General features: G+C 54.6%; 55 protein-coding genes (1 of these 55 running past the window's edge). 41 read left to right on the top strand and 14 right to left on the bottom strand.

Annotation, left to right across the window (positions count from 1 at the left end):
* Positions 1-487, bottom strand: partial view of a PLP-dependent aminotransferase family protein gene (locus tag FD744_RS20620; RefSeq protein ID WP_160869165.1) — the beginning only. It extends 950 nt beyond the left edge of the window; 487 of the gene's 1,437 nt are visible here — the first part of the coding sequence; it begins with the start codon at positions 485-487; the stop codon falls past the left edge of the window.
* Positions 488-573: 86 nt separating this feature from the next.
* On the opposite strand from FD744_RS20620, the gene FD744_RS20615 reads away from it, so the two are divergent.
* Positions 574-1,017, top strand: a complete 444-nt coding sequence (locus FD744_RS20615) for a rhodanese-like domain-containing protein (RefSeq protein WP_160869163.1) — start codon at positions 574-576, stop codon at positions 1,015-1,017.
* 1 nt (position 1,018) lies between these two features.
* On the opposite strand, the gene flk is transcribed toward FD744_RS20615, so the two are convergent.
* From flk to FD744_RS20595, 4 genes are all read right to left on the bottom strand, one after another.
* On the bottom strand, positions 1,019-2,050 hold the full coding sequence (gene flk, locus FD744_RS20610) for a flagella biosynthesis regulator Flk (RefSeq protein ID WP_160869161.1): 1,032 nt from the start codon (positions 2,048-2,050) through the stop codon (positions 1,019-1,021).
* Between the two features lie 120 nt (positions 2,051-2,170).
* Positions 2,171-3,679, bottom strand: a complete 1,509-nt coding sequence (locus FD744_RS20605) for a tripartite tricarboxylate transporter permease (RefSeq protein WP_034825138.1) — start codon at positions 3,677-3,679, stop codon at positions 2,171-2,173.
* Between the two features lie 12 nt (positions 3,680-3,691).
* Positions 3,692-4,123 (bottom strand): tripartite tricarboxylate transporter TctB family protein, encoded by a 432-nt coding sequence (locus FD744_RS20600; protein ID WP_058962348.1) that lies wholly within the window; start codon positions 4,121-4,123, stop codon positions 3,692-3,694.
* Between the two features lie 11 nt (positions 4,124-4,134).
* The gene (locus tag FD744_RS20595; protein ID WP_034825134.1) at positions 4,135-5,112 is read right to left on the bottom strand and encodes a tripartite tricarboxylate transporter substrate binding protein; all 978 of its coding nucleotides are present in this window, start codon (positions 5,110-5,112) and stop codon (positions 4,135-4,137) included.
* A 120-nt stretch (positions 5,113-5,232) separates the two neighbouring features.
* On the opposite strand from FD744_RS20595, the gene tctD reads away from it, so the two are divergent.
* The gene (tctD, locus tag FD744_RS20590; RefSeq protein ID WP_097116562.1) at positions 5,233-5,904 is read left to right on the top strand and encodes a transcriptional regulator TctD; all 672 of its coding nucleotides are present in this window, start codon (positions 5,233-5,235) and stop codon (positions 5,902-5,904) included.
* On the top strand, positions 5,895-7,271 hold the full coding sequence (locus FD744_RS20585; protein WP_160869159.1) for a sensor histidine kinase: 1,377 nt from the start codon (positions 5,895-5,897) through the stop codon (positions 7,269-7,271). Before tctD ends, FD744_RS20585 begins: the two co-directional genes overlap by 10 nt.
* Here the strand turns inward: FD744_RS20585 and FD744_RS20580 are convergent.
* Complete coding sequence (locus tag FD744_RS20580; protein ID WP_058962344.1) at positions 7,258-8,163, bottom strand: DMT family transporter; 906 nt, start codon at positions 8,161-8,163, stop codon at positions 7,258-7,260. The genes FD744_RS20585 and FD744_RS20580 overlap by 14 nt on opposite strands.
* Before the next feature lie 95 nt (positions 8,164-8,258).
* Between FD744_RS20580 and FD744_RS20575 the strand changes: the two genes are divergently transcribed.
* The 15 genes from FD744_RS20575 (at position 8,259) to hisP (ending at position 22,491) form a co-directional block, all read left to right on the top strand.
* Positions 8,259-9,038: a helix-turn-helix domain-containing protein gene (locus FD744_RS20575; RefSeq protein ID WP_160869157.1), complete on the top strand. Its 780-nt coding sequence runs from the start codon at positions 8,259-8,261 to the stop codon at positions 9,036-9,038.
* 58 nt (positions 9,039-9,096) lie between these two features.
* Entirely contained in the window at positions 9,097-10,221 is a 1,125-nt protein-coding gene (gene pdxB, locus FD744_RS20570; RefSeq protein ID WP_160869155.1) for a 4-phosphoerythronate dehydrogenase PdxB, read from the top strand.
* A 102-nt stretch (positions 10,222-10,323) separates the two neighbouring features.
* A complete protein-coding gene (locus FD744_RS20565) occupies positions 10,324-11,334 on the top strand; it encodes an aspartate-semialdehyde dehydrogenase (RefSeq protein WP_058962341.1) in 1,011 nt (336 codons plus the stop codon).
* Positions 11,334-12,140 (top strand): tRNA pseudouridine(38-40) synthase TruA, encoded by an 807-nt coding sequence (truA, locus tag FD744_RS20560; RefSeq protein ID WP_160869153.1) that lies wholly within the window; start codon positions 11,334-11,336, stop codon positions 12,138-12,140. The genes FD744_RS20565 and truA overlap by 1 nt, the downstream gene beginning before the upstream one ends.
* Before the next feature lie 36 nt (positions 12,141-12,176).
* Positions 12,177-12,839 carry a DedA family protein gene (locus FD744_RS20555; protein WP_034825120.1) on the top strand — a complete coding sequence of 221 codons (663 nt, stop codon included), beginning with the start codon at positions 12,177-12,179 and terminating at the stop codon, positions 12,837-12,839.
* Positions 12,840-12,971: 132 nt separating this feature from the next.
* A complete protein-coding gene (gene accD / locus FD744_RS20550) occupies positions 12,972-13,880 on the top strand; it encodes an acetyl-CoA carboxylase, carboxyltransferase subunit beta (protein WP_034825118.1) in 909 nt (302 codons plus the stop codon).
* 189 nt (positions 13,881-14,069) lie between these two features.
* The gene (gene folC, locus FD744_RS20545) at positions 14,070-15,338 is read left to right on the top strand and encodes a bifunctional tetrahydrofolate synthase/dihydrofolate synthase (RefSeq protein ID WP_160869151.1); all 1,269 of its coding nucleotides are present in this window, start codon (positions 14,070-14,072) and stop codon (positions 15,336-15,338) included.
* The gene (gene dedD / locus FD744_RS20540; RefSeq protein WP_160869149.1) at positions 15,328-16,083 is read left to right on the top strand and encodes a cell division protein DedD; all 756 of its coding nucleotides are present in this window, start codon (positions 15,328-15,330) and stop codon (positions 16,081-16,083) included. Before folC ends, dedD begins: the two co-directional genes overlap by 11 nt.
* 251 nt (positions 16,084-16,334) lie before the next feature.
* Positions 16,335-16,820, top strand: a complete 486-nt coding sequence (gene cvpA / locus FD744_RS20535) for a colicin V production protein (RefSeq protein ID WP_034825265.1) — start codon at positions 16,335-16,337, stop codon at positions 16,818-16,820.
* Positions 16,821-16,856: 36 nt separating this feature from the next.
* Positions 16,857-18,374, top strand: coding sequence for an amidophosphoribosyltransferase (gene purF / locus FD744_RS20530; RefSeq protein ID WP_034825114.1), 1,518 nt, complete (start codon positions 16,857-16,859; stop codon positions 18,372-18,374).
* Positions 18,375-18,489: 115 nt separating this feature from the next.
* On the top strand, positions 18,490-19,059 hold the full coding sequence (locus tag FD744_RS20525) for a UbiX family flavin prenyltransferase (protein WP_160869147.1): 570 nt from the start codon (positions 18,490-18,492) through the stop codon (positions 19,057-19,059).
* A gap of 275 nt (positions 19,060-19,334) precedes the next feature.
* Positions 19,335-20,117, top strand: coding sequence for a lysine/arginine/ornithine ABC transporter substrate-binding protein ArgT (gene argT, locus FD744_RS20520; protein ID WP_034825110.1), 783 nt, complete (start codon positions 19,335-19,337; stop codon positions 20,115-20,117).
* Between the two features lie 192 nt (positions 20,118-20,309).
* Positions 20,310-20,996 carry a histidine ABC transporter permease HisQ gene (locus FD744_RS20515; RefSeq protein WP_160869145.1) on the top strand — a complete coding sequence of 229 codons (687 nt, stop codon included), beginning with the start codon at positions 20,310-20,312 and terminating at the stop codon, positions 20,994-20,996.
* Positions 20,993-21,709, top strand: coding sequence for an ABC transporter permease (locus FD744_RS20510; protein WP_034825106.1), 717 nt, complete (start codon positions 20,993-20,995; stop codon positions 21,707-21,709). The genes FD744_RS20515 and FD744_RS20510 overlap by 4 nt, the downstream gene beginning before the upstream one ends.
* Before the next feature lie 8 nt (positions 21,710-21,717).
* The gene (gene hisP, locus FD744_RS20505) at positions 21,718-22,491 is read left to right on the top strand and encodes a histidine ABC transporter ATP-binding protein HisP (protein WP_038645703.1); all 774 of its coding nucleotides are present in this window, start codon (positions 21,718-21,720) and stop codon (positions 22,489-22,491) included.
* A 142-nt stretch (positions 22,492-22,633) separates the two neighbouring features.
* Here the strand turns inward: hisP and FD744_RS20500 are convergent, their stop codons facing one another.
* Positions 22,634-23,581, bottom strand: coding sequence for a sugar-binding transcriptional regulator (locus tag FD744_RS20500; protein ID WP_160869143.1), 948 nt, complete (start codon positions 23,579-23,581; stop codon positions 22,634-22,636).
* 194 nt (positions 23,582-23,775) lie between these two features.
* On the opposite strand from FD744_RS20500, the gene dalD reads away from it, so the two are divergent.
* The 3 genes from dalD to FD744_RS20485 are packed head-to-tail and all read left to right on the top strand — an operon-like array spanning position 23,776 to position 27,944.
* Positions 23,776-25,164: a D-arabinitol 4-dehydrogenase gene (dalD, locus tag FD744_RS20495; protein ID WP_160869141.1), complete on the top strand. Its 1,389-nt coding sequence runs from the start codon at positions 23,776-23,778 to the stop codon at positions 25,162-25,164.
* Between the two features lie 2 nt (positions 25,165-25,166).
* Positions 25,167-26,636, top strand: a complete 1,470-nt coding sequence (xylB, locus tag FD744_RS20490; RefSeq protein WP_160869139.1) for a xylulokinase — start codon at positions 25,167-25,169, stop codon at positions 26,634-26,636.
* A 27-nt stretch (positions 26,637-26,663) separates the two neighbouring features.
* The gene (locus tag FD744_RS20485; protein ID WP_160869137.1) at positions 26,664-27,944 is read left to right on the top strand and encodes an MFS transporter; all 1,281 of its coding nucleotides are present in this window, start codon (positions 26,664-26,666) and stop codon (positions 27,942-27,944) included.
* Positions 27,945-27,979: 35 nt separating this feature from the next.
* Here the strand turns inward: FD744_RS20485 and FD744_RS20480 are convergent, their stop codons facing one another.
* A complete protein-coding gene (locus FD744_RS20480; protein ID WP_097116574.1) occupies positions 27,980-28,873 on the bottom strand; it encodes a TIGR01777 family oxidoreductase in 894 nt (297 codons plus the stop codon).
* A 202-nt stretch (positions 28,874-29,075) separates the two neighbouring features.
* Here FD744_RS20480 and yfcF point away from each other — a divergent pair, with 202 nt between their 5' ends.
* Together yfcF and yfcD are read left to right on the top strand one after the other, a co-directional pair.
* Positions 29,076-29,717, top strand: coding sequence for a glutathione transferase (gene yfcF / locus FD744_RS20475; protein WP_038645717.1), 642 nt, complete (start codon positions 29,076-29,078; stop codon positions 29,715-29,717).
* Positions 29,718-29,828: 111 nt separating this feature from the next.
* The gene (yfcD, locus tag FD744_RS20470) at positions 29,829-30,374 is read left to right on the top strand and encodes an NUDIX hydrolase YfcD (RefSeq protein ID WP_034825091.1); all 546 of its coding nucleotides are present in this window, start codon (positions 29,829-29,831) and stop codon (positions 30,372-30,374) included.
* Between the two features lie 46 nt (positions 30,375-30,420).
* On the opposite strand, the gene FD744_RS20465 is transcribed toward yfcD, so the two are convergent.
* The 3 genes from FD744_RS20465 to ackA form a co-directional block, all read right to left on the bottom strand.
* Positions 30,421-31,680, bottom strand: coding sequence for a 4-aminobutyrate--2-oxoglutarate transaminase (locus tag FD744_RS20465; RefSeq protein WP_160869191.1), 1,260 nt, complete (start codon positions 31,678-31,680; stop codon positions 30,421-30,423).
* A 483-nt stretch (positions 31,681-32,163) separates the two neighbouring features.
* The gene (pta, locus tag FD744_RS20460) at positions 32,164-34,308 is read right to left on the bottom strand and encodes a phosphate acetyltransferase (RefSeq protein ID WP_182058733.1); all 2,145 of its coding nucleotides are present in this window, start codon (positions 34,306-34,308) and stop codon (positions 32,164-32,166) included.
* 73 nt (positions 34,309-34,381) lie between these two features.
* On the bottom strand, positions 34,382-35,584 hold the full coding sequence (gene ackA / locus FD744_RS20455; protein WP_097116577.1) for an acetate kinase: 1,203 nt from the start codon (positions 35,582-35,584) through the stop codon (positions 34,382-34,384).
* Positions 35,585-35,923: 339 nt separating this feature from the next.
* Here ackA and yfbV point away from each other — a divergent pair, with 339 nt between their 5' ends.
* The 3 genes from yfbV to FD744_RS20440 all read left to right on the top strand — a co-directional run bounded on the left by yfbV (position 35,924) and on the right by FD744_RS20440 (position 37,696).
* Entirely contained in the window at positions 35,924-36,376 is a 453-nt protein-coding gene (gene yfbV, locus FD744_RS20450) for a terminus macrodomain insulation protein YfbV (protein ID WP_034825085.1), read from the top strand.
* A 151-nt stretch (positions 36,377-36,527) separates the two neighbouring features.
* The gene (locus FD744_RS20445; protein ID WP_097116578.1) at positions 36,528-37,022 is read left to right on the top strand and encodes a YfbU family protein; all 495 of its coding nucleotides are present in this window, start codon (positions 36,528-36,530) and stop codon (positions 37,020-37,022) included.
* Positions 37,023-37,036: 14 nt separating this feature from the next.
* Positions 37,037-37,696, top strand: a complete 660-nt coding sequence (locus FD744_RS20440) for a sugar phosphatase (RefSeq protein WP_160869135.1) — start codon at positions 37,037-37,039, stop codon at positions 37,694-37,696.
* Positions 37,697-37,722: 26 nt separating this feature from the next.
* Here FD744_RS20440 and yfbR read toward each other — a convergent pair whose 3' ends face one another.
* The 3 genes from yfbR to FD744_RS20425 all read right to left on the bottom strand — a co-directional run bounded on the left by yfbR (position 37,723) and on the right by FD744_RS20425 (position 39,894).
* A complete protein-coding gene (gene yfbR / locus FD744_RS20435; protein ID WP_160869133.1) occupies positions 37,723-38,322 on the bottom strand; it encodes a 5'-deoxynucleotidase in 600 nt (199 codons plus the stop codon).
* Positions 38,323-38,415: 93 nt separating this feature from the next.
* On the bottom strand, positions 38,416-39,633 hold the full coding sequence (locus tag FD744_RS20430) for a pyridoxal phosphate-dependent aminotransferase (protein ID WP_034825078.1): 1,218 nt from the start codon (positions 39,631-39,633) through the stop codon (positions 38,416-38,418).
* 27 nt (positions 39,634-39,660) lie between these two features.
* Complete coding sequence (locus FD744_RS20425) at positions 39,661-39,894, bottom strand: hypothetical protein (RefSeq protein ID WP_160869131.1); 234 nt, start codon at positions 39,892-39,894, stop codon at positions 39,661-39,663.
* A gap of 704 nt (positions 39,895-40,598) precedes the next feature.
* Between FD744_RS20425 and lrhA the strand changes: the two genes are divergently transcribed.
* From lrhA to FD744_RS20350, 15 genes are all read left to right on the top strand, one after another.
* A complete protein-coding gene (gene lrhA, locus FD744_RS20420; protein ID WP_034825076.1) occupies positions 40,599-41,522 on the top strand; it encodes a transcriptional regulator LrhA in 924 nt (307 codons plus the stop codon).
* Between the two features lie 660 nt (positions 41,523-42,182).
* Positions 42,183-42,626 carry an NADH-quinone oxidoreductase subunit A gene (locus FD744_RS20415; protein ID WP_034825074.1) on the top strand — a complete coding sequence of 148 codons (444 nt, stop codon included), beginning with the start codon at positions 42,183-42,185 and terminating at the stop codon, positions 42,624-42,626.
* Positions 42,627-42,641: 15 nt separating this feature from the next.
* Positions 42,642-43,322 carry an NADH-quinone oxidoreductase subunit B family protein gene (locus FD744_RS20410; RefSeq protein ID WP_007889318.1) on the top strand — a complete coding sequence of 227 codons (681 nt, stop codon included), beginning with the start codon at positions 42,642-42,644 and terminating at the stop codon, positions 43,320-43,322.
* 115 nt (positions 43,323-43,437) lie between these two features.
* Positions 43,438-45,237, top strand: a complete 1,800-nt coding sequence (gene nuoC, locus FD744_RS20405; RefSeq protein WP_097116580.1) for an NADH-quinone oxidoreductase subunit C/D — start codon at positions 43,438-43,440, stop codon at positions 45,235-45,237.
* 2 nt (positions 45,238-45,239) lie between these two features.
* A complete protein-coding gene (gene nuoE, locus FD744_RS20400) occupies positions 45,240-45,755 on the top strand; it encodes an NADH-quinone oxidoreductase subunit NuoE (RefSeq protein ID WP_058961298.1) in 516 nt (171 codons plus the stop codon).
* A 2-nt stretch (positions 45,756-45,757) separates the two neighbouring features.
* On the top strand, positions 45,758-47,098 hold the full coding sequence (nuoF, locus tag FD744_RS20395; protein WP_176505727.1) for an NADH-quinone oxidoreductase subunit NuoF: 1,341 nt from the start codon (positions 45,758-45,760) through the stop codon (positions 47,096-47,098).
* 104 nt (positions 47,099-47,202) lie between these two features.
* On the top strand, positions 47,203-49,926 hold the full coding sequence (nuoG, locus tag FD744_RS20390) for an NADH-quinone oxidoreductase subunit NuoG (RefSeq protein ID WP_160869129.1): 2,724 nt from the start codon (positions 47,203-47,205) through the stop codon (positions 49,924-49,926).
* Positions 49,923-50,900, top strand: a complete 978-nt coding sequence (gene nuoH / locus FD744_RS20385; RefSeq protein ID WP_160869127.1) for an NADH-quinone oxidoreductase subunit NuoH — start codon at positions 49,923-49,925, stop codon at positions 50,898-50,900. The genes nuoG and nuoH overlap by 4 nt, the downstream gene beginning before the upstream one ends.
* Before the next feature lie 11 nt (positions 50,901-50,911).
* Positions 50,912-51,454, top strand: coding sequence for an NADH-quinone oxidoreductase subunit NuoI (nuoI, locus tag FD744_RS20380; RefSeq protein WP_034825061.1), 543 nt, complete (start codon positions 50,912-50,914; stop codon positions 51,452-51,454).
* Between the two features lie 10 nt (positions 51,455-51,464).
* Positions 51,465-52,016: an NADH-quinone oxidoreductase subunit J gene (gene nuoJ / locus FD744_RS20375; protein WP_034825059.1), complete on the top strand. Its 552-nt coding sequence runs from the start codon at positions 51,465-51,467 to the stop codon at positions 52,014-52,016.
* On the top strand, positions 52,013-52,315 hold the full coding sequence (gene nuoK / locus FD744_RS20370; RefSeq protein ID WP_034825057.1) for an NADH-quinone oxidoreductase subunit NuoK: 303 nt from the start codon (positions 52,013-52,015) through the stop codon (positions 52,313-52,315). Before nuoJ ends, nuoK begins: the two co-directional genes overlap by 4 nt.
* Positions 52,312-54,147, top strand: coding sequence for an NADH-quinone oxidoreductase subunit L (gene nuoL / locus FD744_RS20365; RefSeq protein ID WP_160869125.1), 1,836 nt, complete (start codon positions 52,312-52,314; stop codon positions 54,145-54,147). The genes nuoK and nuoL overlap by 4 nt, the downstream gene beginning before the upstream one ends.
* Before the next feature lie 221 nt (positions 54,148-54,368).
* On the top strand, positions 54,369-55,889 hold the full coding sequence (gene nuoM / locus FD744_RS20360) for an NADH-quinone oxidoreductase subunit M (protein ID WP_058961300.1): 1,521 nt from the start codon (positions 54,369-54,371) through the stop codon (positions 55,887-55,889).
* Positions 55,890-55,895: 6 nt separating this feature from the next.
* Positions 55,896-57,359, top strand: coding sequence for an NADH-quinone oxidoreductase subunit NuoN (gene nuoN, locus FD744_RS20355; protein WP_034825051.1), 1,464 nt, complete (start codon positions 55,896-55,898; stop codon positions 57,357-57,359).
* A gap of 126 nt (positions 57,360-57,485) precedes the next feature.
* A partial coding sequence (locus FD744_RS20350; protein ID WP_202403470.1) for a transposase domain-containing protein occupies positions 57,486-57,671 on the top strand: 186 nt, incomplete at its 3' end.

Raw genomic sequence — 57,671 nt, 5'->3', positions numbered from 1 at the left:
GCGGCATAAAGCCTAGTGGATCGCCATAACCCATCACCTGGCTGCCCAGCGAGCGCTGCACGCTGTTACTGATCCGACGCCATTGGGTATGCGGGAAAGCGCGTAATTCAGGCGAACCGGCGGCAAACGCATGGGGGAACGGCGGATCCTGGCAGCCACCGGTTGCTAATATTTGCTCACCACGCCGTGAGAAACGAGGTGAGTTATGTGCGGGTGTGGTCGCCGCCCGTGCAGGCATTGCAATCGATACAAAAGTACCCCGACCCGCCCGCCTCTCCAGATAGCCTTCACTCTCCAGCTGCGCATAAGCGGCTTCCACCGTCACCCGCGACAGCGACAAATCCTCGGCTAACTGACGGCTGGAGGGTAAGCGTTGTTGATGGTGCAAATGGCCGCGGGTTATGGCCTCACGTAGCGTATGGCATAAACGTTCACGTAAGCCGCCGGATGACGTGTGATTAAACAGGGCTAAAAAAGAGTGGCGCATGCTGGTCTTATCACTGTGTGAAAAGTGGTATCAGATTGCAGACCACTTTGCCGTAAACTCAGGGAAAATTACACAAGGAGAATGCGATGTCATCAGTCTTACTCTTCCCGCCCGCGGATCCTCAGGAAAGCGTGGCGTATCTGCAGCACAAACTGAGTTATTACACCGATGCCTGGGATTTGGCAGAGGATCTGGCGCAAGGCGTCAATGCGATAGTGGTGGTTGATGCGCGATCCACTGATGTCTATCTGGCGGGGCACATCACCGGGGCGATTTCGTTTCCGCATCGCACTATGAATGCCGACTCCACCGCGCAACTGGATCGCAGCAAGATCTACATCACTTATTGCGATGGCATTGGCTGCAACGGTTCGACTAAAGCGGCATGGAAACTGGCTTCGCTAGGGTTTCAGGTCAAAGAGTTGATAGGTGGACTGGATTTCTGGAAACGCGATGGGCATCCATTGACGTGGGGAACGTCGCCCGGTGAATGGCCACAGGCCGCACCCGGCGCGCACTGTGGCTGTTAAGTTACAGAAATAGCCAGAGTAAAAAGAAGAACAGCGCCAGGCCAAGGATTACAGTCAGTGCCGGGCGCTGAGCCAGTGGACGCGGTAATATCTCGATCCACGGCGACCAGATCGGCTGCGGACGTAAATCACTGGCGGCGTGCGGCTGCTCCAGCGTTTTCTCGACGCGGCGGCTAAACAGCAAGTTGAGAAGATCTTGCGTTTGCGCGGGCGTCAGTACCGTTTGTGGCGTGGCCTGGAAACGTTGCTGGCTGTAATCCTCCAGCAGGCGTTGCTCGTCATGCGTCAGCGGCTGCTTCAGCGAAGTTTCCAGCATTTGTAAGGTCGGTGCGCTGTGTTGACCCAATGTCTGACGTACCTGCAAATATTGTGTCAGCAGCGGGAAGTGGCGAGAGGGAATTGGATCGCCACTCTTCAGATTGACCAGTTTCAGCGCTTCAGACAGCAGCTTGACCGGTGATTCGCCGGTCGTGGCCGCGAGACGCGTAACCTGTTGATTCAGCGATTGCTGTTCAGCTGGCAGCAGCGTGCGATCGGACGCGCGCGTTTGCTGCGGCTGCGGGATCGCCATCTGCCCATTTTGCAGCATGGTCAGCACCTGATGTAACTGGTCTTGCGACAGCGCACTCAGCACCGTTTGGTTAAATTGCTGACGAATAAAATCACTCACCGCCTGGCGATTATTGCCCTGCGGCAGCTTCTCCAATAGCTGCTGCAACAGCTGACGCGTGGCAAGGCTGTTCTGTACCTGGGTTAAACGCCCATTCAAATGCTGCTCGGCAGCAGGAAAATGACGCGATTGCAGCTCAGCATCATTCTTTACGCCCACTTCATGGCGTACGCCAGCCCACAATTCCGGAGCTTTCAAGGTGCTGAGTGACATGATGCGCACAATCAGACGTTCCAACGTGGTGCGCTGGGCAGGGGAGAGTGGCTGTTCGCCCGCCGGTCCGCCAGGACGAGTGGGGCCAGTCGCGTTAGTGAGCGTTGTACGATCGCCCGCGGGCACACCGGGACCGCTGAGAGGTTGCATGGCGGAATCCTTGAAAAACGAGGTCAGATCCGGGTGCGCCGGAAAAAAGAGGCCATATGATAGCAAAAGCCCCCGGGAAATCCACGGGGGCAGTGAGGGGAAATCGCGTCAGTTCTGGATTTATTCAGCTTCAGCCAGTTTGAGACGCTTACGACGCCAGCGTTTCCACAGTGGCGGCACGATCAGGACAGCGATCGCCAACACCAGCAACACTTTGCAGATCAGGCTTTCCCACAGAATCGGCAGGTTGCCGTTACTGATGGAGAGCGCACGGCGCAGGTTTTGCTCCAGCATCTCTCCCAGTACGAAGCCCAGAATCAGCGGCGACATCGGGAAATCCATTTTACGCAAGATATAGCCAAAGATACCCAGTCCGACCATCAGCAACAGATCAAAAGTGGTACTGTGCACGGCGTAAACGCCCACTGCAGAGATCGCGGCGATGGCGGGTACCAGGAACCACAGCGGGATGGTCAGCATGCGGGCGAAGATGTTGATCATCGGGATGTTCATGATCAGCAGCATCACGTTACCAATCAGCAATGCTGCAATCAGACCCCAGACGATATCCGGCTGTTCGGTAAACATCGCCGGGCCGGGTGTGATGTTGTACAGCGTCAGCGCACCGACCATCACCGCTGTGGTGCCGGATCCCGGAATACCCAGCGTCAGCATTGGAATAAAGGAGCCGCAAGCCGAGGCGTTGTTGGCCGCTTCAGGCGCTGCCACACCGCGAATATCCCCTTTACCAAACTGGTCACTGCCGCTGATTTTCTTCTCGCTCATATAAGCGATGGCACTGGCGATGGTGGCACCGGCGCCGGGCAGTACGCCCACAAAGAAGCCGATAAAGGAGGAACGCAAGGTAGCACCGGTTGCCTGCGCCGCTTCTTTCATGTTGAACATCATACGGCCACTGGCGCGAACCACTTTCTGCCCGCTGCTGGTGGATTCCAGCATCAGCAGTATTTCACTGACAGAAAACAGCCCGATCACCACGACCACAAATTGGATACCGTCGGAGAGGTGCACGCTGTCGAAGGTGAAACGATAGACGCCGGTATTGGCATCGACGCCAACGGTGGCCATACCCAAACCGATCAGCGCGGCTAAAAACGATTTCAACGGATTGTGGCTCATCATGCTGCCCAGACAGGCAATCGCAAACACCATCAGCGCGAAATACTCCGCCGGACCAAAGGCCAGTGACCAGTTGGCCAATATAGGGGCAAAGAGAATAATGCCGAGAATCGCGATAGTGGATCCAATAAATGAACTCACTGCTGAGATCGACAGGGCCACGCCAGCTTTGCCCTGTTGCGCCATCGGGTAGCCATCCAGCGCGGTCATGATTGCCCCGGCATCGCCTGGCACGTTAAGCAAAATAGAGGAGATACGACCACCGTACTCGCAACCGATGTAGACCGTAGCAAGCAGGATCAGCGCGGACTCGGCAGGTAAGTGCAGAGCAAACGCCAGCGGCATCAGGATCGCGACACCGTTAATCGGCCCGAGTCCGGGCAGTAGGCCAACAATGGTGCCAATAAAGCAGCCGATGAGTGCGATCATCAGGTTTTCCGGCGTCATCGCAACGGCAAACCCTTGCATCAGAAAAGACCAGGTATCCATGTGAGACTCCCGTTAATTGAACCAGCTGCCGACGGGCAAGGTGACATCGAGCAGGCGGTCAAAGGCATAAAACAGTGCTATGCCCATCACCACACCGGACACCGCAGCCGCCCACCAGCGCGCGCCAAACAACAGCCCAATGCCAAAGGTCAGCAGCGTGGTGCATGCAGCAAAACCCAGACGCTCAAACAGCCAGCCATATACCATCAGCATGACGCACATCAGCACTAACTTTTTCAGTGTGGTGGCGGAAGGCCACTGCACCAGATCGGGTTTGCGCAGTAACATCATCACGGCGCAAATCGCCATTAATCCCAGCAGCAGCATCGGGAAAGGGCGTGGGCCGACCGGTTCATAGCTGTATTCACTCTGGATTTGCCAGGCAATAAACAACCCGGCAATGCACAGCAGCAGCCAGATACCGGCGAAGATACGATCGCTCATCATCGACTCCGTTATTTGGCCAGGCCAAAGGATTTGGCTTTTTCGCGATAATCAGCCACCTGTTTTTTCACGTAGGCATCCAGCTCGCTGCCGAACATGTTGAATTCAAACAGTCCGCGCATATCTCGCTGTTGCTGGAATTCTTTGGTGGTCACCAACTTTTTGAACGCGTCTTCCCACCACTGATATTCCGCGTCAGTCACTTTCGGACCGAGGTAATAGCCGCGAATAATCGGCCATTCGACGTTATAGCCTTGCTCTTTGGCAGTCGGCACACTCGCCAGTTCACCCGGTAAGCGTTTGTCAGACATCACTGCCAGCACGCGTAACTTGCCGGCTTGCAAATGTGGCACCATCTCGCTCATATCCCCGGAGACCACCTGAATATGGTTGCCAAGCAGAGCCGTTACCGGCTCGCCACCGCCCTCAAACGCGACATAGCGCATCTTGCGTGGGTCGATGCCCGCTTCGCGAGCCAGCAGGGCGGTTTTCATCCAGTCCTGACTACCGATCGAAGCACCTGCGCCGACCACCACTTTGGTGGGATCGCTCTTCATGGCTTCCATCAGTTCACCGAGGTTTTTCCATGGGGCGTCATTGCGTACCGCGACGATGCCATAATCGGTGCCGACGGCAGCCAGCCACTTCACGTCACTTTCTGAATAGCGGCCAAACTTGCCCTGAGAGAGATTGAGCAACGAACCGCCGGAGAAGGCCACCAGCGTGCCTGCTTCGGCGGGGCGCTGAGCAATGATGGCGTTGTAAGCCACCGCTCCCACACCGCCGGGCATATAGGTCACGCGCATCGGTTTACTGATTTCGCCGGTTTCCTGCATGGAAACCTGAATCAACTTACAGGTCAGATCAAATCCACCGCCGGGTTTGGCGGGGGCGATACATTCTGTCCGGTCTGGCGCTTCCGCCAGCGCAGAAGAGATCGACAAAGCCACCAGGGTTGAGGCGAGGGCGAGGGGTAAGATTTTTTTCATTATTCGCTCCATTCATGCTTCCAGAGTGTGACAACTGCCGAACATTCGGCGTTGCTGAATTGTTAATGGTGTAACCTTTCATTTACCTTTCAGTGCTCGGGAAAAGTATCAGGATGTGATATGCGTCTCTTACTGGTGGAAGATACGGTTGACCTGGCTAGCTGGCTGCAAAAAGCGCTGACACAGAAAGGTTTTGCCGTGGATTGGGTCGCGGATGGCCTGGCGGCAGACCATGTGTTGCAGAGCGAAGACTATGCGGTGGTGGTGCTGGATGTATCGCTGCCACGGCTGGATGGTCTGGCGGTGCTGGCGCGTTTGCGTAAGCGTGGGCAAACCACGCCGGTATTATTGCTCACGGCCAAAAGTGCACTGGAACAGCGCGTGCAGGGCCTCAATGCGGGCGCGGACGACTATCTAACTAAACCCTTTGAACTGGATGAGCTGGAAGCGCGCCTGCGGGCGTTGTTGCGTCGCAGCCAGGGACAGACCGCGCAATCGCAGACCGTGGGCCAGCTGGAACGCGACGGCGAAGGCTATTTTCTGCTGAATCATAAACCGTTGATGCTCACCCCGCGTGAAGCCAGCGTGCTCTCGACTTTGATGCAACGCCCTGGACGTCCGGTGTCACGCCAGCATCTTTATGAACAGACCTTTACCTTAACCGATGAAGCCAGCCTGGAAAGCATTGAGCTGTATGTGCATCGGGTGCGGAAAAAGCTGCAGGGCAGCGATGTCGCGATCGTGACGCTACGTGGGCTGGGATACAGTCTGGAGTGCCAGCCGTGCGCCTGAGCCATTCGCTGCGTGGTGAACTGTTGCTGTGGCTGGGCGCTCCGTTGATGCTGCTGTGGGGGTTGTCGGTTTATACCCATTACCAGAGTGCGCTGCAGGCGGCGAATCAAGCCTACGATCGCTCACTTCTCGCCTCGGCCCGCACGGTGGCGGAAAGGCTGGTGGTACGGCAAAACCATCTTGAAGTGGACGTGCCTTGGGTGGTGCTCGACAGTTTTGAGCGCAACATGAACGATCAGCTGTTCTATCAGGTGATCTCGCCGCAAGGCAAAACCCTTTCAGGTTACCCCGATCTGCCCCCTTTACCGCGCAACGCGCCGCTTTCTGAAGCCTATCCCGCATTAGTCCACTTTTACGATGGCAGCTACCGTAAGCAGCCGATTCGGATTGCGGCGTTATGGCAACCGGTAAACGAGCAGGGCGTAGAGGGCATGGCACTAGTTCTGGTGGCGGAAACCCTGAACTCTCGCCATGGGTTTGCGGAAGGATTATTGCGCACCGCGTTGATCAGTCAAAGCTTTCTGGTGTTGATTACCTTGCTGTTAGCCAGCCTGTTATTACGCAAAGTGTTGCGGCCGCTGCGCCGATTATCGCGCATCATGCTACGACGTGCGCCAGGTGAGTTGACGCCTTTGCCGTCGCTATTGCCCTGGTCGGAATTGCAGCCGTTAATTATTGCCTTTAATCGACATCTGGAACGACTGCGCGGTTTGCTGGCACGACAGGAACGTTTTAGTGCCGACGTTTCACACCAATTACGTACACCGCTCACTATTTTAAAAACACAGGTTGGCGTTGCGCTCAACAGTGATGATCCTGCGCAGTGGCGGGAAAGTTTGCTTGGCATGCGCCATACGCTCAACGATACGGTGCAACTCACCGATCGGTTATTACAATTGGCACAAATTAAAGCCCGGCACGGTGAGGACAAGCCTTTTTCTCGGGTCAGTTTGAATGAAATTGTGGAACAGGCATGTTTCAGCAGCTATGCCGGCGCGCGCCACAAACACATCGATCTGGGATTTGAAGGCGACATTCCCTGTGTGGTGCAAGGCGATGGCTTATTACTGGCCGAACTCTGTGCCAACCTGCTGGACAATGCGATTAAATACACGCCAGAAGGCGGGATCGTCACGGCGCGATTGCGGGAGAAACAGCTGGAAATTGAGGACAGCGGGCCGGGCATTAGTGCGGCACAACAGCATCAGGCATTGCAGCCGTTTGGTCGCCTGGATAATGCCAGCCAGCCCGGTGCGGGCATCGGGCTGGCGCTGGTCAAAGATATTTGTGCCTGGCACGGTGCGCAGTTGCTGCTGGATCGCAGCCCGCAACTGGGCGGGCTGCGCATCATCATCAGCTTTCGCTGAGCTGAACGGTGCGTTCACGTGGCTTGCGCAGCGGTGTTTTCAACCGTTGCGCCAGAATCACCCCCACCAACGTCATGCCGCCGCCAATCCAGTGATAGGCGTGCAGTTGCTCATGCAGGAACAGCACGGCAATGATGGCGGTAAACGCGGGCACAAAATTCATAAAAATGGTGGTGGTACTGGCACCGAGACGTTGCACACCAAGGATCCACAAGAACGGCGCGATAATGGACGCGAACAGCCCGGCAAACAGCACCAGCGGAATGTTATGCAAGTTCAGCGTGACGTCCGGTGCGCGCAAGAATCCAGGCAGTAACAGCAACACACCAAAGAAAATCTGCACGTACAGGCTCTGCCAGGTCGGCAGAGGGATCGCCCAGCGTTTGGTCAGCACACCGTAAAGCGCATACGAGGTGGAAGCCGCCAGCATCATCAACTCGCCGTTGCCCAGACGCTGATTCAGCAACTGAGCGGGATTCCCTTCACTCACCAACCATACCAAACCGGCAAAGGACAACAGGCCGCCGATCAAAATGCCGCGCGTTGGCGCAAGGCGTAAAACGAACAGGCTGAGCAGAATGGTCAGTAGCGGAATCGTGGCACCCAAGATACCCATCATCACCGCCGACACGCTGTGGGCGGCATAGTAGGCGAGACTCTGATAAAGCACCATGCCCAACAGGCCGAGGATCAATAATCGCCACAGATTGGCCTTCACGGCATGGCGATGGCGCCACACGCCGGGCAGGCTGAAGGGGGCCAGCACGATGAGCGCCAGCAGCCAGCGATAAAAGGAGATGGCGGCAGGATCGATGCTCCCGGCAGAGAGTTTGCTGACAATGGTGTTGATCGACCAGATCATCACCGCAATCAACGGAAACAGTAAATTCATCGTACGACTCCTGAGTTTAATCGCGAATAGTTTACATTTGACCGGTTTTATTCAGATAGTTAAAATCGGACAATATTCGTTAGTGACCGGACAGAATGAATTTACAGATCGAGTATCAGCCGCCGATTGATGCGCCGCTACTGCGCTATTTTATGCGCTACGAGCAGGCTAACGCGAAAACTGAATATCTCCCGCATCTGCACAGTTGGGGTCAGGTGATTTTTGTCACCAGCCACGTGCTGGAGATGGAAGTGGAGGGGGAACGGTTATTAACGCCCGCTGATATGCCGATCTGGATCCCGCCAGAACAGCGCCACAGCAGCTATAACCATTGCCATGCCCAGTTCCGCACCTTCAATCTCGCGGCCGATCTCTGTGCGGGGATGCCCGACAATGCCTGTTTACTGCACGTTGATGCGATTGTGCACGCTATCATGAATGATTTTGCACAGCGTGAGTTGGAGCAGCCTCAAACGGAAGCGGACTGGCGACTGTGTGAAGTCTTGATTGATCGTCTGCGCCAGGCACCGGTGCACACCAGCTATTTGCCCTTGTCGGACGACAAATTTCTCGCGCCCATTTTGCGCGCGCTGGAAGAAAATCCCGGCGATAACACCACGCTGGCACAATGGGCGAAGCGTGTGTTCACCACCGAGCGTACGCTGGCGCGACGTTGTCAGCAGCAGTTGAAGATGTCTTTCAGCGAATGGCGGCAGCGTTTACGGTTTTTGCGTGCCATTGCGCTGCTGGAGCAGGGTTGCAGCGTGCAGGGCATTGCACACGAACTGGGTTATAGCTCGTCGTCGGCGCTGATTGTGATGTTCCAGCAGCAGGCCGGCACCACGCCGGATCGCTATCGCAGCCGGTTAGGTTAATCCCCAGCTTTATGTAAGAATACGCGCCTCAAACGCCTCAGCAGACAGGACCGCCGCAGTGAAAATTCTCGTCGATGAAAACATGCCTTACGCTCGTGAACTCTTCAGTCGCACCGGTGAAGTATTGGCCGTGCCGGGACGTCCGTTACCCGAAGCAGAGTTGCAGGATGCCAGCGGACTGATGGTGCGCTCGGTGACTAAAGTGAATGCGGCGCTGCTGGCCGGTACGCCAGTGAAATTTGTCGGTACCGCGACTGCAGGCACTGACCATGTCGATGATGCATCGCTTGCAGCCGCCGGCATTGCCTTCTCGGCGGCACCGGGCTGTAACGCGATTGCGGTGGTGGAGTATGTCTTCTCCTCCTTACTGCTGCTGGCCGAACGCGATGGTTTTGAACTGCGCGATCGTACCGTAGGTATTGTCGGTGTGGGCAATGTGGGGGGGCGTTTGCAAAAACGTCTTGAAGCCTGGGGGGTGAAAACCTTGCTGTGCGATCCGCCGCGTGCGGATCGTGGCGATCAGGAAGCGTTCCACACGCTGGATGAGCTGGTGGCGCAGGCCGATATTCTGACCTTCCATACGCCGCTATTTAAAGACGGCCCCTATAAAAGCTGGCACCTGGCCGATATGGCACTGCTGATGGCACTCCAACCCAACACCATTCTGATCAATGCCTGCCGTGGCCCGGTGGTGGATAACGCCGCGCTGCTTGAAGTGTTGAAAATGCGCAGCGACCTCAGCGTGGTGCTGGATGTGTGGGAGCCGGAGCCGGATCTGAACCTCGATCTGCTGGACAAAGTGGATATCGCCACGGCACATATTGCGGGCTATACGCTGGAAGGCAAGGCGCGTGGCACCACTCAGGTATTCGAAGCCTGGTGCGCGTTTATCGGCCAGCCGCAACAGGTCGCGCTGGAGTCTCTGTTGCCTGCACCGGAATTTGGCACCATTACGCTGCACGGCAAGCTCGATCAGCCAACGCTGAAACGACTGGTGCACCTGGTGTATGATGTGCGCCGCGACGATGCGCCACTGCGAAAAGTGGCTGCCAAACCGGGCGAATTTGATCGCCTGCGCAAGCAGTATGAAGAGCGTCGTGAATGGTCATCACTGCAGGTGAAATGTGATGATGCCGATAGCGCCGCGATGCTGGAAAAGCTCGGTTTCCGCGCCAGTTTGTAAAGTTAAATCAATCCCCTGCGTTTTCGCGCGGGAAAAGTCTTAAATGTCAGGCGGTGTCATCACCGCCTTCTGTTTTTATGTCATTGTCTGGAGTAAACCAACATGTCTGACGGCTGGAATATTGCGCTATTGGGCGCAACAGGCGCAGTAGGGAACGCTGTACTGGAATTGCTGGCAGAACGCCAGTTCCCGGTTGGTGAATTGTATCTGCTGGCGAGCGAAAACAGCGCCGGTGAAAGTGTGCGTTTTGATGGTCGCACCCTGCGCGTGCAGGATGCGGCTGAATTTGACTGGACGCAGGCGCAGCTGGCGTTTTTCGCTGCCGGACGTGAAGCTTCCGCGCGTTACGCGGATGAAGCCGCGAGCCAGGGTTGCCTGGTGATCGACAGCAGCGATCTGTTCGCGCTGGAGCCGGATGTCCCGCTGGTGGTGCCTGATGTGAACCCGCAGGTGCTGGCCGATTATCGCAATCGCAATATCGTGACGGTGGCCGATGCGCTGGTAAGCCAGCTGTTAAGCGCTATCAAACCGCTGGTGGATACGGCGGGGTTAAGCCGTTTGCAGGTGACCAATCTGATGTCGGTTTCCAGCCACGGTAAAGCGGCAGTGGATGGCCTGGCGGGCGAAAGTGCACGTTTGCTGAATGGTGTACCGGCAGATGAGCACTATTTTGGTCGTCAACTGGCGTTCAACCTGTTGCCGCAGTTAGCGGATAGCCATGGCAGCGTGGAGAGTGAACGTCGTCTGGTGGATCAGGTGCGCAAAGTGCTGCAGGACGAAGGCTTGCCAATTGCCGTCAGCAGCGTGCAGGCGCCAGTGTTTTACGGCAACACGCAGATTGTGCATGTCGAAAATTTACGTCCGCTGTCAGCCGAAGAAGCGCGAGATGAACTGGCGCGTGCTGATGACATCAACCTCAGTGAAGACGGTGAATATCCGACGCCCGTCAGCGATGCATCAGGCAATGATGCGCTGAGCATTGGCAATGTGCGTAATGATTACGGTCTCCCTGAGCTGCTGCAATTCTGGTCCGTGGCTGACAACGTTCGTTTCGGCGGCGCACTGATGGCGGTAAAAACCGCTGAGAAATTGGTGCAGGAGTACTTCTATTAATGTTGTCTGAAGAAACGACATTTAAGCTGGCGTTAGGCATTGAGTACGACGGCAGCCGTTACTACGGCTGGCAGCGACAGAATGAAGTGCGCAGCGTGCAGGAAAAGCTGGAAAAAGCGCTGTCGAAAGTGGCGAATCACCCGGTAGTGGTGTTCTGCGCCGGACGCACGGATGCCGGTGTGCACGGTACCGGGCAAGTGGTGCATTTTGAAACCACCTCACAACGTGCGGACAGCGCCTGGACGCTGGGTGTTAACGCCAATTTACCTGACGACATCGCCGTACGTTGGGTGAAAGCGGTGCCGGATGAATTCCATGCCCGCTTTAGCGCCACCGCGCGTCGTTACCGCTATGTGATTTTCAATCAGCGGCTGCGACCGGCGATTCTTGGCAACGGCATCACCCATTTTTATCATCCGCTGGATGTCGAGAAAATGCAGCGTGCCGGTCAGTGTTTAATTGGCGAGAACGACTTTACCTCGTTCCGTGCGGTGCAGTGCCAGTCGCGCACGCCGTGGCGCAACGTGATGCACCTTAACGTCACACGTTACGGACCTTATGTGATTGTCGATATCAAAGCCAACGCGTTCGTGCACCACATGGTGCGCAATATTGTCGGCAGCCTGATGGAAATTGGCTGCGGCAACCAGCCGGAAAGCTGGATGGCTGAGTTGCTGGCGGCAAAAGATCGTACTCTGGCGGCAGCGACCGCTAAAGCCGAGGGGTTGTATTTGGTGGCGGTGGATTACCCATCTCACTTTGCGTTACCTCAGCCTGCGTTGGGACCGTTGTTCCTCGCAGATTAATTTAAATGAGTAAGGATGTTTGGGAGCCGGAACATTATGGAATTCATCCACTTTTTGATCGACTTTATTCTCCATATTGATGTGCATTTAGCCGAACTGGTGGCGCAGTACGGCGTCTGGATTTACGCCATTCTGTTCCTGATCCTGTTCTGCGAAACCGGCCTGGTGGTCACACCGTTCCTGCCTGGGGATTCGTTACTGTTTGTTGCTGGCGCGCTGGCGGCACTGCCAGGTAACGATCTCAACGTGCATTTAATGGTCACGCTGCTGGTGATTGCTGCCATCCTCGGCGATGCGGTGAACTACACTATTGGTCGGTTGTTCGGTGAGAAGCTGTTCAGCAATCCGAACTCGAAAATTTTCCGTCGCAGCTATCTGGATAAGACCCACGCCTTCTACGATCGCCACGGTGGCAAAACCATTATACTTGCGCGCTTTGTACCAATCGTGCGAACCTTTGCCCCCTTTGTGGCGGGGATGGGACACATGTCTTATCGCCACTTTGCGCTCTTCAACGTGACGGGCGCACTGCTGTGGGTGCTGTTGTTCTCCTATGCCGGTTACCTGTTTGGTGATTTGCCGGTGGTACAGGAGAACCTAAAACTGCTGATTGTTGGCATCATTGTGGTCTCAATTTTGCCAGGCGTGATTGAAGTATGGCGCCATCGCCGTCAGGCACGTCAGCAGAAGCCACAGTAAGGCTGTCACCAGATTTTTATCCACAGCGTGAACGGGTTGTGGTTTAATGAGCGACATTTACGGCCTGCTGAAGGTGATTTCAGCAGTCACAAGAAGACTGGACCAGGTCAGCATTAAACAGAAAGGTCATCAATGAGCTGGATTGAACGCATACTGAATAAAAGCACCACCACGCCAACGCGCAAAGCCAGTATCCCGGAAGGGGTCTGGACCAAATGCGATAGCTGTGGTCAGGTGCTGTACCGCGCCGAACTGGAGCGTAACCTTGAGGTCTGCCCGAAGTGCGACCACCACATGCGCATGCACGCCCGTGAGCGTCTGCACACCATGCTGGATGAAGGTTCTCTGGTTGAATTAGGCAGCGAGCTGGAACCGAAGGATCTGCTCAAGTTCCGCGATTCTAAGAAGTACAAAGATCGTCTGGTTGCCGCACAGAAAGACACCGGTGAGAAAGATGCTCTGATCGCCATGAAAGGCACCCTGCACGGTATGCCAGTAGTGGCGGTGGCTTTTGAGTTCTCCTTTATGGGCGGCTCAATGGGTTCTGTGGTTGGCGCGCGCTTTGTGCGTGGCGTTGAGCAGGCACTGGAAGATAACTGCCCGCTGATCTGCTTCTCTGCCAGTGGCGGTGCCCGTATGCAGGAAGCGTTACAGTCGCTTATGCAGATGGCAAAAACCAGCGCAGCGCTGGCGAAAATGCAGGAGCGCGGCTTGCCGTACATCTCCGTGCTGACTGACCCAACCATGGGCGGTGTGTCTGCCAGCTTCGCGATGCTGGGCGATTTGAACGTCGCTGAACCGAAAGCGCTGATTGGCTTTGCCGGTCCACGCGTTATCGAACAGACCGTGCGTGAAAAACTGCCACCGGGCTTCCAGCGCAGTGAATTCCTGATCGAAAAAGGCGCGATCGACATGATCATCCGTCGTCCGGAAATGCGCTTTAAGCTGGCCAGCCTGCTGGCGAAAATGATGAACCTGCCAGCGCCGCTGCAGGATGGTGATCAGCCTTCCACGGCTGTGCCAGAGAGCAACGAGGCCTGACAGGCAACGAAAAGCGGTGGTTAAACGCTTTTCACCAATGAACCGTAAACACCCAGTCATTCGAGTTGCAGCAAGGCGGCAAACGAATGAATCCCCGGCAGCTTACCCAGTAAGGGATCGGGGGTGATTGAGTGCAGCCCACGCCGCTGCGGCTTGAATGACGATGTGTAAGATGAGTAAACGGGACACATGGACACTCTGCAGCTTCCTCAAGCCACGTCGCCTTTGGCCACGTGGCTTCATTATCTTGAACACCTGCATTCTCAGGCCATCGAATTGGGCCTGGATCGTATTCAACGCGTCGCCGCACGCCTTGATCTGCTAAAACCCGCTCCGTTTATCTTCACCGTTGCCGGTACCAATGGCAAAGGCACCACCTGCCGCACGCTGGAAACGCTGTTGATGGCCGCAGGCTATCGCGTGGGCGTGTATAGCTCGCCGCATCTGGTGCGCTACACCGAGCGCGTCCGCATTCAGGGCGCAGAACTGGACGAAGCGCTGCACAGCGCCAGTTTCGCCAGCATTGAAGCCGGGCGCGGTGATATCTCTCTGACCTATTTTGAATTCGGTACGATCTCGGCACTGAATCTGTTCCGTGACGCCAATCTTGATGTGGTGATCCTTGAAGTGGGACTGGGTGGACGCCTTGATGCCACCAACATCGTGGATGCGGATGTGGCGGTGATCACCAGCATCGCGCTCGATCACACCGATTGGCTGGGGCCGGATCGCGAAAGCATTGGTCGCGAAAAAGCCGGCGTGTTCCGTGGTGGCAAACCTGCAGTCGTCGGTGAAGCCGATATGCCGCACACCATCGCCGAAGTGGCGGCAGAGAAGGGCGCGCAACTGCTGCAAATCAACCGCGACTGGCAGTGGCAGAAACAGGAAAACAGCTGGACGTTACAGGATGGACACGGTGAGCTGCACGACCTGCCGTTGCCGCAGGTGCCGTTGCCCAATGCGGCGACCGCGATCACCGCGCTGCGCGCATCAGGACTCAATGTCAGCGAAGCGGTGATCCGCGAACACCTGCCTCTGGCGATTCTGCCCGGACGTTTCCAGACGGTGAGCGAATCACCACGCGTGATTCTCGATGTGGCGCACAATCCGCATGCGGCGCATTATCTGGCTTCACGTCTGGCGGAGTTGCCGAAAAGCGGTAAAGTGCATGCAGTGGTCGGCATGTTGCATGACAAGGACATCGCGGGGACGCTGGCCGCGCTGGCACCGCAGGTGGATCGCTGGTTCTGTGCACCGCTTGACGGTCCGCGTGGCGCCACCGCCGATGAGCTGATCGCCCACCTTGAAGGTGGCAATGCGTATGATAACGTCGATGCAGCATGGCAGGCCGCGCGTCAGCAAGCCGCGCCTGAGGATGTGATTCTGGTGTGTGGTTCTTTCCACACCGTTGCACAGGTTATGGAATCGATGTCAGCGGAGAATGGCAGTGGCAAGTAAGTTTCAAAATCGCTTAGTCGGTACCGTCATTTTGGTGGCGATTGGCGTCATCGTGCTGCCGGGGCTGCTCGACGGCAAGAAAAAGCATTACAAAGAAGAGTTCGCGGCGATTCCGCTGGTGCCAAAGCCGGACGATCAGCAGGATAGCGAAATGGTGCCGCCGGTGACGCAACCGCTCCCGGCGCAGCCGCCGGAAGGGGCGAGCACGGCGCAAACCCCGGATAACGGTAAAGCCAGCAGCTCGGCCAGCAATGGCAATGCGCAACCGGTGCAGAACAGCGAGCCTACGCTGGTGACACCGCCGCCGGTGCATCAGCAGACGAAGCCGGTTGAGCAGCCGAAGCCAAAAGTGGTCGAGCAGCCCAAACCTAAGCCGGTTGAACAGCCGAAGCCAAAACCGGTCGAACAACCGAAGCCCAAGGTGGTAGAACAACCGAAACCGGTTGAGCAGCCAAAAGCGGTCGAAACACCGAAACAGAGTGAACCGGAAGCGGCTCCTGCGGGGCAGGCGTTTGTGGTTCAGCTGGGTGCGCTAAAGAACGCGGCCAAGGTCAGTGAGATTGTGGCGCAACTGCGTCTGTCAGGATATCGTGCCTTTACCGTGCCATCCACGCCGGTGCAGGGACAAATCACGCGCATTTATGTGGGGCCGGATGCCTCAAAAGCGAAGCTGCAGAGTTCGCTGAGTGAGCTACAAAGCATCTCCGGGCTCGGTGGCGTGGTGAAACCGTACGGCACGCGTTAATGCTGTGATAAGCCGCGCCGATAGCAGTAAAAGGCGCAGTATAGCACAAGCGGTTAAGCGAAAATGTTGTGGTAAAGTTTTTTTATATCAGTGAGTTAAATTGCTGATTTTACTCAGGGCGAGGAAAGTTTTTTTCATCGCCCTTTTTATGGATACAGAACCGGAAAACCCTACGCAAACGTTTTCTTTTTCTGTTAGAATGCGCCCCGAACTGGATGCAGGGGTGCATAAGCACTGGGTTGGAAGCGTTCATGATCTGGATTGATTACGTCATTATTGCGGTAGTTGGTTTTTCGGCTCTGGTCAGCCTGATTCGTGGGTTTGTCCGGGAAGCCTTATCTCTCGTTACCTGGGGATGCGCGTTTTTTGTCGCCAGTCATTACTACACCTACCTTGCAGTCTGGTTTACAGGTTTTGACGACGAACTGGTTCGCAACGGCATCGCGATAGCGGTGTTATTCGTTGCCACTCTGATTGTGGGTGCCATCGTGAACTATGTGATCGGCTCGCTGGTGGAAAAAACCGGCTTGTCGGGAACCGACAGGGTGTTGGGGGTCTGTTTCGGGGCGTTGCGTGGCGTGCTGATTGTTTCCGCTATGCTCTTCTTCCTCGATACATTCACCGGCTTTTCCAAAAGCCCGGACTGGCAACAGTCGCAACTCATTCCCCAGTTCAGTTACATCATCAGGTGGTTTTTCGATTACCTGAAAAGCACGTCCAGTTTTATACCCCGGTAACGCCACCGGGAGTGCGGCCAATGAGGAAATGACAACATGTGCGGTATTGTTGGTATCACCGGTTTTATGCCAGTAAACCAGTCGATCTATGACGCGTTAACGGTGCTGCAGCACCGCGGGCAAGATGCCGCCGGCATTTGTACCATCGATGCGCTTAACTGCTTCCGTCTGCGTAAAGCGAATGGCCTGGTGAGCGATGTCTTCGAAGCACGCCACATGCAGCGTTTGCAGGGTAATATCGGGATTGGCCATGTTCGCTATCCAACCGCGGGCAGTTCCAGCGCTTCTGAAGCGCAGCCTTTCTACGTAAACTCCCCGTATGGCATCACGCTGGCGCACAACGGCAACCTGACCAACGCGCACGAACTGCGTAAGCATCTGTTCGAAGTGGGTCGCCGTCACGTTAACACCACCTCTGATTCTGAAATCCTGCTGAACATCTTTGCGCAGGAGCTCGACCGTTTCCAGCATGACCCGCTGGAAGCTGACAACATTTTTGCTGCGGTAGCGGCAGTGCACCAACAGGTGCGCGGCGCTTACGCAGTGGTTTCGATGATTATTGGCCATGGCTTAGTTGCGTTCCGCGATCCGAACGGGATTCGCCCATTAGTGCTGGGTAAACGCGTGATTGCTGATGGTCGCACCGAATATATGGTGGCGTCAGAAAGCGTGGCACTGGATACTTTAGGCTTCGAGTTCATCCGCGATGTGGCGCCTGGTGAAGCGGTGTACATCACCGAGCAGGGCCAGCTCTCCACGCGCCAGTGTGCTGAGAATCCCAAAACCAACCCTTGCCTGTTCGAATATGTCTACTTTGCGCGTCCAGACTCCTTCCTTGATAAGGTGTCGGTCTACAGCGCACGTGTGCGTATGGGCACCAAACTCGGTCAGAAAATTGCCCGCGAATGGGAAGATCTGGATATCGATGTGGTGATTCCTATCCCGGAAACCTCCACGGATGCCGCGCTGGAAATCGCCCGTATTCTCGACAAGCCATATCGTCAGGGCTTCGTGAAAAACCGCTATGTGGGCCGCACCTTTATCATGCCAGGCCAGCATATGCGTCGTAGCGCGATTCGCCGCAAACTGAACGCCAACCGTGCTGAGTTCCGTGATAAGAACGTGCTGCTGGTTGACGACTCCATCGTGCGTGGCACCACGTCTGAGCAGATCATTGAAATGGCGCGCGAAGCCGGTGCAAAACGTGTTTACCTGGCGTCTGCCGCACCGGAAATTCGTTTCCCGAATGTCTACGGTATTGATATGCCGAGCGCTACCGAACTGATCGCGCATGGTCGTGAAGTGGAAGAAATTCGTCAGCTGATCAAAGCCGATGCGCTGATCTTCCAGGACCTCGATGATCTGATCGAAGCAGTACGTGAAGAGAACCCGGATATCGCACAGTTTGAGTGCTCGGTATTCAACGGCGTTTACGTCACCAAAGATGTCGACCAGCAGTACCTCGAGTATTTGCAGTCACTGCGTAATGACGATGCGAAAGCGATTCAGCGTCAGAACGAAGTGGAAGGTCTGGAGCTGCATAACGAAGGCTAACCGCCTCGTGGTGCTCATCTTTAACAGGGCGGGGGAGACTCCGCCCTGTTTGTTTTTGTATTTTTGCTCAGTGAGCGGCTATCATTGCCGCAATCTGAACGGGCAGGGCTGAATAATGAAACGACTGATCATTGGTATTTCCGGCGCCAGTGGCGCGATATACGGTGTGCGATTGTTGCAAGTGCTGCAACCTTTGGCCGATGTGGAAACCCATTTGGTGATCAGTCCGGCTGCGCGTCAGACGTTATCGCTGGAAACGGATTACAGCCTGCGTGATGTGCAAGCACTGGCTGATGTGGTGCATGACGTACGTGATATCGCTGCCAGCATCTCATCAGGTTCCTTCAAGACACTCGGCATGGTGATTTTACCCTGTTCAATGAAAACCCTTTCCGGCATCGTGCACAGCTACAGTGATAGTTTGCTGACGCGCGCCGCCGATGTGGTGCTGAAGGAGCAGCGTAAACTGGTCCTGTGCGTGCGCGAAACGCCGCTGCATCTTGGGCATTTACGCATGATGACCACGGCCGCGGAATTGGGCGCACTGATCATGCCGCCGGTGCCCGCTTTTTATCACTGCCCACAAAAAATTGAAGATCTGGTCGATCAAACCGTCAATCGCGTCATTGATCAATTCGATATTGAGCTGCCGCAAGACCTGTTTACCCGTTGGCATGGCGCATAATGGTGCAATTTTGCACTAACTGTGTGCAATTTCGCGTGCCCGATCACTCTTCGTGCATCTTGTGCACCAAAAGTTAACGATGTCGCTTTTTCTTCCTCACGCCGCTGTTATATTTCCCTCACAAACTAAGTGCTTGCGCCCCTGAAGGGCGCGGTATTTAGTGCGCCTGAGCACGCTTTCGCCGTTTTGCATAACTGGCATGAAACCTGCAAATCATTCAGCGCAAACACACATCACGACCATATAACAATAAGCACTTCACTTGAGGGTTACCTATGAAAAAGCGAGTTCTGGCTCTTTCCCTGATGCTGGCCATGTCCAGCGCTGCGAGCGTGTTCGCTGCGGTACCAAAAACGCTGCGCATCGGGACAGACCCGACCTACCCGCCGTTTGAATCCAAGAATGCACAAGGCCAGTTAGTCGGCTTTGACATCGATCTGGCGAACGAAATCTGTAAGCGTATCGAGACCAAATGTACTTATGTGGAAAGTGATTTTGATGCACTGATCCCGTCGCTGAAAGCGAAGAAGATCGACGCTATCATCTCTTCTCTCTCCATCACCGAGAAACGTCAGGAAGAGATCGCCTTCTCTGAAAAACTTTACGCCGCCAATGCGCGTTTAGTGGCGAAGAAAGGTTCAAGCCTGCAACCGACCATCGAATCGCTGAAAGGTAAAAACATTGGTTTGCTGCAGGGCACCACTCAGGAAACCTACGCGAACGAAAACTGGCGTCCAAAAGGTGTCACCGTGACGCCATACGCCAACCAGGATCTGGTGTATCAGGATCTGGATGCGGGTCGTATCGATGCGGCTTTCCAGGATGAAGTGCAGGCGAGTGAAGGGTTCCTGAAACAGCCGGTTGGCAAAAACTATGCGTTTGCCGGTCCAGCGGTTAAAGATGACAAAATCTTTGGTGTCGGTACCGGTATGGGCTTACGCAAAGATGATGCCGACCTGAAAGCGGCCATCGATAAAGCGTTTGATGCCATGCGTAAAGATGGCACTTACGACAAGATTGCGAAGAAGTACTTTGATTTCAACGTATACGGCGATTAATTGTCCTGTTTTCTGACCTTGATGATTGATTTGCAGCAGGGTTGGTCATAACTATTCACTCCGGGCGCTTACTTATGTAAACTCCCGGGGTTCATACGCTTGCCGCCATCTACCCTGTGATTCAAATCCTGGTCAGGACTGTCCGTTAGTTGGGCAGCGTTTGTTATTTTCCCTCACGACAGGATCGAACCCATGCTGTATGGCTATTCTGAAGTAATCCTAAAAGGCACCCTGGTGACACTTGAGCTGGCACTCAGCTCCGTGGTGCTTGCCTTAGTGCTTGGCTTAATGGGCGCTGGCGCCAAACTCTCTCGCAGTCGCCTGCTGGTGATGATTGCTGAAGGCTACACCACCTTAATCCGCGGTGTACCTGATCTGGTTTTGATGTTGCTGATCTTCTACGGTCTGCAAATCGCCCTCAATACGGTCACTGATGCGCTGGGCATGGCGCAGTTTGATATCGATCCGATGGTGGCCGGTATCATCACACTTGGCTTCATCTATGGTGCCTATTTCACCGAAACCTTCCGGGGTGCTTTCCTCGCTGTGCCAAAAGGGCAGATTGAAGCGGCTACCGCTTTCGGTTTCACCGGTTCGCAAACTTTCCGTCGTATTTTGTTCCCGGCGATGATGCGTTTTGCGTTACCAGGTATTGGCAATAACTGGCAGGTGATTCTCAAAGCCACAGCGCTGGTGTCGCTGCTGGGGCTGGAAGACGTGGTGAAAGCCACGCAGCTGGCGGGTAAAAGTACCTGGCAGCCGTTCTACTTCGCGATCGTCGCGGGGGTGATTTATCTGGTGTTTACCACGCTGTCGAACGGCGTGCTGTGGTGGCTTGAACGCCGCTACACGGTGGGTGTGAAAAGGGCAAAGCTATGATCGATATTATTCAGGAGTATTGGAAACAGCTGCTCTGGACAGATGGTTACCGTTTTACCGGCGTCGCCATTACGTTGTGGTTGTTGATTCTTTCCGTGGTGATCGGTGGTTGTATGGCGGTGTTGCTGGCGATTGCGCGTGTATCGCCAAATCGTTATATCTCAACGCCCGTCTGGCTGTTCACCTATGTCTTCCGTGGTACGCCGCTGTATGTCCAGCTGCTGGTATTCTATTCCGGCATGTATACGCTGGAAGTGGTGAAAGGATCGGAGCTGCTGAATGCCTTCTTCCGCAGCGGCCTGAACTGTACGCTGCTGGCCTTTACGCTGAACACCTGCGCTTACACCACCGAAATTTTTGCCGGGGCCATTCGCGCGGTTCCCCATGGCGAAATTGAAGCGGCACGCGCTTACGGTTTCTCCCCGTTTAAAATGTATCGCTGCATCATACTACCGTCGGCGCTGCGTACCGCGCTGCCAGCCTACAGTAATGAAGTGATCCTAATGCTGCACTCCACCGCGCTGGCATTTACTGCCACGGTGCCAGATCTGTTGAAAATCGCGCGTGATATTAACTCGGCGACCTACCAGCCGTTTACCGCGTTTGGCATCGCTGCGGTGCTGTATCTGATTATCTCTTACGTGCTGATTAGCCTGTTCCGCAAGGCGGAACGCCGCTTCCTGGCGCACGTGAAACCCTCTTCATCGCATTGAGTATCACTATGGCTGACAACAAATTAAGCGTTACCGAACTGCACAAGCGTTACGGTGAACATGAAGTTTTGAAAGGCGTATCACTGCAGGCGAATGCCGGCGATGTGATCAGCATTATTGGCTCGTCCGGTTCCGGGAAAAGTACCTTCTTACGCTGCATTAACTTCCTCGAAAAGCCGAGCGAAGGCACCATTTCGGTTAACAACGAGCAAATCAATCTGGTGCGCGATACCGATGGACAGCTGAAAGTGTCCAACAAAGAGCAGCTGCGTTCACTGCGCACTCGTCTGACCATGGTGTTCCAGCACTTTAACTTGTGGAGCCATATGACGGTGCTGGATAACGTCACCGAAGCGCCAATCCAGGTGCTGGGGCTGAGCAAAGCCGAAGCGCGTGAGCGTGCGATTAAATATCTGGATAAAGTCGGCATTGATGAGCGTGCGCGTGCTAAATATCCGGTGCATCTTTCGGGCGGTCAGCAGCAGCGTGTGTCCATTGCCCGCGCCCTGGCGATGGAGCCGGAAGTGCTGTTATTTGATGAACCGACTTCTGCGCTCGATCCCGAGTTAGTCGGCGAAGTGCTGCGCATCATGCAGAAACTGGCTGAAGAGGGTAAAACCATGGTGGTGGTGACGCATGAGATGGAGTTTGCTCGTCATGTTTCCAATCACGTGATTTTCCTGCATCAAGGCAAGATTGAAGAGCAGGGCTCGCCAGATGAGCTTTTCGGCAACCCGAAAAGCCCACGTTTGCAGCAGTTCCTGTCGGGATCGCTGAAGTAAATTTTGCACGATGGTTAAGGCGATGGAAGCGGGGGCAGAGGAGTAAAGCATCCCGCGCCAGGGATGGCGCGGGATGAGGCCCAGGGATGGTTTATGCCGTCTTTACGATCTGCCCCCCGCTTCCTGAGCAGGCGCTGAAAACTCACTCCCGCAGTAACCTCAGCGCCGTATCTTCATCGGTTACCAGTCCCGATACCCAGCCGCCCTGCAATGCAGCCCGAATCGCCGGATACTTCCGCTCGCTGCCGGAAAAACCAATAATCTTGCGCTGTGTCTGGCTCTCCAGCAATACGCTGGTCAGTAGCTCATCGGTTTCGCCCCACACGCGCTCACCTTGCTGATTGAAAAAGTGACCGAGCATTTCGCCCACCACGCCGCGTGCATTCAGTGCCTCAACCTGTGCATCGGTGATAAATCCTTCGGCATTTAACGGACAACCCGGCATCACTTCCCCAATCCCCACAAAAGCCACGTCCGCCTGCAATGCGCGATCGGTGACGCGCTGATACACCTGATGCTGCACCCACATCGCTTTATCCTGTGGTGTGTCGGCGTACAGCGGCGCAGGAATGAAGAAATACTTGCCCTGCATCTTTTCGGCCATTTTCAACGGCACATCGTAGCGTGTACCGGAATCATCGCGTGCAATCGCCCCAATCATCGAAACGCACTGATGCTGCGGACGATCCACCCAAGGCAATGCATCTATCATTGAGCGTAGAGTCTTGCCCGAACCAATGCCAAATACCTGCGGCGCTTCCTCATTGATAAACTGTGACATCACCGCCGCGCCTTCCACCGCCAGCATCTGCTGAATGGCATCATCGTTCAGATTGGCCGACGGCACCACGCGGCACAGATCCAGACCAAATTTCTCCTGCACCTCGCGCGCCAGCTGCAAACAGTGGGTGACGGGATGATCGATTTTTACGCTCACCATGCCCATCTCGCGTGCGCTGGAGACCAGACGCTGCGCCACCTGACGTGACAATCCCAATGCCTGCGCAATCTCTTGCTGCGTGACGCCTGCAACGTAGTACATCCACGCGGCACGTGCGGCCAGCTCCTGCTTTTTCTCTTCTCTGCTCATCACGCTGTTCCGTCAAAACTGATGCGACATCTTAGCGCGTGTTTTACGAAATGCACTAACTGAGCAAAAGCCCTAAAAAAGAGCAAATGTATTATTTGTGATAAGGCTCGCAGAACGATCCTCACCACGCACACTATGCTACCTGTCATCGGGCAAATGCCCTGTCTTGTGGCAAATGTTTAATTGAGGCGATTATGACCAATCAATCAGTGTGGATGCACATCGGCGCGGGATCATTTCATCGGGCACATCAGGCGTGGTATCTGCATAAACTGCGCGAGCAGGGAGACGAAAGCTGGAGCATCGCGCTCGGCAATATCCGCAATGACGCTGTTTCGCTGCTCAATCAGTTAGCGGCGCAGAACGGCGAATATGTGCTGGAAACCGTGACGCCAGAAGGTGAGCGCGATTACGAAACCATCACCTCGCTGCGCAAAATCTTGCCGTGGGACAGTGAAATTAGCGCGCTGGTTGAGCAGGGGGCCAATCCGCAAACCCGTGTAATTGGCTTTACCGTGACTGAAGCGGGCTACTACCTGACACCTGAATTTAAATTGGATCTCAATCAGGCAGACGTGAAGGCCGATCTGGATGGCGACATCCGCACTATTTATGGCGCACTCAGCCGCATCCTGACAGCGCGTGTTGCACAAGGTGGCGCGCCGGTCACACTGCTGAACTGTGACAACCTGCGCCATAACGGCGAGCGTTTCCGTGAGGGGTTCCTCGCCTTCCTTGCCGCCAAAGGCGATACCGCGCTGGCAGATTGGGTGCGCACGCAGACCACTTCACCGAATACCATGGTCGATCGCATCACACCGCGCCCTACGCCGGATGTGGCGGAGCGCGTGCAAGCCGCAACCGGCAAACAGGATAGGGCAGCGGTGATGGCGGAATCCTTTATTCAGTGGGTGATTGAGGATGACTTTATTGCCGGGCGTCCGGCGCTGGAAAAAGTCGGCGTTGAGCTGGTCGAATCGGTGCTGCCGTGGGAAGAGGCGAAAATCCGCATCCTCAATGCGACACATGCCGCGATTGCCTGGGCGGGCACGCTGATTGGCTTGAACTATATCGATGACAGCACGCGTCATCCGGCGATTTATCAACTGGCGCACGACTATGTCACCCAGGATGTCATTCCCTCTCTGTCGCCCAGCCCGCTTGATTTAGCCGATTACCGCGACGTGGTGCTGGCCCGCTTTAGCAACCCATACATCAAAGACACCAACCAGCGCGTGGGTGCTGATGGCCTGTCCAAAATTCCCGGCATGGTGACGCCAACCCTGCAGGAGTGCTACCAGCGCGGTGCGCAGCCCAGTGCAACAGCGGTGATTCCGGCACTGTTCTTCCTGTTCATGCAGCGCTGGGCCAATGACGATCTGCCTTACACCTATCAGGATGGTGCGCTGCAAGCCGATGCGCTGCGCAAACAATTCGGCAGCGCCGACCCATTAAAATCCTTCCTGAGTGATAACGCGCTGTTTGCGGAACTGGCCAACGATAAGGCGTTTCATGCGCTGGTGACGCGTCGTGTTGAGAGTTTGCAGCAGTGGCTGAAACAGCCAGAACTGGCGGCGGTGTAATCATGTATCTCGGCATCGATATCGGCACCTCAGAACTTAAAGCGCTGATCGTTAATACACACGGCGAGATTGTGGCGTCTCAGCACGCCACGCTGGCTGTGCAGCGCCCACATCCCCACTGGGCAGAACAGGATCCCGAACGCTGGTGGCAAGCCTGCACCGAAGTGCTGGCGGGATTACGTCATCAATCCCCTGATGCGTGGGCCGCGATCCGTGCCATCGGCTTATCCGGTCAGATGCATGGCGCTGTGCTGCTGGATGCGGACGGCAAGGTGTTGCGTCCATGCATCTTGTGGAACGACACGCGCAGTGCGCCGCAGTGTGATGTGCTGCGTAAATGCTATCCGCAGATGATGGCGATCAGCGGCAACATGATCATGCCCGGCTTCACCGCGCCGAAACTGCGCTGGGTGGCAGAGCATGAGCCGGCAATCTTCAGCCGCATCGATAAGGTTTTGCTGCCAAAAGATTACCTGCGCTGGCGTCTTACCGGGCGCTTTGTCAGTGAACCTTCCGATGCTGCCGGCACGTTGTGGCTGGATGTGGCGCAGCGTGATTGGTCTGATGAACTGTTGGGAATAACGGGCCTGACGCGCGCGCAGATGCCTGAGCTGGTAGAAGGCAGCGCGGTGAGTGGCCACTTGCAAGCGGCACTCGCGAGCGAGTGGGGCTTATCCACTTCGGTGACGGTGGCCGGTGGTGGTGGTGACAATGCCGCTTCAGCGGTCGGTGTGGGTGCGGTCAATCCCGGTGATGCCTTTATCTCATTGGGCACGTCCGGCGTGATCTTCGTGGTGAACGATCGCTTACAGGCCGATCCTCAATCTGGGGTGCATGCCTTCTGCCATGCGTTACCGGGCCGCTGGCATCAAATGAGTGTGATGCTCAGCGCCGCCAGTTGCCTGCGCTGGTTGTGCAATCTGCTGTCGGTGAGTGAAAGCCAGTTGATGGAGGAGATGGTACAGCTCAGCGATGAGCAACTGCGGAGTGCCCCGATATTCTTGCCCTACCTGTCAGGTGAGCGCACGCCGCATAACGATCCTGATGCCTCCGGTTCTTTCTTCAATCTTCGCCACGAAACACCGCGTGCCTTGCTGGGCTATGCAGTGATCGAAGGCGTGGCATTTGGACTGGCGGATGGGTTAGCCGTGCTCGGTGACGCTCAGCATCACATTCAGCAATGCAGCCTGACCGGCGGTGGTGCGCGTAGCACGCTGTGGGCACAGCTGATTGCCGATGTGCTGCAACTGCCTATCGTCACCCACCCGGCCAGCGCATCCGGTGCACTGGGCGCCGCGCGTTTAGCGTGGCTGGCGGATGGCGGTCTTGAGCATGAGGTGTGTCTGAAACCGGCGATACAGGCGCGCTACCAGCCGGACGTGACGCGCGGTGCGGTGCTGCAACAGCGGCTGCGTCTGTTCCGCGAACTCTACATCCAACAACAACAGGTGCGCAGCTTGCTGCCTGCATAACGGCTTACCAAACAGAAGGTGATGGTGATGCAATCGAACGAATACTGGTTTGGCTTACCGAAAAAGATGTTCTGGGGCTTCCTCGCTATCGCGATTTTCATGGCGGGTGATGGCTTTGAAATGGCGTTTCTGTCGCGCCATATCACCGACATGGGCTTTACACCTGCGCAATCTGCGGTGGTATTTACTTTCTATGGTTTAGCGGCAGCGCTGGCGGCCTGGGCGTCTGGCGTGGTGGCTGAGCTGATCACCCCGCAGCGCGCGATGATGATTGGCTTTGTGCTGTGGATCGTGATGCATGCGCTGTTTATGTCGCTGGGGCTTGGTCTGCGCAACTATCCGCTGATGGTGCTGTTCTACGGCATCCGCGGGCTGGCTTATCCGCTGTTTATCTACTCGTTCATGATGATGCTGGTGCAGGTCTTGCCACGTGAGAAACTGGCAGCAGCTACCGGCTGGTTCTGGGCAATGTATTCCGTCGGCATCGGCGTGGTCGGCAGCTATTTGCCAAGCCTGACCATCCCGATGCTGGGGGAAACCGGGACGCTGTGGCTGGCGATTATCTGGGTGGCCTGTGGTGGAATTCTGGCGTACTTCAGTCTGCGCAACGTGCCGGTGGATCGCTCACGTGTGAATTTGCCGATGCGTGACAAAATGACCGAGATGTCGCGGGCCGTGACCATCCTGTTCACGAATCAGCACGTGTTTTATGCCTGCCTGATTCGCATTATCAACACGCTGTCGCTGTTTGGTTTTGCCATCATCATGCCACTGCTGTTTGTCGATCGTCTCGGCTTCACTATCTCTGAATGGCTGCAGATCTGGGCGGTGTTCTTCTTTGTTACCATTTTCACCAACATCTTCTGGGGCATCACCGGTGAGAAGCTAGGCTGGATCCGTCAGGTGCGCTGGTTTGGTTGCCTGGGAATGGCGATTTCCAGTCTGATGTTTTATTACCTGCCGCTGTATGCCGGCCACAACTTCTGGGTGGCGCTGATTCCGGCAGTGATGCTGGGGATCTTTGTGGCGGCATTTGTACCGATGACGGCGGTATTTCCAACGCTGGAACCGCATCATAAAGGTGCCGCCGTCTCGATCTACAACCTGTCGGCGGGCCTGAGCAATTTCGTGGCTCCGGCTATCGCCTCAGTGATGCTGCCGTTCTTTGATATCGTCGGGGTGGTATGGGCTTATACCGCGCTGTATGTGTTTGCGGGGCTGCTGACCTTTATCATTCGCGTGCCGCAGCCGGGACACACGCGTGAAGCGAGGGCGGTGAAATCGCGAGTAGCGGAACAACGCAGCTAAGCGAAAAACGGCGGCTCAGGGCCGCCGTCTGTTTATCAGACTACATCCTGCAGCGCTTCCTGCAAATCATACCAGCGGAAGCCAAAACCCGACTCCTCCAGCCGTTTCGGCAAAACATGCTGCCCACCCAGCACCAGCACGGCAGATTCTCCCATCATCAACTTAATCGCGCTGGCTGGGGTGCGCATAAACGCCGGTCGATGCATCACGTGGCCGAGTGTGGCGGCGAACTGCTCATTGCGCACCGCATAAGGCGCAACCATATTGAACGGTCCGCTCAGGTCGTTATTGTCGATCAGCCAGATGATCGCGTTAACCAGATCGTCAATGTGAATCCACGGCAGATACTGCTTCCCACTGCCAATCGGACCGCCGACGCCAAGTTTGAACGGTAGCTTCATTTTTGCCAGCGCGCCGCCTTCCTCTGCCAGCACTACGCCAGTGCGTAATAAACAAACCCGGGTGCGATCGCTCTGTGCATTAAGTGCCAGCTGTTCCCAACGTGCACACAGGGCATGAGTGAACTCATCGTGACCGGGATCGTCTTCCGTTAATACCAGATCGCCGGTATCACCATAAAAACCGGTCGCGGATCCGGAAATTAAAAAATGCGGTGGGTTGCTGCTGGCGTGGATCAGCGAAACGATTTGCTCGGTGATCTGCCAGCGACTTTCACACAGCCGCTGTTTCTGTTGTTCGGTCCAGCGTTTATCGGCGATCGGCTCGCCCGCCAGATTAATCACGCCATCAATACCGTCGAGATCGGTTTGCTGATTGATACCGGACCATAGCGAAACGCGAGGATCCAGTTTGTCCCGTGCCGCCGCGACATCTCGGGTGACGACGTTCACCTGATGTCCGAGCAACAGCAGACGCGGTATCAAATGGCGACCTATCAAACCTGTGCCACCGGTAATAAGCAGGTGCATGCTGAGCCTCCTTGTAATTTATTTTCTGCTCAGACTGATCATAGAAGAGAAGCGCACGGATAGCGTGACAGCGCTTACGCTAATGAAGAAAAAGGGAAAGTTTGTGTTGGTCTTAAGGTCAAAGATCCGACCAGCACACCATTGCCTTAACAAATAAAAATCGGTAAATAGAAAGCACACCTGATGCTTATTGAGGCAGCCGATGAACTATCCATCCATCACCTTGTGGTCCGATGCATCCTTTTTCAGCCCTTACGCTATGTCTGTCTACGTTGCACTCACCGAGAAAGGCATTCCTTTCACCCTGAAGCGCGTGGACCTGGCGCAAAACGCCCAGCTTGATGATGACTACCGCGCGCTGTCGCTGACCTGTCGCGTACCTACGCTGCAGATTGATGATCTGGTGCTCAATGAATCTTCAGCGATTGCTGAATACCTTGAAGAGCGTTTTCCGGCCCCTGAATTCGAGCGTCTCTATCCACGCGATCGTGAAAAGCGTGCGCACGCGCGTGAAGTGCAGGCGTGGTTGCGCAGTGATTTAATGGCGCTGCGTGCTGAGCGTCCGACGGAAGTACTGTTTGCCGGCGAGCGCTTTGCGCCATTAACCCCGGCAGGCGAGCAGGCGGCAAGCAAGTTGATTGCGGCGGTTCAGCGTCTGCTTCCGGATGGACAACAAAACCTGTTTGGTGAATGGTCGATTGCCGACACCGATTTGGCAGTGATGATTAACCGCCTGGCACTGCATGGCGACACGTTACCGGTGAAATTGCAGCATTACGCCGAGTTTCAGTGGCAACGCGCGTCAGTGCAATTGTGGCTGGCCGAATCGGGTAAATCGCGCTAAGCACGAAGAGCCTTGCGGAGGCGAAAAGAACGCTTTACCTTACCGCTCATTCTAATAAGGCATCGCAAACAGGCGCGTGCTGGGCACGCCGAAAACAGAAAAGGGTTACGGATGGTGGATCAAACGGCAGATAGCGGTATCGAGTGGGTTGATATCGTTAGTGAAGAGAACGAAGTCATTGCGCAGGCCAGCCGTGCGCAGATGCGTGCGCAGAATTTGCGTCATCGTGCGACCTACATCGTGGTGCATGATGGTATGGGCAAAATTCTGGTGCAGCGTCGTACTGAAATCAAAGACTTCATGCCGGGTATGCTCGATGCGACCGCCGGTGGCGTAGTGCAGAGTGGTGAAGACATGCTGGAATCTGCACGCCGTGAAGCGGAAGAAGAGTTAGGGATCGCCGCAGTGCCGTTTGCCGAGCATGGTAAATTCTACTTCGAAGATGAGCACTGCCGCGTCTGGGGCGGATTGTTTAGCTGTGTGTCACATGGCCCATTCGCCATGCAGGAAGAAGAAGTGGATGAAGTGTTCTGGATGACGCCAGAAGAGATCACTGCACGCTGCGATGAATTCACCGACGACTCACTGAAAGCCGTATCACTGTGGCTGAGCCGCAACAGCGATGCCGCGCGTCGCAAGCAGAGCAGCGAATCCTGATTCCCGCGACGTTCGAACAAGGCGCCCAACGGCGCCTTTGTTGTTTCTAATGCTCACGTAAAATGTCTTTGAGCAGTTGCAGGGCCTTATCAAACTGTGGCTGCGGAATCGTCAGCGGATACAGAAAACGGATCACATTACTGTGTACGCCACAGGTCAGTAAAATCAGCCCTTGTGCCAGCGCCTGTAACTGAATCGCTTTGGTGATTTCTGCTGATGGTCGGCCTGCGTCATCCTGAAACTCTGCCGCAACCATTGAGCCGTACCCACGCACCTCAGCAAGGGATGCGCATCCAGCACTCCGCAAAGTGGCACTGAGCTGTTCGCCCAATTGATTAGCGCGTGCGCACAGCTGTTCTTCATCAATAATATCCAGCACGGCATGCGCGGCGGCTATCGCGGGCGGGCTACCCGCATAAGTGCCACCTAAACCACCCGGTTCAGGGGCATCCATCACTTCGGCACGCCCGGATACGGCCGATAACGGAAACCCGCCCGCCAGACTTTTTGCCATGGTGATCAAATCTGGCTGCACATCGTAATACTCAGTGGCGAACAGCTTGCCGGTGCGTGCAAAACCGCTCTGAATCTCATCGGCGATTAACAAAATGCCGTGAAGATCGCATAAGGCACGTAACGCAGATACAAATGCTGGTGGCGCAATATAAAAACCGCCTTCGCCCTGCACGGGTTCGAAAATAATCGCCGCCACCTGCTGTGGGCTGATATCACTGCGGAAAATGGCCTCAAGACTCTCCAATGCCTGATGCACGCTCACATTGTGCAGCGCATTAGGGTAGTGAGCATGAAACACCGAGCCGGCAAACGGACCAAAGCCGGTTTTGTAAGGCACGACTTTGCCCGTCAACGACATGGTCATATTGGTGCGCCCGTGGAATGCGCCAGTGAACGCAATAACGCCGGGACGGCCCGTCGCCGCGCGGGCAATCTTCACCGCATTCTCCACTGCTTCTGCACCGCTGGAAAAGAAGGTGGTTTTCACCTCGCCGCTAATGGGCACGCGCTGGTTAAGCCGCTCAGCGAGATGAATATAATTCTCGTAAGGAATGACCTGAAACGCGGTATGGGTAAAGCAATCCAGCTGCTGCTGCACGGCCGCCATCACTTTAGGATGACGATGTCCGGTATTCAGCACCGCAATGCCTGCCGCAAAGTCAGTGTATTCACGCCCATTCTGATCCCAAACCGTGGCGTTTTCCGCCTTAACCGCATAGAAATCACACATCACACCCACACCGCGCGGCGTGGCCTTCAATCGACGACGGTGCACATCACTGTTGCTCATCATTCACCTCGCAAGTCACGGGAGCCTGAGATCAGTGTGAGCGGCGGGATGTTTTTTCGCCAGTGAACCACTCTGACAAACAGTAAGAATGCTGAGGTGTGCACCACAAAAGTGATGATGGAGTGTTAAGGGCAGGGAAGAAGAGTGCCCACTGAAACGCACGATAAATTCTCCCCTGACAAACAGTAAGAATGTAGAGGTATGCACCCCTAAAGCGATGATCAAGTTTGAAAGACAGGGAAGGCCAGTGCGAAGAGCGAAGCGTCCGCGCCATGGACGGCGCGGCCGATCTGCAGGGATGCGTTAATCCTTCGCGATCGGACTGGCCTTCCCTGTCGTTTGCTCCGAGGTTTCAGCGACAATTGCACCCATCTAACAGCAACAACAGCACCCAACCTTCACCACCCACCAATCTTAAAGCAAAAAAAAAGAGCACAAGGTCTAACCCTCATGCTCTCCACATTCAGCGGCAAGAAAAAGAAATTAGCCTTCCGCCTGCTGTGACTGAATCGCGGTCAGTGCGATGGTATAAACAATGTCATCCACCAACGCGCCACGTGACAGATCGTTCACTGGCTTACGCATACCTTGCAACATCGGCCCGATAGAAATCAGGTCTGCCGAACGCTGTACCGCTTTATAAGTGGTATTGCCGGTGTTCAGATCCGGGAAGATAAACACGGTCGCACGACCTGCAACCGCTGAGTTTGGCGCTTTTGATTTCGCCACATCTTCCATAATCGCTGCGTCATACTGCAACGGACCATCGATCACCAGGTCAGGACGTTTCTCCTGCGCGATACGCGTCGCTTCACGCACCTTCTCAACATCGCTACCCGCACCAGAGTTACCGGTTGAGTAAGAAATCATCGCCACGCGTGGATCGATACCAAAGGCCTTAGCAGAGTCCGCAGATTGAATAGCGATCTCTGCCAGCTGCTCAGGGTTCGGATCCGGGTTAATCGCGCAGTCACCGTACACCAGCACCTGCTCAGGCAGCAGCATAAAGAACACTGAAGACACCAGTGAACTGTTCGGTGCGGTCTTGATCAACTGCAACGGCGGACGAATGGTATTGGCGGTAGTATGCACAGCACCTGACACCAAACCGTCCACTTCGCCACGCTCCAGCATCATGGTGCCGAGCATCACGTTATCTTCCAGCTGCTCCTGCGCGACCACTTCGGTCATGCCCTTGCTCTTACGCAACTCAACCAAACGCGGCACATAATTCTCGCGCACCACTTCTGGATCGACAATCTCAATGCCTTGGCCCAGCACCACACCCTGAGCGGCAGCCACACGCTGGATCTCGTCAGGGTTACCCAACAGTACACAAGATGCAATGCCACGCTCGGCACAAATCGCCGCCGCTTTCACCGTACGCGGCTCGTCGCCTTCTGGCAGCACAATGCGTTTGCCTGCTTTACGTGCCAGCTCGGTCAGTTGATAACGGAAGGCTGGTGGAGACAGACGACGGCTACGTTCGGAAGTCGCAGTGAGTGATTCCACCCAATCGGCATCGATAAAGCTGGCCACATACTCCTGCACCTTCTCAATGCGCTGGGTATCATCTGCAGGCACTTCCAGATTAAAGCTCTGCAGGCTCAGTGAGGTCTGCCAGGTATTGGTTTTCACCATAAATACCGGCAGGCCCGTCTGGAAGGCACGTTCACACAGACGCGCAATCGGTGCTTCAATCTGATAACCACCGGTCAGCAACACGGCACCGATCTCAATACCGTTCATGGCGGCGAGACAAGCTGCAACCAGCACGTCTGGACGATCGGCCGATGTCACCAGCAGTGAACCCGGACGGAAGTGCTCCAGCATATGCGGAATGCTACGTGCGCAGAACGTCACAGATTTTACGCGGCGGGTCTGGATCTCACCTTCGTTAATGATCTCTGCATTCAGATGACGGCACATATCGATGGCACGCGTGGCGATCAGATCGAAACTCCACGGCACACAACCCAAAATCGGCAATGGGCTGTTAGCAAACAGCTGCTTAGGATCGATATTGGCAATATTTGCTTTCGTCGAATCATCGAAAATTTCAGACAGGTCAGGGCGCGTACGACCCTGCTCATCCACGGGCGCGTTCAGTTTATTAATGATCACGCCGGTGATGTTTTTGTTCTTACTGCCGCCAAAGCTGCTTTGCGTTAATTCAATGCGCTCTTTCAACTGCGCAGGCGAATCATTGCCCAGCGCCGTCACGAACACGATCTCCGCATTCAGGGTCTTGGCGATTTCATAGTTCAGCGAAGAGGCGAACTGATGCTTACGGGTTGGCACCAGCCCTTCAACCAACACCACTTCCGCGTCTTGCGCATTGGCGTGGTAGTTAGCGATGATCTCTTCCATCAACACGTCTTGCTGGTTCGAACCCAGCAGTGACTCAACGCGTGACATCTGCAGCGGTTCAGCGGCAGGGATTGCGGAGTTTTTACGGATGATGGTGGTGGTCTGATCTGGCGCATCGCCGCCCGCACGTGGCTGGGCAATTGGCTTGAACACGCTCAGGCGAACGCCTTTGCGCTCCATGGCACGGATCACGCCGAGGCTGACGCTGGTCAGGCCGACGCTGGTGCCGGTGGGGATGAGCATGATTGTACGTGACACTATAAAAACCTCTCAGGTGTTGCAGACTAGCCAAAACAACTCCGTCAGCCTGAGCTGACGGAGAGAAGTGTATTTAAGCGGTCAGACGCGCGGCGTCCTGGGCGATAACCAACTCTTCGTTGGTTGGGATCACCACGGCCGGGCGGGTGCCCTCTTTATTGATGAAGCCTGACTTACCGAAGCGGGCAGCGAGGTTGCGCTCATGATCCACTTCAAAGCCCAGCAGACCCAGTTTCGCCAGCGCCAGCTCACGCACCATCGCCGCGTTCTCACCGATACCACCGGTGAACACCACGGCATCCAGACGACCTTCCATCAGCGCGGTATAGCTGCCGATGTATTTCGCCAGACGATGGCAGAACACGTCCATCGCGCGCTTAGCATCTTCTTTGGTCGCGTAGTTATCTTCAACGTAGCGGCAGTCGCTGGTAACTTCGGTCAGACCTAACAGGCCAGACTCTTTGGTCAGGAGCTTATTGATCGCATCCACGCTCATACCGAGTGTGTCATGCAGGAAGAACACGATAGCCGGGTCGATATCACCACTGCGGGTGCCCATCACCAGACCTTCCAGCGGTGTCAGACCCATTGAAGTATCGACGCACTGGCCGTTACGGATAGCAGAGACTGAACCGCCGTTGCCGAGGTGGCAAGTAATAATATTCAGTTCATTAACCGGCTTGTTCAGCATTTTGGCGGCTTCCTGCGTCACATAGTAGTGGCTGGTGCCGTGTGCGCCGTAGCGACGAACGCCGTGCTCTTTGTACAGTTTGTACGGCAGAGCATAAAGATATGACTCTTCCGGCATAGTCTGATGGAATGCCGTATCAAAAACCGCCACATTCTTATCTGACAGATGAGGGAAGTTCTTCAGTGCTTCGTCGATACCGATCAGATGCGCCGGGTTGTGTAGCGGAGCAAAAGAGGAAGCATCTTTAATGCCCTGAATCACCGATTCATCGATGATCACCGATTGAGTCAGCTGCTCGCCGCCGTGAACGATACGATGGCCGATTGCAGCGATTTGTGCCGAAAGCTCTGGTTTTTGTGCCAGAATAGTTTTAACAATGAAGTTCAGCGCTTCACTGTGCGCTGCACCTGCGCCGAGAGGCGCTTCTTGTTTGCTGCCTTCCAGTTTCCATTTGATACGCGCTTCAGGTAAATGGAAACACTCCGCCAGACCTGACAGATATTCGTCACCGGTGGCTGGATTGAGGATGGCAAACTTAAGTGAAGAGCTGCCGCAGTTCAGAACCAGTACTAACTTCGTTGACATGGAAGTACCTATTGATTAAAGAGTGGCTAAAAATAACGCAATCAGACTAACAGCGTAGCCCATGAATGCTGGTAGATTAATGATTAACATCATGCGGTAGTCAAAAAGAGACCGACATGCAAAAAAATTTCGGTAATTTTACGCAGATTTTTGAAATCTGCTTAGCGAAACATGGCTCTAAACCGCTCTTTTATTGAGCTGAAGCTTCCGGTAATGTTGCTAAAACGGCGTCAGAATACCCACTGTCACCCGCAAAGACAAAATCTTTTGAAGGATGTCACGTAAAGTTGTGTAGTTATCATTTTATTTTAATCGTTGCAGAATTAGTTGAGGTCTATCATGGCGAATGACACAAGCAATCCCGGCTGGTTTGGTTTATTCCAGAACGGTCAGCGTTACATGAAGACCTGGCCAGCTGATAAGCGTCTGGCACCGATGTTCCCGGAAAACCGCGTGGTGACGGCAACGCGTTTTGCCATCCGCTTTATGCCCCCGCTGGCGATTTTCACCCTGACGTGGCAAATCGCCATGGGTGGACAGCTGGGGCCAGCCATCGCCACCGCCTTGTTTGCCTGCAGTCTGCCGATGCAGGGATTGTGGTGGCTGGGTAAACGCTCCATCACGCCGTTACCGCCGACGTTGCTGCACTGGTTTCACGAAGTGCGCGCAAAACTCGAAGAAGCGGGACAGGCGATCGCCCCCGTTGACGGTAAACCGACTTATCAGGCTCTGGCTGACGTATTAAAGCGCGCCTTCAAACAGCTCGATCGTACCTTCCTCGACGATCTTTGATCGAGTATCCCCTTTTACTGCCAGAGAATGTGTGCAGTAACCGGGTCCAAATCAAAGAAAAGTGATGCGGGCAAACACGCATCGCTTTCCTTGTGTAATCATTTATCCATTGTTTAAATCTTAAGCGGCCGTGATGGCCCGGGAGCGAACCGTGGAAATGACCCATGCACAACGACTGATTCTCTCTAATCAATACAAAATGATGGCGATGCTGGAGCCGGAAAATGCCGAGCGCTATCGTCGTTATCAGACCATCATCGAGCGAGGTTACGGCCTGCAACTGCGCGAACTCGACAAAGAGTTTGGCGAGTTAACGGAAGCCACCTGCCGCCAGCTTATCGACATCATGGAAATGCACCATGCGCTGCATGTCTCCTGGTCGAACCTGAAAGAAGCCAATAATATCGAAGAGCGCCGTCTGGCGTTTCTCGGCTTTGATGCGGCCACCGAGGCGCGCTATCTCGGCTATGTGCGCTTTATGGTGAACGTCGAAGGACGCTACACCCATTTTGATTCTGGAACTCACGGCTTCAATGCTCAGACGCCGATGTGGGAAAAATACCAACGTATGCTGGCGGTGTGGCACACTTGTCCGCGTCAGTATCATCTTAGCGCGAACGAAATCGCGCAGATTCTCAATGCCTGAATAAGGAGCGACGCGTGGAGTACAGGGGTTTTCTGTTTGATTTGGACGGTACGTTGGTGGATTCGTTGCCTGCGGTGATCCGCGCATGGTCATTGTGGGGCGAGCGCCAGGGTCTTGCGGCGGAAGAAGTCCTGAACTTCATACACGGTAAGCCAGCGATCAATTCACTGCGCCATTTTATGGCAGGCCAGTCTGAAGAGGCGATTCAGGCGGAGTTTATGTGGCTTGAGCGTTTAGAAGCAGAAGACACGCAGGGCGTGCAAGCGATTCCGGGGGCGAAGGCATTGCTCGCCACACTCAACGAACTGCAGATTCCCTGGGCGATAGTGACCTCAGGATCTATCCCGGTGGCTCACGCGCGTCACAAAGCGGCGGGTTTACCGATGCCGGAAGTGTTCATTACCGCAGAAAATATCAAACTGGGTAAACCGAACCCGGAGCCGTATCTGCTGGGTGCTGAACGCCTGGGACTGCCTGCAGCGGAATGTGTTGTGGTTGAAGATGCGCCAGCGGGCATTATTGCCGGGTTGGAAGCGGGCAGTGCAGTGGTTGCGGTTAATGCCCCCACGGATGCCCCGCGCCTGAATGAAGTGACCTGGCAGGTGAAAACACTGGAACCGCTGGTGGTTTCACCTACAGAAAACGGCATGTTTACACTTTCTGCCAACGTCTGACAGAACGGGCCATAGCGGCCCGTTTTTTATAATGGGGTATCCTGAGAAATTTCATCCAGCGACAGGCTAAAGCTTGGAATGAATATCTCTACAAAGTAATCCATTTCGGGGGAACGACGCTGTGACAATGTTTTCTCCAGACGTGCCTTAGCCAGCAAAAACTCGTTATTTCCTGCTGACAGCTCTTCCAGACATTTCACGTAGGCGCACAGCGCGTCAGCCTGCTTCACCACCGCTTGTTCACTCTCGCTATGCAAATGCTCGTCAATCAACGGACGGTAGTCATCCTGCAATTCCGGCGGCAACATCTCGATCAACTTCTGCTGAGCGATCTTTTCGATCTTTTTGTACTCATGAGCAATTTGCGCGTTGTAATACTTCACCGGCGTGGGTAAATCACCGGTCAGCACTTCACTGGCATCGTGATACAGCGCCAGCATCGCAATACGCTCTGCATTGAGATTGCCGTTAAATTTTTTGTTTTTGATGATGGCCAACGCATGCGCCACCATCGCCACCTGAAGACTGTGTTCAGAAACGTTTTCGGTGCGCACGTTGCGCATCAGTGGCCAGCGATTGATCAGTTTAAGACGGGAGAGGTGGGCAAAAAAATGGCTACGGGTCATAAACGGTTCCTGTTCTCACGGCGGGGAAGGAGGGCCTTCCCCGAGATGAAAACAGTATATACCCTTCAGACTTCAGGTTGCATGTGCGTCAGTTTACTGACGATAACCTTGCAGGAAACGACCAAATTTATTGATCGCCATTTCCAGATCATCAACACGTGGCAAGGTGACGATGCGCACGTGATCCGGCCATGGCCAGTTAAAGGCGGTACCCTGAACCAGTAGCACTTTCTCTTGTAACAGGAAATCCAGCACCATTTTTTGATCGTCAAAGATGTTGAATTTCTTGGGATCGATGCGCGGGAACATGTACAAAGCGCCTTGCGGTTTCACGCAGCTGACGCCCGGAATGTCGTTGATCAATTCCCAGGCACGTTGGCGCTGTTCATACAAACGACCACCAGGTGCAATAAACTCGCTGATACTTTGATAGCCACCTAACGCCGTTTGAATCGCATGCTGAGCAGGCACGTTGGCGCACAAACGCATCGACGCCAGCATCTCCAGCCCTTCGATATAGCCCTTAGCGTGTTTCTTCGGACCGTTTAACACCATCCAACCCTGACGGAATCCCGCAACACGGTAGGTTTTAGACAGGCCATTAAAGGTCACGGTCAGCAGATCCGGCGCCAGTGCCGCAATCGAATGGTGCTGTGACTCGTCATACAAAATCTTGTCGTAGATTTCGTCAGCGAAAATGATCAGGTTGTGCTGACGCGCAATCTCCACCACTTCCATCAGCAGTTCTTTGCTGTACACCGCACCCGTTGGGTTGTTCGGGTTAATGATGACGATGCCACGCGTGCGCGGGGTTATCTTACTGCGGATATCGTCCAAATCCGGGAACCAGCCCGCAGACTCATCACACAGATAATGCACAGCTTTACCGCTCGACAGCGACACGGCTGCCGTCCATAACGGATAATCTGGCGCAGGTACCAGCATCTCATCACCACTGTTCAGCAATGCTTGCATCGCCTGCACAATCAGTTCAGAGACACCGTTACCAATGTAGATATCTTCGACGGTAACATCGCGCATATCACGCGCCTGGTAGTGCTGCATAATCGCTTTACGCGCCGAATACAGCCCTTTTGAATCACAATAGCCTTGCGAACTCGGCAGGTTGCGAATCACATCAACCAGAATTTCATCAGGGGCTTCAAAACCAAACGGGGCAGGGTTGCCGATGTTGAGTTTGAGAACTTTATTACCTTCTTCTTCCAGACGCTTAGCTTCTTTCAGTACCGGGCCACGGATGTCATAACAGACATTTTCCAGCTTGCCGGATTTATCAATTTGAAAATTCATCGTTACCGCCTTAACGGGCAGAGTCCTTTAACCTGCCACCAAAATCAAACCTGCCCAATTTACTCCTCTCACTGTCACAAAAGAAGGGCGGCTTAAGGTTTTGGCGCGTTTGCCAATGATTCCTGTCTTGGGTGGCGTAAAACGCAGTTTGTGAAGGTTAATCTGGTTAATAACTCTATTGTTTGATTTTTTTGTAATATAAAATGCTGGTGGTTTGTGCTGGCACTGTAAAGCTGCTAATCCATGGGTAATGGAGGTCATTAAGAAATTTTTTATTTACATCCTGCAAAAAAAACCATTAGCGACCTGATGAAATAGTTAAAGAAATCTTGTTGGATGTCGAAGAATTAAACAGTGCCGTTGCAGCCATCGCTGGTGCCATTAAATGTCACGCATTCTTAATCAGTTTAAGGTGGCAGCATGAAGCGCTGCGAAGTGACCTATTCTGATAACAGCAGCAGGTTAAATAGCATTTACACTGTAACTTTAACGCGGCTGCAGCAGTTTAAGAACCTGGGGGGTTAAAAAATGAGCGCTGTTGTGGCAGGATGTGGCGGAAAAGGGATTTGGTCAAAAAATGCGATGATTTGATCGAAAACATTTCCCTTTAAAGCGTAAAAATGATTAAGTATAATTTATTATTTGATGCACTTTATCGCTTCGCATCAGCATAACATGATGTTATCTCTTTTTGACCCGCAGGCCGTTTTCGCGGGAAACTAGACAACTACGCAGCTTCCAGCATCTGTGCGACATACGTCTTCGTACCCGAAGTTGTTCTGTCTTATTAGACGGCACTCCTCTGAATACAGAGTGACGTATCCGTCGGCATCCGCCTGACACGATTTTTCCATGACAGCTCCACACAGGGCTGTCATTAAGCACCATTACCTCTTATCTATTTGATAAGTAGGGTAATACACCAGGGTAGTAGTTTTAAAAAATCTTATAAGTGAAGAAAAAACATGACTAATGCAAATCGTCCGATACTGAATCTCGACCTCGATCTGCTGCGTACTTTTGTTGCTGTTGCTGACTTGAATACTTTTGCGGCGGCGGCTGCAGCAGTGTGCAGAACGCAATCCGCAGTAAGTCAGCAGATGCAACGTCTGGAACAATTGGTAGGTAAAGAGCTGTTTGCCAGACATGGACGTAATAAACTGTTGACGGAGCATGGCATCCAGTTGCTAGGCTACGCCAGAAAGATCCTTCGTTTCAATGACGAAGCGTGCACCTCTTTAATGTACAGCAACATCCAGGGCGTACTGACTATCGGCGCCTCCGATGACACTTCCGATACCATTCTGCCGTTCCTGCTTAACCGCGTAACGTCGGTCTATCCGAAGCTGGCCATTGATGTGCGCGTCAAACGCAACCCGTTCATGATGGAAATGCTGAATCAGGGTGAGGTTGATCTGGTTGTCACCACGTCCAGTCCTGGTAATTTCACCCATCAGGTCCTGCGTACTTCTCCGACGCTTTGGTACTGTGCTGCGGATTACATCTTCCAGCGCGGCGAAGCCATTCCACTGGTGCTGCTGGATGAACCAAGTCCGTACCGTGACATGGCGATCGATCACCTGAATGAAGCGGGCATCCCATGGCGCATTTCGTATGTTGCATCAACGCTGGCAGCAGTGCGTGCGGCAGTGAAAGCGGGTCTGGGTGTCACAGCACGCCCGGTTGAGATGATGAGCCCAGAGCTGCGTGTAATGGGTGCGGCTGAAGGGCTGCCGGTATTGCCCGATACTCAGTACCTGCTGTGCCGTAATCCAGACAGTGATAACGAGTTGGCGCTGGCGATCTTCAACGCGATGCAGTCCACCAACGATCCTTACAATCTGACGGCAAATCCAGATGGCACCCTGCTGCTGGATGACGAAGAGTAAGGTCAACAATAGCGGGTTATTCCTTCACGTTGGAATTCCAGTTAATTGTTAAAACTTATTAAAATGAGCCTTAGACTGATAAACATCAGCTAAGGCTTTTTTTATGCATTTTAATTCACGCTTTCTAACGCGATTCACCACCAATAATTTTCCTCTCTTCCTGAAAAATGGAAATTGTTCCATTTTTGCTCAAAGTGGAACTTCTTTATCATTCCGTGCCATCTTTCCCAGGGCATTTGCCTGTACCGATCGCCGATTTTTACAGCAAAAAACACCATTATGTGTTCTGGATCAAAAAAATACCCCCTATAAGGGGGGGGAAATCCCTGTAAGACCTGTCAAAATATGATTGTTAAATGCACGATCCATGCATGTGAATACCCGCTACACTGACATTAACCTCACAAACTGAAGCGATTTAGCTGGTATCATGGGGTTCGTTTGTTAATAATATGCTACGGGTGTTAATTAATGTTTGGATGCTTTTGTCAAAGTTGACAAAAGGTTATAGAAAGGAGTAAAAAACCCCATAAAATTGCTGCTTATTTGATAATGACAGCATAGTTTACAAGGTTTTTTATCCTTCCCTTGAATTCATGTGGTGTGTTTGCTGCAACAGTGCAGGATGCCAGCGCCACTTTTGATGAGTAAGAAAAGAGTATGTCGACAACCACAGAAGTGATCGCTCATCACTGGGCGTTTATTGTTTTTATTGTTATTGCATTTGGCCTGTGTGCCTTCATGTTGACCGGCGGTTGGTTGTTAGGTGGTCGTGCGCGGGCACGCCATAAAGACACCCCGTTTGAATCGGGTATCGAATCCGTCGGTGATACCCATATTCGCCTCTCCGCTAAATTCTATCTGGTTGCGATGTTCTTCGTTATTTTCGACGTCGAAGCCCTCTATTTATACGCCTGGTCGACTTCAATCCGTGAGAGCGGATGGGTCGGCTTTGTCGAAGCCGCAATTTTCATTTTGGTGCTATTGGCAGGCCTGGTTTATCTGGTGCGCATCGGTGCACTGGATTGGGCTCCTGCGCGTCGTCGCGTAGTGGTCAAATCAATTCCGGTCAGTCACAACCACACCAACCCTCATAAGCAGTAAAAGCGAGGCAATAAGATGGACTACACGCTGACACGCGTAGACCCGAACGGCGGCGGTGATAACGATCGCTATCCGCTGCAGAAACAGGAGATTGTTACCGATCCTCTGGAGCAGCACGTTCATCGCAGCGTCTATATGGGCAAGCTCGAGCATGCCCTGCATGACATGGTGAACTGGGGTCGTAAAAACTCTCTCTGGCCGTACAACTTCGGTCTTTCCTGTTGCTACGTGGAAATGACCACGTCATTCACTGCGGTGCATGACGTGGCGCGTTTTGGTGCGGAAGTCATGCGCGCCTCCCCACGTCAGGCTGACTTTATGGTGATCGCCGGTACGCCGTTTACCAAAATGGCGCCGGTTATTCAGCGTTTGTATGACCAGATGCTGGAACCGAAATGGGTGATCTCCATGGGTGCTTGTGCAAACTCGGGCGGCATGTACGACATCTATTCTGTGGTGCAAGGCGTGGATAAATTCCTGCCGGTTGACGTGTACATTCCGGGCTGCCCACCGCGTCCTGAAGCTTACATGCAAGCGCTGCTGCTGCTGCGTGAGTCGATTGGTAAAGAGCGCCGTCCACTGTCGTGGGTGGTGGGTGATCAGGGCGTTTATCGCGCCAATATGCAGCCAGAGCGTGAAAGAAAACGCGGCGAGCGTATTGCCGTCACTAACCTGAGAACGCCAGACGAAGTCTAAGCTTCCCGTACACGGATGGCACAACGGCCGCAGCAGAACATCACAATTTAATGTGCGCCGCCATCCTGACGCCTTCTTTTAGCGCCTGATTACAGGCCGGAATGGTGAGTAACGTATGACAGATTTAACCACGCAAGATCTCGCTCAGCCTGCATGGCAAACCCGCGACCACCTGGATGATCCAGTGGTCGGCGAGCTGCGTAACCGTTTTGGGCCGGATGCCTTTACCGTTCAGGCCACCCGCACCGGGATTCCGGTCGTCTGGGTGAAACGTGAACAGTTACTGGAAATTGTCGAATTCCTGCGTAAGCTGCCAAAGCCGTACGTCATGCTGTATGACTTGCACGGTTTCGATGAGCGTTTACGTACCCACCGCGCCGGTTTACCCGCCGCGGATTTTTCCGTTTTCTATCACCTGCTGTCGATTGAACGCAACCGCGACATCATGCTCAAGGTGGCGCTGTCTGAAAACGATCTGAATGTGCCGACCATCACCAAAATCTTCGCCAATGCCAACTGGTATGAGCGCGAGACCTGGGAGATGTTTGGTATCACCTTTAATGGTCACCCGCACCTGACGCGCATCATGATGCCTCAGACCTGGGAAGGCCATCCGCTGCGTAAAGATTACCCGGCGCGTGCCACTGAGTTCGACCCGTTCGAACTGACCAAACAGAAAGAAGATCTGGAGATGGAGGCGCTGACCTTCAAGCCTGAAGACTGGGGCATGAAGCGTAGCACCACCAATGAGGACTTCATGTTCCTCAACCTCGGTCCTAACCACCCGTCCGCGCACGGTGCCTTCCGTATCATTCTGCAGTTGGATGGCGAAGAGATCGTCGACTGCGTGCCGGATGTCGGCTACCACCATCGTGGTGCTGAGAAGATGGGCGAGCGCCAATCCTGGCACAGCTACATTCCGTACACCGACCGTATCGAATATCTCGGCGGCTGCGTGAACGAGATGCCTTACGTGCTGGCGGTGGAAAAATTAGCCGGCATCACCGTGCCGGATCGCGTCAACGTAATCCGCGTGATGCTGTCAGAGCTGTTCCGTATCAACAGTCACTTGCTGTACATCTCCACCTTTATCCAGGACGTGGGCGCCATGACGCCGGTGTTCTTCGCCTTCACCGACCGTCAGAAAATTTATGACGTGGTTGAAGCGATTACCGGTTTCCGTATGCACCCAGCCTGGTTCCGCATCGGCGGCGTGGCGCACGATCTGCCGAAAGGGTGGGAGCGTCTGCTGCGTGAGTTCCTCGACTGGATGCCGAAGCGTCTGAAAGAGTATGACAAAGCCGCACTGCGTAACACCGTGCTGATGGGCCGTTCGCAAGGCGTTGCGGCGTACAACATGGATGAAGCGCTGGCGTGGGGTACCACCGGTGCTGGCCTGCGTGCCACCGGCCTCGACTTTGATGTGCGTAAATGGCGTCCGTATTCAGGCTACGAAAACTTCGACTTTGAGATCCCGGTTGGCGCTGGCATCAGTGATGCTTACACCCGCGTTCAGCTCAAAATGGAAGAGATGTGGCAGTCACTGCGCATTCTGGAACAGTGCCTGAAAAACATGCCGGAAGGCCCGTTCAAAGCGGATCACCCGCTGACCACGCCGCCACCAAAAGAGCGCACGCTGCAACACATCGAAACCCTGATCACGCACTTCCTGCAAGTTTCGTGGGGCCCGGTCATGCCGGCCAACGAATCCTTCCAGATGATTGAAGCGACTAAAGGGATCAACAGCTACTACCTGACCAGCGATGGCAGCACCATGAGCTACCGCACCCGTGTGCGTACGCCAAGCTTCCCGCACCTGCAGCAGATCCCATCGGTGATCCGCGGCAGCCTGGTATCCGACTTGATCGTATACCTCGGTAGTATCGATTTTGTTATGTCAGACGTGGACCGCTAATTATGCACGATCAAAAAATTGCCATTCACACTATCGACCCTGATGAGGTCTTTGTGCTGAGCGAGACCGAGCACCACGCTATTGAGCACGAAAAACACCATTACGAAGATGCACGCGCCGCCTCAATTGAAGCGTTGAAGATCGTGCAGAAGCAGCGTGGATGGGTGCCAGATGGTGCCATCAATGCCATTGCTGAAGTGTTGGGCATTCCAGCCAGTGACGTAGAAGGTGTGGCGACGTTTTACAGCCAGATCTACCGCACGCCGGTTGGCCGTCACGTCATTCGTTATTGCGACAGCGTGGTGTGCCACATCACCGGTTTCCAGGGCATTCAGGCTGCGCTTGAGCAGAATCTGAATATCAAGCCGGGCCAGACCACAGCCGATGGCCGCTTTACCCTGCTGCCAACCTGCTGCCTGGGCAACTGTGACAAAGGCCCAACCATGATGGTGGATGAAGATACCCACGTTCATCTGACCCCGGAAGGCATCGCCAATCTGCTGGAGCAGTATCAATGACCATTAAACAGATCATTCGTACTGCGGAAACGCATCCACTCACCTGGCGTCTGCGCGACGACAAGCAGCCGGTGTGGATCGATGAATATCGCAGTAAAAACGGTTATGTCGGCGCTGATAAAGCACTGAAAGGCATGAGCCAGGACGAAATCGTTGCGGCAGTGAAAGACTCCGGTCTAAAAGGTCGCGGTGGCGCAGGCTTTAACACCGGCCTGAAGTGGAGCCTGATGCCGAAAGACGAATCCATGAACATCCGTTACCTGCTGTGTAACGCCGATGAAATGGAGCCGGGCACCTATAAAGACCGCCTGCTGATGGAGCAAATGCCGCACCAGTTGGTGGAAGGTATGCTGATCAGTGCGTTCGCCTTGAAAGCCTATCGTGGCTACATCTTCTTACGTGGCGAGTACATCGAAGCGGCCGTGCATCTGCGCCGTGCGATTGCCGAAGCCACCGAAGCGGGATACCTCGGTAAAAACATCCTCGGTACCGGTTTCGATTTTGAACTGATCGTGCACACCGGCGCGGGACGTTACATCTGTGGTGAAGAGACCGCGCTGATCAACTCACTGGAAGGTCGTCGTGCGAACCCGCGTTCAAAGCCACCGTTCCCGGCGAGTGCGGGCGTGTGGGGCAAGCCAACCTGCGTCAACAACGTGGAAACCTTGTCCAACGTCCCAGCCATCTTCCTCAACGGCGTTGACTGGTACAAGAACATCTCTACCAGCGAAGACACCGGCACCAAGATGATGGGCTTCTCTGGACGCGTGAAAAATCCAGGCGTGTGGGAGCTGCCATTTGGCACTACCGCGCGTGAGATTCTGGAAGATTATGCCGGTGGCATGCGCGATGGCCTGAAATTCAAAGCCTGGCAGCCAGGCGGTGCGGGTACCGACTTCCTGACCGATCAACATCTTGATCTGCCAATGGAATTCGCCAGCATCGGTAAAGCGGGTAGCCGTTTAGGTACTGCACTGGCGATGGCGGTCGATCATGAAATCGGCATGGTTTCGCTGGTGCGTAATCTGGAAGAGTTCTTTGCGCGTGAGTCCTGCGGTTGGTGTACGCCGTGCCGTGATGGCTTGCCATGGAGCGTGAAGATCTTGCGTGCGCTGGAGCAGAAAAAAGGCCAGCCGGGTGACATCGAAACCCTGCTGCAACTCTGTCGCCAACTTGGCCCAGGTAAAACCTTCTGCGCCCACGCACCGGGTGCCGTTGAGCCATTGCAGAGCGCGATTAAATATTTCCGTGAAGAGTTTGAAGCCGGCATTGCGCCGCAGGTGTTTGGCAATACCCGATCGATCGGTGGTATTCAGCCCAACCTGCTGAAAGCGCGCTGGTAATCAGCCGCCGTACACGGAATTCACCCTGCGCCGACACGGCGCGGGGGACAGAATTAGATGTTTAACGCTCGTCTTAGGGCGAGCCTTACGGAAGCATGTTCACTATGGCTACAATCCATGTAGACGGTAAAGAATATGATGTGAACGGAGCGGACAACCTGTTGCAGGCGTGTCTCTCTCTGGGCCTTGATATTCCTTATTTTTGCTGGCATCCGGCGCTGGGAAGCGTGGGAGCCTGCCGCCAGTGTGCGGTGAAGCAATTCCAGAATGCCGAAGATACCCGTGGTCGTCTTGTTATGTCATGCATGACACCGGCGTCGGACGGCACCTTTATTTCCATCGACGATGGCGAAGCGAAAGAGTTTCGTGAAAGCGTGGTGGAATGGCTGATGACCAACCATCCGCACGACTGTCCAGTGTGCGAAGAGGGCGGTAACTGCCATCTGCAAGATATGACGGTCATGACGGGCCACAGCTTCCGTCGTTACCGCTTCACCAAACGTACGCACCAGAATCAGGATCTCGGCCCGTTCATCTCCCATGAAATGAACCGCTGTATCGCCTGCTATCGCTGCGTGCGTTACTACAAAGATTACGCAGACGGCAAAGATCTCGGCGTTTACGGTGCCCACGACAACGTTTACTTCGGTCGCCCGGAAGATGGCACGCTGGAGAGCGAGTTCTCCGGTAACCTGGTCGAGATCTGCCCGACCGGCGTATTCACCGATAAAACGCACTCCGAACGCTACAACCGTAAATGGGATATGCAGTTCGCACCGAGCATCTGCCAGCAGTGCAGCGTGGGTTGTAACACCAGCCCAGGCGAGCGTTATGGTGAACTGCGTCGTATCGAAAACCGTTACAACGGTACCGTAAACCACTACTTCCTGTGTGACCGTGGTCGTTTCGGTTATGGCTATGTGAACCGCAAAGATCGTCCACGTCATCCAGTACAGAAGCGCGGCAACGATTGGGTCAGTCTGAATGCCGAACAAGCGGTGAATGCCGCGGCTGACGTACTGCGTCAGGCGAAGCGTGTGATTGGGATTGGATCACCGCGTGCCAGCATTGAAAGCAACTTTGCGCTGCGTGAACTTGTCGGTGCGGAAAACTTCTCCACCGGTATGCCTGCCGCTGAGCAGGCACGCGTTGAGTTGATGCTGAAAGTACTGCAGGAAGGCGGTATTTACACGCCATCACTGCGCGAAATCGAAAGCTACGATGCGGTGCTGGTGCTGGGTGAAGACCTGACTCAGGTCGGTGCGCGTGTCGCACTTTCTGTGCGTCAGGCGGTGAAAGGTAAAGCACGTGAAATGGCAGCAGCCCAGAAAGTGGCTGACTGGCAGATCGCGGCGATCCTGAACATCGGTCAGCACGCCAAACATCCGCTATTTGTCACCAACGTTGATGAAACCCGTCTTGATGATATCGCGGCGTGGAGCTATCGCGCACCGGTGGAAGATCAGGCTCGTCTCGGCTTTGCTATTGCCAATGCGCTCGATGAAGCCGCTCCAGCCGTCAGTGGCTTTGACAGCAAACTGAATGGCAAGCTGGATGTGGTGGTACAGGCGTTAGCCGGTGCCAAAAAACCACTGATTATTTCTGGTACTCACTCTGGCAGCACCGCGATAATTGAAGCGGCCGCCAACGTGGCAAAAGCACTGAAAGGTCGCGGTGCCGATGTCGGCATTACCTTCCTTGCCGGTGCAGCTAACAGCTTTGGTCTCGGCCTGATGGGCGGTCAATCGCTGGATAGCGCGCTGGAACAGCTGGATAAAGGCGAAGCGGAAGCGCTGGTGGTGTTGGAAAACGATCTTTACCGCCACGCACCGAAAGCCACCGTGGATGCGGCTTTGCACAACACCGCACACGTGATTGTGGTTGATCATCAACGCACTGCGACGCTGGAAAAAGCCGGTCTGGTGCTCTCGACGGCGAGCTTCGCAGAGAGTGATGGCACCTCGATCAACCAGGAAGGCCGCGCACAGCGTTTCTTCCAGGTTTACGATCCGTCTTATTACGACAACAGCATTGTGATGCTGGAGAGCTGGCGCTGGCTGCACTCGCTGCACAGCACTGTTGAAAGCCGTCAGATTGACTGGACGCTGCTTGATCACGTGATCGATGCCACCGTTGCAGCATTGCCACAGCTGAAAGGTATTAAAGACGCGGCGCCGGATGCAAGCTTCCGTATTCGCGGTCAGAAACTGGCGCGTTCACCGCACCGTAACAGTGGCCGTACCGCGATGCGTGCCAATATTAGCGTGCACGAACCGCGTCAGCCGCAAGACAAAGACACCATGTTTGCCTTCTCAATGGAAGGTAACAACCAACCAGGCGCACCACGTTCGCAGATTCCATTCGCCTGGGCTCCAGGCTGGAACTCCCCGCAAGCATGGAACAAGTTCCAGGCTGAAGTCGGTGGCAAACTGCGTCATGGCGATCCGGGTGTGCGTCTGTTTGAAGCGAGCGAAGGATCACTGCCGTGGTTCACCGCCGTGCCAGAAAGCTTTGTTGAAGGCAGCCAATATCGCGTTGCACCTTACTATCAGCTGTTTGGTAGTGAAGAGATGACTCAGCGTTCGCCGACCTTCCAGAAGCGTATGTCGCCAGCCACGCTGGTGATTAACCCGGCTGATGCGGAAAAACTGGGTGTGAATAACGGGTCTGCTGTTGAACTGGTTTGCGCCGGTGAAACACTGCACTTGCCAGTGCGTTTCTCCACTTCCCTGCAAGCAGGGCAGGTGGGTCTGCCGTTGGGCATGCCGGGTGTACCGCCATTCCTCTCGGGTGCGCAAATTGACAAACTGCAGGAGGCCGCGCAATGAGCTGGCTGACACCGGACGTTATCGACATCCTCCTCCAAATCCTCAAAACGATCGTGATTTTGCTGGTTGTGGTGGGTTGTGGTGCCTTCATGAGTTTCGCCGAGCGTCGTCTGCTCGGCTTATGGCAGAACCGTTATGGTCCAAACCGTGTCGGCTGGGGCGGATCGCTGCAGCTGGCGGCGGACATGATCAAAATGTTCTTTAAAGAGGACTGGGTTCCGCCGTTTACCGATCGCTTCATCTTTACCCTGGCGCCAGTGATTGCCTTTGTGTCGCTGCTGCTGGCGTTTGCCATCGTGCCGGTTTCACCGACCTGGATGGTGACAGACCTGAATATTGGTCTGTTGTTCTTCCTGATGATGGCCGGTCTGGCGGTTTACGCCGTGCTGTTCGCCGGTTGGTCGAGTAACAACAAATACTCACTGCTGGGTGCAATGCGTGCTTCCGCTCAGACGCTGAGCTACGAAGTGTTCCTGGGCCTGTCGCTGATGGGTGTGGTGGCGCAAGCCGGTTCATTCAACATGAACGCCATCGTCGAGAGCCAGACGCACTTGTGGAACATCATTCCGCAGTTCTTCGGCTTCGTGACCTTCTGTATCGCGGGCGTCGCGGTATGTCACCGCCATCCGTTTGACCAGCCAGAAGCGGAACAGGAACTGGCCGATGGTTACCACATCGAATATGCCGGTATGAAGTTCGGTCTGTTCTTCGTCGGTGAATACGTGGCGATCACCACCGTTTCAGCGCTGATTGTCACGCTGTTCTTCGGTGGCTGGCACGGTCCATTCCTGCCGCCATTCATCTGGTTCGCCCTGAAAACGGCGTTCTTTATGGTGATGTTTATCCTGATTCGTGCTGCGCTGCCGCGTCCACGTTATGACCAGGTGCTGTCGTTCGGCTGGAAAGTGTGTCTGCCGTTGACGTTATTGAACCTGCTGGCGACCGCCGCAGTGATTCTGTACAGCGCGCAGTAAGGGGTTTTGAGATGACTTTAAAAGATATTGTCGTTGGCTTCGGCACGACAGTGCGCAGTATCTGGATGATAGGCATGCATGCCTTCGCCAAGCGCGAAACCCAGATGTATCCAGAAGAACCGGTTTACCTGCCGCCGCGCTACCGTGGCCGTATCGTGCTGACGCGCGATCCGGACGGCGAAGAGCGCTGCGTTGCCTGTAACCTGTGTGCGGTAGCCTGTCCAGTGGGTTGTATCTCACTGCAGAAAGCGGAAACGGTTGATGGTCGCTGGTATCCGGAGTTCTTCCGCATCAACTTCTCGCGCTGCATCTTCTGCGGTCTGTGCGAAGAAGCCTGCCCGACCACGGCGATTCAGCTGACCCCCGATTTTGAGCTGGGTGAGTTCAAGCGTCAGGATCTGGTGTACGAGAAGCAGGACCTGCTGATTTCCGGTCCGGGTAAGTATCCGGAGTACAACTTCTATCGCATGGCGGGTATGGCGATCGACGGGAAAGAGAAGGGCGAAGCGGAAAACGAAGCCAAGCCAATCGACGTCAAAAGCTTGTTACCTTAAGGAGCCAGGTATGGAATTTGCGTTTTATCTTTGCGGACTGGTGGCGGTGCTGACGACATTGCGCGTTATCACTCACACCAATCCGGTACATGCGCTGCTGTACCTGATTGTTTCGCTGCTTTCGATTGCGGGCGTGTTCTTCTCAATGGGCGCTTACTTTGCCGGTGCGCTGGAGATCATCGTTTACGCCGGTGCCATTATGGTGCTTTTCGTGTTCGTGGTGATGATGCTGAACCTGGGCAAAACCCAGCAGGACCAGGAGCGCGAGTGGCTGAAGCCTTCGCTGTGGATTGGGCCTGGCATCGTCTCCCTGTTGCTGCTGGTGGTGATGATTTACGCCATTAGTACCGCGCACGATCAGGGCATTGATGGCACCGTCATCGATGCCAAAGCGGTGGGTATCAGTCTGTTTGGTCCTTACGTACTGGCGGTTGAGCTGGCGTCAATGCTGCTGCTGGCCGGTCTGGTGGTGGCCTTCCATATCGGACGTGAAGAGCGTCAGGGCGAAGTGCTGAGCAATCGCCATGCTGATGCACATGCGAATAAGGAGGATCACGCATGATCCCGTTACAACACGGCCTGATGTTGGCTGCTGTGCTGTTTGTTCTCGGCCTGACCTCGCTGGTACTGCGCCGCAACTTGCTATTTATGCTGATTGGTCTGGAGATCATGATCAACGCCGCGGCACTGGCGCTGGTGGTAGCAGGGAGCTACTGGGGACAAGCTGACGGCCAGGTGATGTACATTCTGGCGATCAGCCTTGCGGCGGCGGAAGCCAGCATCGGCCTGGCCCTGCTGCTCCAGCTCTATCGTCGTCGTCAGACGCTGAACATTGACACAGTGAGCGAGATGCGCGGATGAATCTTCTCTATTTAACCGTATTATTTCCGCTGATTGGCTTCCTGCTATTGGCGTTTTCCCGTGGTCGCTGGTCGGAGAATCTGTCGGCAGCGGTGGGAATGGGATCGGTCGGTCTGGCGGCGTTGACCACCGTTTTCGTTGGTATGGATTTCTTCAGTAACGGTCAACAGCCTTTTACTCAGGCGTTGTGGACATGGATTCAGGTCGGCCACTTTGATATCAAAGTGAACCTGGTACTGGACGGCTTGTCACTGACCATGCTGTCAGTGGTCACGGGTGTCGGCTTCTTCATCCACATGTTTGCTTCCTGGTACATGCGCGGTGAAGAGGGCTATTCACGCTTCTTCGCTTACACCAACCTGTTCATCGCGAGCATGGTGGTGTTGGTGCTGGCCGACAACCTGATGCTGATGTATCTCGGTTGGGAAGGCGTGGGCCTGTGCTCTTATCTGCTGATTGGCTTCTACTACAGCAACCCAGAGAATGGCAAAGCGGCGATGAAAGCCTTTATCATCACCCGTGTCGGTGACGTGTTCCTGGCATTCGCGCTGTTCATTCTCTACAACGAACTGGGTACGCTGAACTTCCGCGAGCTGGTGGAACTGGCGCCGGCGCATTTCGCCGCTGACAACCACATGCTGCAGTGGGCAACCCTGATGCTGTTGGGCGGTGCGGTCGGTAAATCTGCACAGTTGCCACTGCAAACGTGGCTGGCTGATGCGATGGCGGGTCCTACGCCGGTATCAGCTCTGATCCACGCCGCCACCATGGTAACCGCGGGTGTTTACCTGATTGCGCGTACCCATGGTCTGTTCCTGCTGACGCCGGAAGTGCTGCATCTGGTCGGCATTATCGGTGCGATTACACTGGTGCTGGCAGGTTTTGCCGCGTTGGTGCAAACCGATATCAAACGCGTGCTGGCTTACTCAACAATGAGTCAGATCGGCTACATGTTCCTGGCGCTGGGCGTGCAGGCATGGGACGCGGCGATTTTCCACCTGATGACGCACGCTTTCTTTAAAGCACTGCTGTTCCTTTCTTCCGGTTCGGTCATTCTGGCCTGCCACCACGAGCAGAACATCTTCAAAATGGGCGGCCTGCGTAAGAGCATCCCACTGGTGTACACCTGCTTCCTGGTGGGCGGCGCAGCGCTGGCGGCACTGCCGCTGATTACCGCAGGTTTCTACAGTAAAGATGAAATCCTGTTTGGTGCGCTGGCAAATGGTCACATCAATCTGATGGTGGCGGGTCTGGTCGGTGCATTCCTGACCTCGATCTACACCTTCCGCATGATCTTCATCGTGTTCCACGGCGAAGAGAAAATTCATGCGCACGCGGGCAAAGGCATCACTCACCATCTGCCACTGATTGTGCTGTTAGTGCTCTCCACCTTCGTTGGCGCCATGATTACGCCACCGCTGGCGGGCGTGCTGCCACAGAATGAATTCGGTGAGGGCGGCAAAGTGGCGCTGGAAATCACCTCAGGCGTTGTCGCGATTGTCGGCATCCTGATTGCTGCTGCCCTATGGCTTGGCAAACGCCAGCTGGTCACCAGTGTTGCCAACAGCGCGCCGGGCCGTTTCTTCGGCACCTGGTGGTTCGCGGCATGGGGGTTCGACTGGCTGTATGACAAGGTGTTTGTAAAACCTTATTTGGGCATTGCCTGGCTGCTGAAGCGCGATCCGCTGAACTCACTGATGAACCTGCCTGCGCTGTTGTCGCGCATTGGTAATAAAGGCCTGGTGGTGAGCGAGAACGGTTACGTGCGCTGGTATGTGGCTTCCATGAGTGTCGGTGCCGTGGTGGTACTGGCGCTGATGCTGGTGATTTAAAGATTGATGAGCGGGGGCGAGAGGATCAAGGATTCTTTCACCCCAGAAGCGAATGTGAAAAATTGCCTGAATGACGAAGCGTTATTGATATAGCCCGTTTCGTTGCCGTCAGTGTGCATGCAACCCAAGCGTATTTTTTACGTGAGGGTGACGAGCGCTGACGGTGATGAAAGTGGCAAGCAAGATAGCTCGAAATCAGGTTGAAAAAAGGGAAGTATGCCGTGCTATTACCTTGGCTAATAATCATACCTTTTGTTGGGGGTCTGCTTTGCTGGTTAGCAGAGCGCCTCGGCGCAAAAGTGCCGCGCTGGATCGCCATGATCACCATGGGACTGACGCTGGCACTCGGTCTGCAGTTGTGGCTGCAGGGAGGCTATTCACTCACCCAGGCTGCAGGAATGCCGCAGTGGCAGTCGACTTTCTCGGTGCCATGGATTCCGCGCTTCGGCATTAACTTCCATCTGGCTATCGACGGTTTGTCACTGCTGATGGTGGTGCTGACCGGTCTGCTCGGGTTAATGGCGGTGCTCTGTTCCTGGAATGAAATCGAGAAGTATCAGGGCTTTTTCCACCTCAACCTTATGTGGATCCTCGGTGGTGTGATTGGCGTGTTCCTCTCCATCGACATGTTCCTGTTCTTCTTCTTCTGGGAAATGATGCTGGTGCCGATGTACTTCCTCATCGCGCTCTGGGGTCACAAAGCCTCTGACGGTAAAACGCGTATCAGTGCCGCAACCAAATTCTTCATCTATACCCAGGCTTCGGGTCTGGTGATGTTGATTGCGATTTTGGCGCTGGTGTTTGTGCACTACAACGCCACGGGCGTCTGGACCTTCAGCTACGAAGAACTGCTGAAAACGCCAATGTCGCACACCGTTGAATATCTGCTAATGCTCGGCTTCTTTATCGCTTTCGCAGTGAAAATGCCAGTGGTGCCCCTGCACGGCTGGTTGCCGGATGCGCACAGTCAGGCACCGACAGCCGGTTCGGTTGATCTCGCAGGAATCTTGCTGAAAACGGCGGCGTATGGTCTGCTGCGTTTCAGCCTGCCACTGTTCCCGAATGCTTCCGCAGAGTTTGCGCCGATTGCTATGTGGCTCGGTGTTCTGGGTATCTTCTACGGTGCCTGGATGGCGTTCTCGCAGACGGATATCAAACGTCTGATTGCTTACACCTCCGTTTCGCACATGGGCTTCGTGCTGATTGCTATCTACACCGGCAGCCAGCTGGCGTTCCAGGGCGCGGTGATTCAGATGATTGCTCACGGCCTGTCCGCCGCAGCACTGTTCATCTTGTGTGGTCAGCTTTATGAGCGTCTGCATACCCGTGACCTGCGCCAGATGGGTGGTTTGTGGTCACGCATTAAATGGATTCCAGGCCTGTCGCTGTTCTTCGCGGTGGCCAACCTCGGTATGCCAGGCACCGGTAACTTTGTCGGCGAATTTATGATTCTGACCGGCAGTTTCCAGGTGGTGCCGGTGATTATCGTGATTGCCACCTTTGGTCTGGTGTTTGCCTCGGTGTATTCGCTGGTGATGATGCAGCGCGCTTACTACGGCGAAGCGAAATCGAAAGCTCCGCTGCCGGGCATGTCACCGCGTGAATTCATGACGATCGGCGTGCTGGTGGTGCTGCTGGTTCTGCTGGGTGTTTATCCACAGCCGATCCTTGATACCTCTCACGCTGCGATGAGCAATATTCAGCAGTGGTTTACCGCTTCAATTTCAACTACAAGGCCGTAATTCGCCATGACAATAACTCCTCAACATCTGATTGCGTTACTGCCGCTGTTGATCGTCGGATTGACGGTGGTGGTGGTGATGCTGTCCATTGCGTGGCGACGCAACCACTTTGTTAATGCCACGCTGACGGTGATTGGCCTGAACGTGGCGCTGTTTTCACTGTGGTTTGTCGGTCATGTCGGTGCCATGGATGTCACGCCGCTGCTGCGCGTTGACGGTTACTCGATGTTCTACACCGCGCTGGTGCTGCTTGCCAGTCTCGCCACCTGCACCTTTGCTTATCCGTGGCTGGCTGGTTTCCCGGACAACAAAGATGAGTTCTATCTGCTGGTGCTGATTGCGGCACTGGGTGGGATCGTGCTGGCGAGTGCTAATCATCTGGCGGCGCTGTTCATCGGTATCGAACTGCTGTCACTGCCGCTGTTTGGCCTGATTGGTTATGCCTTCCGCCAGAAACGTTCGCTGGAAGCGGCACTGAAGTACATGATCCTGTCCGCTGCGGCGTCCTCGTTCCTGATCTTTGGTATCGCGCTGATTTATGCCGATTCTGGCAGCCTGAGCTTTGTGCAACTGGGTAAAAGCCTGAATGACAGCATGATCCAACAGCCGCTGCTGCTGGTCGGTTTGGGCATGATGATTATCGGCCTCGGCTTTAAGCTGTCACTGGTGCCGTTCCACCTGTGGACACCAGATGTTTATCAGGGTGCGCCTGCGCCGGTTTCAACCTTCCTGGCCACCGCCAGCAAAATCGCCATCTTTGGTGTGGTGATGCGCTTGTTCCTGTACGCGCCGGTCACTGACAGCGAAGCCGTGCGCACCGTGCTCGGTGTTATCGCCTTTGTGTCGATTCTGTTCGGTAACCTGATGGCGATTTCGCAGAGCAACATCAAACGTCTGCTCGGTTATTCATCGATCGCGCACCTGGGCTATTTGCTGGTGTCGCTTATTGCGGTGAAAACCCATCAGCTGTCACTGGAAACGGCGGGTGTATACCTGGCGGGTTACCTGTTCAGCAGCCTCGGCGCGTTCGGTGTGGTCAGCCTGATGTCCAGCCCGTACCGTGGCCCGGATGCGGATACGCTTTACTCTTACCGTGGTCTGTTCTGGCATCGTCCAATTCTGTCAGCGGTCATGACCGTTATGATGCTGTCTCTGGCCGGTATCCCGATGACGCTGGGCTTCATTGGTAAGTTCTACGTCATTGCTTCCGGTGTGAACGCGCATCTGTGGTGGTTAACCGCGGCAGTCGTTGCCGGCAGTGCGATCGGTCTTTACTACTATCTGCGTGTGACGGTGAGTCTGTACCTCAGCCCACCAGAAATGCACACGCGCGATCGTGACACGCCAGCCAACTGGGCCTTTACCGCTGGTGGTGTGGTGGTGCTGATTTCTGCGATTCTGGTACTGCTGTTGGGTGTCTATCCGCAGCCACTGATTTCGCTGGTACAGATGGCACAGCCGCTGATGTAAATGCGCTTTGACCTCAGAAATCAGGCCCAAGGGCCTAATGCCGATCAGTTAAGACAAAAATGATCGGTTGAACGATCCGGCAGTTCTGCAAGAATCCGTAATCTCTCAGGGATTACGGATTTTTTTATGCTTCTCAGTCAGGCTCTCGATATCGTTCATAAGTTTACGCCTCAGGAATTCTCGGGGCTTTCCGATCTCCTTTCTCCTGAACTCATTGACGAGTGTCTCGCTGATACCGGGACAGTGACGTTACGAAAGCGCCGTTTATCGATGGAAATGATGGTCTGGGCTGTAACCGGCATGGCACTTTTT

The organism is Pantoea sp. Taur, assembly GCF_009830025.1.
Lineage (GTDB): Bacteria > Pseudomonadota > Gammaproteobacteria > Enterobacterales > Enterobacteriaceae > Pantoea > Pantoea communis.
The sequence above is the reverse complement of the archived record's forward strand: the minus strand, read 5'-3'. Positions and strand labels throughout refer to the sequence as shown.

Coding starts and splice junctions, on each gene's coding strand:
- FD744_RS20615 (WP_160869163.1), top strand. CDS start 574: ATGTCATCAGTCTTACTCTTCCCGCCCGCGGATCCTCAGGAAAGCGTG.
- flk (WP_160869161.1), bottom strand. CDS start 2,050: ATGCAACCTCTCAGCGGTCCCGGTGTGCCCGCGGGCGATCGTACAACG.
- FD744_RS20605 (WP_034825138.1), bottom strand. CDS start 3,679: ATGGATACCTGGTCTTTTCTGATGCAAGGGTTTGCCGTTGCGATGACG.
- FD744_RS20600 (WP_058962348.1), bottom strand. CDS start 4,123: ATGAGCGATCGTATCTTCGCCGGTATCTGGCTGCTGCTGTGCATTGCC.
- FD744_RS20595 (WP_034825134.1), bottom strand. CDS start 5,112: ATGAAAAAAATCTTACCCCTCGCCCTCGCCTCAACCCTGGTGGCTTTG.
- tctD (WP_097116562.1), top strand. CDS start 5,233: ATGCGTCTCTTACTGGTGGAAGATACGGTTGACCTGGCTAGCTGGCTG.
- FD744_RS20580 (WP_058962344.1), bottom strand. CDS start 8,163: ATGAATTTACTGTTTCCGTTGATTGCGGTGATGATCTGGTCGATCAAC.
- FD744_RS20575 (WP_160869157.1), top strand. CDS start 8,259: ATGAATTTACAGATCGAGTATCAGCCGCCGATTGATGCGCCGCTACTG.
- FD744_RS20565 (WP_058962341.1), top strand. CDS start 10,324: ATGTCTGACGGCTGGAATATTGCGCTATTGGGCGCAACAGGCGCAGTA.
- truA (WP_160869153.1), top strand. CDS start 11,334: ATGTTGTCTGAAGAAACGACATTTAAGCTGGCGTTAGGCATTGAGTAC.
- FD744_RS20555 (WP_034825120.1), top strand. CDS start 12,177: ATGGAATTCATCCACTTTTTGATCGACTTTATTCTCCATATTGATGTG.
- accD (WP_034825118.1), top strand. CDS start 12,972: ATGAGCTGGATTGAACGCATACTGAATAAAAGCACCACCACGCCAACG.
- folC (WP_160869151.1), top strand. CDS start 14,070: ATGGACACTCTGCAGCTTCCTCAAGCCACGTCGCCTTTGGCCACGTGG.
- cvpA (WP_034825265.1), top strand. CDS start 16,335: ATGATCTGGATTGATTACGTCATTATTGCGGTAGTTGGTTTTTCGGCT.
- purF (WP_034825114.1), top strand. CDS start 16,857: ATGTGCGGTATTGTTGGTATCACCGGTTTTATGCCAGTAAACCAGTCG.
- FD744_RS20525 (WP_160869147.1), top strand. CDS start 18,490: ATGAAACGACTGATCATTGGTATTTCCGGCGCCAGTGGCGCGATATAC.
- argT (WP_034825110.1), top strand. CDS start 19,335: ATGAAAAAGCGAGTTCTGGCTCTTTCCCTGATGCTGGCCATGTCCAGC.
- FD744_RS20515 (WP_160869145.1), top strand. CDS start 20,310: ATGCTGTATGGCTATTCTGAAGTAATCCTAAAAGGCACCCTGGTGACA.
- FD744_RS20510 (WP_034825106.1), top strand. CDS start 20,993: ATGATCGATATTATTCAGGAGTATTGGAAACAGCTGCTCTGGACAGAT.
- hisP (WP_038645703.1), top strand. CDS start 21,718: ATGGCTGACAACAAATTAAGCGTTACCGAACTGCACAAGCGTTACGGT.
- FD744_RS20500 (WP_160869143.1), bottom strand. CDS start 23,581: ATGAGCAGAGAAGAGAAAAAGCAGGAGCTGGCCGCACGTGCCGCGTGG.
- dalD (WP_160869141.1), top strand. CDS start 23,776: ATGACCAATCAATCAGTGTGGATGCACATCGGCGCGGGATCATTTCAT.
- xylB (WP_160869139.1), top strand. CDS start 25,167: ATGTATCTCGGCATCGATATCGGCACCTCAGAACTTAAAGCGCTGATC.
- FD744_RS20485 (WP_160869137.1), top strand. CDS start 26,664: ATGCAATCGAACGAATACTGGTTTGGCTTACCGAAAAAGATGTTCTGG.
- FD744_RS20480 (WP_097116574.1), bottom strand. CDS start 28,873: ATGCACCTGCTTATTACCGGTGGCACAGGTTTGATAGGTCGCCATTTG.
- yfcF (WP_038645717.1), top strand. CDS start 29,076: ATGAACTATCCATCCATCACCTTGTGGTCCGATGCATCCTTTTTCAGC.
- yfcD (WP_034825091.1), top strand. CDS start 29,829: ATGGTGGATCAAACGGCAGATAGCGGTATCGAGTGGGTTGATATCGTT.
- FD744_RS20465 (WP_160869191.1), bottom strand. CDS start 31,680: ATGAGCAACAGTGATGTGCACCGTCGTCGATTGAAGGCCACGCCGCGC.
- ackA (WP_097116577.1), bottom strand. CDS start 35,584: ATGTCAACGAAGTTAGTACTGGTTCTGAACTGCGGCAGCTCTTCACTT.
- yfbV (WP_034825085.1), top strand. CDS start 35,924: ATGGCGAATGACACAAGCAATCCCGGCTGGTTTGGTTTATTCCAGAAC.
- yfbR (WP_160869133.1), bottom strand. CDS start 38,322: ATGACCCGTAGCCATTTTTTTGCCCACCTCTCCCGTCTTAAACTGATC.
- FD744_RS20430 (WP_034825078.1), bottom strand. CDS start 39,633: ATGAATTTTCAAATTGATAAATCCGGCAAGCTGGAAAATGTCTGTTAT.
- FD744_RS20425 (WP_160869131.1), bottom strand. CDS start 39,894: ATGACCTCCATTACCCATGGATTAGCAGCTTTACAGTGCCAGCACAAA.
- lrhA (WP_034825076.1), top strand. CDS start 40,599: ATGACTAATGCAAATCGTCCGATACTGAATCTCGACCTCGATCTGCTG.
- FD744_RS20415 (WP_034825074.1), top strand. CDS start 42,183: ATGTCGACAACCACAGAAGTGATCGCTCATCACTGGGCGTTTATTGTT.
- FD744_RS20410 (WP_007889318.1), top strand. CDS start 42,642: ATGGACTACACGCTGACACGCGTAGACCCGAACGGCGGCGGTGATAAC.
- nuoC (WP_097116580.1), top strand. CDS start 43,438: ATGACAGATTTAACCACGCAAGATCTCGCTCAGCCTGCATGGCAAACC.
- nuoE (WP_058961298.1), top strand. CDS start 45,240: ATGCACGATCAAAAAATTGCCATTCACACTATCGACCCTGATGAGGTC.
- nuoG (WP_160869129.1), top strand. CDS start 47,203: ATGGCTACAATCCATGTAGACGGTAAAGAATATGATGTGAACGGAGCG.
- nuoH (WP_160869127.1), top strand. CDS start 49,923: ATGAGCTGGCTGACACCGGACGTTATCGACATCCTCCTCCAAATCCTC.
- nuoI (WP_034825061.1), top strand. CDS start 50,912: ATGACTTTAAAAGATATTGTCGTTGGCTTCGGCACGACAGTGCGCAGT.
- nuoJ (WP_034825059.1), top strand. CDS start 51,465: ATGGAATTTGCGTTTTATCTTTGCGGACTGGTGGCGGTGCTGACGACA.
- nuoK (WP_034825057.1), top strand. CDS start 52,013: ATGATCCCGTTACAACACGGCCTGATGTTGGCTGCTGTGCTGTTTGTT.
- nuoL (WP_160869125.1), top strand. CDS start 52,312: ATGAATCTTCTCTATTTAACCGTATTATTTCCGCTGATTGGCTTCCTG.
- nuoN (WP_034825051.1), top strand. CDS start 55,896: ATGACAATAACTCCTCAACATCTGATTGCGTTACTGCCGCTGTTGATC.